The 57,671-nt window shown below is 41.5% G+C and carries 50 protein-coding genes; 6 read left to right on the forward strand and 44 right to left on the reverse strand.

The features are described 5' to 3' along the window. The first annotated feature begins 270 nt into the window (after nucleotides 1-270). The gene (locus H9647_RS15830; RefSeq protein WP_191801665.1) at nucleotides 271-1,131 is read left to right on the forward strand and encodes an alpha/beta fold hydrolase; all 861 of its coding nucleotides are present in this window, start codon (nucleotides 271-273) and stop codon (nucleotides 1,129-1,131) included. Nucleotides 1,132-1,362: 231 nt separating this feature from the next. Here the strand turns inward: H9647_RS15830 and H9647_RS15835 are convergent, their stop codons facing one another. The 3 genes from H9647_RS15835 to nirB all read right to left on the reverse strand — a co-directional run bounded on the left by H9647_RS15835 (nucleotide 1,363) and on the right by nirB (nucleotide 4,492). Next, the gene (locus H9647_RS15835) at nucleotides 1,363-1,560 is read right to left on the reverse strand and encodes a molybdopterin dinucleotide binding domain-containing protein (RefSeq protein ID WP_318245326.1); all 198 of its coding nucleotides are present in this window, start codon (nucleotides 1,558-1,560) and stop codon (nucleotides 1,363-1,365) included. 178 nt (nucleotides 1,561-1,738) lie between these two features. Beyond that, a complete protein-coding gene (gene nirD, locus H9647_RS15840; protein WP_191801668.1) occupies nucleotides 1,739-2,053 on the reverse strand; it encodes a nitrite reductase small subunit NirD in 315 nt (104 codons plus the stop codon). Nucleotides 2,054-2,065: 12 nt separating this feature from the next. Beyond that, complete coding sequence (gene nirB, locus H9647_RS15845) at nucleotides 2,066-4,492, reverse strand: nitrite reductase large subunit NirB (RefSeq protein WP_191801670.1); 2,427 nt, start codon at nucleotides 4,490-4,492, stop codon at nucleotides 2,066-2,068. 366 nt (nucleotides 4,493-4,858) lie between these two features. On the opposite strand from nirB, the gene H9647_RS15850 reads away from it, so the two are divergent. Together H9647_RS15850 and H9647_RS15855 are read left to right on the forward strand one after the other, a co-directional pair. Further along, nucleotides 4,859-5,446 (forward strand): ANTAR domain-containing response regulator, encoded by a 588-nt coding sequence (locus H9647_RS15850; protein ID WP_191801672.1) that lies wholly within the window; start codon nucleotides 4,859-4,861, stop codon nucleotides 5,444-5,446. Nucleotides 5,447-5,466: 20 nt separating this feature from the next. Then, nucleotides 5,467-5,676, forward strand: coding sequence for a hypothetical protein (locus tag H9647_RS15855; protein ID WP_191801674.1), 210 nt, complete (start codon nucleotides 5,467-5,469; stop codon nucleotides 5,674-5,676). A gap of 332 nt (nucleotides 5,677-6,008) precedes the next feature. Here H9647_RS15855 and H9647_RS15860 read toward each other — a convergent pair whose 3' ends face one another. From H9647_RS15860 to H9647_RS15930, 15 genes are all read right to left on the reverse strand, one after another. After that, nucleotides 6,009-8,579, reverse strand: coding sequence for a glycosyl hydrolase family 95 catalytic domain-containing protein (locus H9647_RS15860; RefSeq protein ID WP_191801676.1), 2,571 nt, complete (start codon nucleotides 8,577-8,579; stop codon nucleotides 6,009-6,011). Then, the gene (locus H9647_RS15865; protein ID WP_225229335.1) at nucleotides 8,576-9,721 is read right to left on the reverse strand and encodes a glycoside hydrolase family 88/105 protein; all 1,146 of its coding nucleotides are present in this window, start codon (nucleotides 9,719-9,721) and stop codon (nucleotides 8,576-8,578) included. Before H9647_RS15865 ends, H9647_RS15860 begins: the two co-directional genes overlap by 4 nt. A 40-nt stretch (nucleotides 9,722-9,761) precedes the next feature. Next, complete coding sequence (locus H9647_RS15870) at nucleotides 9,762-10,910, reverse strand: oligogalacturonate lyase family protein (RefSeq protein ID WP_191801678.1); 1,149 nt, start codon at nucleotides 10,908-10,910, stop codon at nucleotides 9,762-9,764. Between the two features lie 37 nt (nucleotides 10,911-10,947). Further along, complete coding sequence (locus H9647_RS15875) at nucleotides 10,948-13,005, reverse strand: glycoside hydrolase family 65 (RefSeq protein ID WP_191801680.1); 2,058 nt, start codon at nucleotides 13,003-13,005, stop codon at nucleotides 10,948-10,950. A gap of 17 nt (nucleotides 13,006-13,022) precedes the next feature. Further along, a complete protein-coding gene (locus tag H9647_RS15880) occupies nucleotides 13,023-15,344 on the reverse strand; it encodes a helix-turn-helix domain-containing protein (protein WP_191801682.1) in 2,322 nt (773 codons plus the stop codon). Nucleotides 15,345-15,432: 88 nt separating this feature from the next. Then, nucleotides 15,433-17,658: a glycoside hydrolase family 88/105 protein gene (locus H9647_RS15885; protein WP_191801684.1), complete on the reverse strand. Its 2,226-nt coding sequence runs from the start codon at nucleotides 17,656-17,658 to the stop codon at nucleotides 15,433-15,435. Between the two features lie 2 nt (nucleotides 17,659-17,660). Then, on the reverse strand, nucleotides 17,661-18,986 hold the full coding sequence (locus H9647_RS15890; RefSeq protein WP_191801686.1) for a Gfo/Idh/MocA family protein: 1,326 nt from the start codon (nucleotides 18,984-18,986) through the stop codon (nucleotides 17,661-17,663). Beyond that, a complete protein-coding gene (locus H9647_RS15895) occupies nucleotides 18,983-20,464 on the reverse strand; it encodes an extracellular solute-binding protein (protein ID WP_404822635.1) in 1,482 nt (493 codons plus the stop codon). Before H9647_RS15895 ends, H9647_RS15890 begins: the two co-directional genes overlap by 4 nt. A gap of 84 nt (nucleotides 20,465-20,548) precedes the next feature. Beyond that, nucleotides 20,549-21,418, reverse strand: coding sequence for a carbohydrate ABC transporter permease (locus H9647_RS15900; RefSeq protein WP_191801690.1), 870 nt, complete (start codon nucleotides 21,416-21,418; stop codon nucleotides 20,549-20,551). Then, entirely contained in the window at nucleotides 21,418-22,377 is a 960-nt protein-coding gene (locus H9647_RS15905) for an ABC transporter permease (RefSeq protein ID WP_191801692.1), read from the reverse strand. The genes H9647_RS15900 and H9647_RS15905 overlap by 1 nt, the downstream gene beginning before the upstream one ends. Nucleotides 22,378-22,656: 279 nt before the next feature. Then, a complete protein-coding gene (locus tag H9647_RS15910; protein ID WP_191801694.1) occupies nucleotides 22,657-23,448 on the reverse strand; it encodes a phosphotransferase in 792 nt (263 codons plus the stop codon). 54 nt (nucleotides 23,449-23,502) lie between these two features. Beyond that, on the reverse strand, nucleotides 23,503-24,387 hold the full coding sequence (locus tag H9647_RS15915; protein ID WP_191801835.1) for a class I SAM-dependent methyltransferase: 885 nt from the start codon (nucleotides 24,385-24,387) through the stop codon (nucleotides 23,503-23,505). Nucleotides 24,388-24,510: 123 nt separating this feature from the next. Then, entirely contained in the window at nucleotides 24,511-24,999 is a 489-nt protein-coding gene (locus H9647_RS15920; protein WP_191801696.1) for an RrF2 family transcriptional regulator, read from the reverse strand. 112 nt (nucleotides 25,000-25,111) lie between these two features. Next, nucleotides 25,112-25,891 (reverse strand): Cof-type HAD-IIB family hydrolase, encoded by a 780-nt coding sequence (locus H9647_RS15925; protein ID WP_191801698.1) that lies wholly within the window; start codon nucleotides 25,889-25,891, stop codon nucleotides 25,112-25,114. Nucleotides 25,892-25,911: 20 nt separating this feature from the next. Beyond that, complete coding sequence (locus H9647_RS15930; protein WP_191801700.1) at nucleotides 25,912-26,895, reverse strand: phosphotransferase enzyme family protein; 984 nt, start codon at nucleotides 26,893-26,895, stop codon at nucleotides 25,912-25,914. Nucleotides 26,896-27,167: 272 nt separating this feature from the next. Here H9647_RS15930 and H9647_RS15935 point away from each other — a divergent pair, with 272 nt between their 5' ends. Further along, the gene (locus H9647_RS15935; protein ID WP_191801703.1) at nucleotides 27,168-27,755 is read left to right on the forward strand and encodes a hypothetical protein; all 588 of its coding nucleotides are present in this window, start codon (nucleotides 27,168-27,170) and stop codon (nucleotides 27,753-27,755) included. Between the two features lie 4 nt (nucleotides 27,756-27,759). Here the strand turns inward: H9647_RS15935 and H9647_RS15940 are convergent, their stop codons facing one another. From H9647_RS15940 to H9647_RS15980, 9 genes are all read right to left on the reverse strand, one after another. Continuing rightward, nucleotides 27,760-28,272: a pilus assembly protein gene (locus tag H9647_RS15940; RefSeq protein WP_191801705.1), complete on the reverse strand. Its 513-nt coding sequence runs from the start codon at nucleotides 28,270-28,272 to the stop codon at nucleotides 27,760-27,762. A 235-nt stretch (nucleotides 28,273-28,507) separates the two neighbouring features. Further along, complete coding sequence (locus tag H9647_RS15945; RefSeq protein ID WP_191801707.1) at nucleotides 28,508-29,263, reverse strand: ABC transporter ATP-binding protein; 756 nt, start codon at nucleotides 29,261-29,263, stop codon at nucleotides 28,508-28,510. Continuing rightward, on the reverse strand, nucleotides 29,263-30,084 hold the full coding sequence (locus H9647_RS15950) for an ABC transporter ATP-binding protein (protein ID WP_225229337.1): 822 nt from the start codon (nucleotides 30,082-30,084) through the stop codon (nucleotides 29,263-29,265). The genes H9647_RS15945 and H9647_RS15950 overlap by 1 nt, the downstream gene beginning before the upstream one ends. Nucleotide 30,085: 1 nt before the next feature. Further along, nucleotides 30,086-30,922 (reverse strand): nickel/cobalt ABC transporter permease, encoded by an 837-nt coding sequence (gene opp1C, locus H9647_RS15955; protein WP_191801709.1) that lies wholly within the window; start codon nucleotides 30,920-30,922, stop codon nucleotides 30,086-30,088. Nucleotides 30,923-30,924: 2 nt separating this feature from the next. Continuing rightward, a complete protein-coding gene (gene opp1B, locus H9647_RS15960) occupies nucleotides 30,925-31,854 on the reverse strand; it encodes a nickel/cobalt ABC transporter permease (protein ID WP_191801711.1) in 930 nt (309 codons plus the stop codon). Nucleotides 31,855-31,919: 65 nt separating this feature from the next. After that, complete coding sequence (gene nikA / locus H9647_RS15965) at nucleotides 31,920-33,518, reverse strand: nickel ABC transporter substrate-binding protein (RefSeq protein ID WP_404822634.1); 1,599 nt, start codon at nucleotides 33,516-33,518, stop codon at nucleotides 31,920-31,922. 35 nt (nucleotides 33,519-33,553) lie between these two features. Continuing rightward, nucleotides 33,554-34,084, reverse strand: a complete 531-nt coding sequence (locus H9647_RS15970; RefSeq protein ID WP_191801713.1) for a GNAT family N-acetyltransferase — start codon at nucleotides 34,082-34,084, stop codon at nucleotides 33,554-33,556. Between the two features lie 146 nt (nucleotides 34,085-34,230). Next, nucleotides 34,231-34,884 carry a M48 family metallopeptidase gene (locus H9647_RS15975; protein ID WP_191801841.1) on the reverse strand — a complete coding sequence of 218 codons (654 nt, stop codon included), beginning with the start codon at nucleotides 34,882-34,884 and terminating at the stop codon, nucleotides 34,231-34,233. Nucleotides 34,885-34,921: 37 nt separating this feature from the next. Further along, nucleotides 34,922-35,713 (reverse strand): AraC family transcriptional regulator, encoded by a 792-nt coding sequence (locus tag H9647_RS15980; protein WP_191801715.1) that lies wholly within the window; start codon nucleotides 35,711-35,713, stop codon nucleotides 34,922-34,924. A gap of 287 nt (nucleotides 35,714-36,000) precedes the next feature. Between H9647_RS15980 and H9647_RS15985 the strand changes: the two genes are divergently transcribed. Beyond that, entirely contained in the window at nucleotides 36,001-38,502 is a 2,502-nt protein-coding gene (locus H9647_RS15985; protein WP_191801717.1) for an Ig-like domain-containing protein, read from the forward strand. Nucleotides 38,503-38,665: 163 nt separating this feature from the next. Here H9647_RS15985 and H9647_RS15990 read toward each other — a convergent pair whose 3' ends face one another. The 17 genes from H9647_RS15990 to H9647_RS16070 form a co-directional block, all read right to left on the reverse strand. Then, nucleotides 38,666-38,974: a hypothetical protein gene (locus tag H9647_RS15990; RefSeq protein ID WP_191801720.1), complete on the reverse strand. Its 309-nt coding sequence runs from the start codon at nucleotides 38,972-38,974 to the stop codon at nucleotides 38,666-38,668. A 163-nt stretch (nucleotides 38,975-39,137) separates the two neighbouring features. Continuing rightward, nucleotides 39,138-39,980 carry a rhamnulose-1-phosphate aldolase gene (gene rhaD / locus H9647_RS15995; RefSeq protein WP_191801722.1) on the reverse strand — a complete coding sequence of 281 codons (843 nt, stop codon included), beginning with the start codon at nucleotides 39,978-39,980 and terminating at the stop codon, nucleotides 39,138-39,140. Between the two features lie 274 nt (nucleotides 39,981-40,254). Beyond that, the gene (locus H9647_RS16000) at nucleotides 40,255-41,265 is read right to left on the reverse strand and encodes a phosphotransferase enzyme family protein (RefSeq protein WP_191801724.1); all 1,011 of its coding nucleotides are present in this window, start codon (nucleotides 41,263-41,265) and stop codon (nucleotides 40,255-40,257) included. Nucleotides 41,266-41,468: 203 nt separating this feature from the next. Continuing rightward, the gene (locus tag H9647_RS16005; RefSeq protein ID WP_404822636.1) at nucleotides 41,469-41,777 is read right to left on the reverse strand and encodes a glutamate ligase domain-containing protein; all 309 of its coding nucleotides are present in this window, start codon (nucleotides 41,775-41,777) and stop codon (nucleotides 41,469-41,471) included. A gap of 586 nt (nucleotides 41,778-42,363) precedes the next feature. Continuing rightward, complete coding sequence (locus tag H9647_RS16010) at nucleotides 42,364-42,597, reverse strand: DUF6119 family protein (protein WP_191801728.1); 234 nt, start codon at nucleotides 42,595-42,597, stop codon at nucleotides 42,364-42,366. Nucleotides 42,598-43,182: 585 nt separating this feature from the next. Further along, nucleotides 43,183-44,304 carry an SAVED domain-containing protein gene (locus H9647_RS16015; protein ID WP_191801730.1) on the reverse strand — a complete coding sequence of 374 codons (1,122 nt, stop codon included), beginning with the start codon at nucleotides 44,302-44,304 and terminating at the stop codon, nucleotides 43,183-43,185. Nucleotides 44,305-44,321: 17 nt separating this feature from the next. Next, a complete protein-coding gene (locus H9647_RS16020) occupies nucleotides 44,322-44,828 on the reverse strand; it encodes a Mov34/MPN/PAD-1 family protein (RefSeq protein ID WP_191801740.1) in 507 nt (168 codons plus the stop codon). Then, nucleotides 44,828-46,648, reverse strand: a complete 1,821-nt coding sequence (locus H9647_RS16025) for a ThiF family adenylyltransferase (RefSeq protein ID WP_191801742.1) — start codon at nucleotides 46,646-46,648, stop codon at nucleotides 44,828-44,830. The genes H9647_RS16020 and H9647_RS16025 overlap by 1 nt, the downstream gene beginning before the upstream one ends. 17 nt (nucleotides 46,649-46,665) lie before the next feature. Continuing rightward, a complete protein-coding gene (locus tag H9647_RS16030; protein WP_191801744.1) occupies nucleotides 46,666-47,700 on the reverse strand; it encodes a nucleotidyltransferase domain-containing protein in 1,035 nt (344 codons plus the stop codon). Nucleotides 47,701-48,759: 1,059 nt separating this feature from the next. Continuing rightward, nucleotides 48,760-49,539 carry a hypothetical protein gene (locus H9647_RS16035; protein ID WP_191801746.1) on the reverse strand — a complete coding sequence of 260 codons (780 nt, stop codon included), beginning with the start codon at nucleotides 49,537-49,539 and terminating at the stop codon, nucleotides 48,760-48,762. A 33-nt stretch (nucleotides 49,540-49,572) separates the two neighbouring features. Then, nucleotides 49,573-51,261 (reverse strand): restriction endonuclease, encoded by a 1,689-nt coding sequence (locus tag H9647_RS16040; protein WP_191801748.1) that lies wholly within the window; start codon nucleotides 51,259-51,261, stop codon nucleotides 49,573-49,575. 838 nt (nucleotides 51,262-52,099) lie between these two features. Beyond that, on the reverse strand, nucleotides 52,100-52,642 hold the full coding sequence (locus H9647_RS16045) for a hypothetical protein (RefSeq protein ID WP_191801750.1): 543 nt from the start codon (nucleotides 52,640-52,642) through the stop codon (nucleotides 52,100-52,102). A gap of 95 nt (nucleotides 52,643-52,737) precedes the next feature. Continuing rightward, complete coding sequence (locus H9647_RS16050; RefSeq protein ID WP_191801752.1) at nucleotides 52,738-53,814, reverse strand: NAD(P)H-dependent flavin oxidoreductase; 1,077 nt, start codon at nucleotides 53,812-53,814, stop codon at nucleotides 52,738-52,740. Between the two features lie 17 nt (nucleotides 53,815-53,831). Further along, nucleotides 53,832-54,188, reverse strand: a complete 357-nt coding sequence (locus H9647_RS16055) for a hypothetical protein (RefSeq protein WP_191801754.1) — start codon at nucleotides 54,186-54,188, stop codon at nucleotides 53,832-53,834. A 97-nt stretch (nucleotides 54,189-54,285) separates the two neighbouring features. Beyond that, a complete protein-coding gene (locus H9647_RS16060; RefSeq protein WP_191801756.1) occupies nucleotides 54,286-55,104 on the reverse strand; it encodes a class I SAM-dependent methyltransferase in 819 nt (272 codons plus the stop codon). A gap of 165 nt (nucleotides 55,105-55,269) precedes the next feature. Continuing rightward, nucleotides 55,270-55,536: a hypothetical protein gene (locus tag H9647_RS16065; RefSeq protein WP_191801758.1), complete on the reverse strand. Its 267-nt coding sequence runs from the start codon at nucleotides 55,534-55,536 to the stop codon at nucleotides 55,270-55,272. Between the two features lie 273 nt (nucleotides 55,537-55,809). After that, nucleotides 55,810-56,418, reverse strand: a complete 609-nt coding sequence (locus tag H9647_RS16070) for a TetR/AcrR family transcriptional regulator (RefSeq protein WP_191801760.1) — start codon at nucleotides 56,416-56,418, stop codon at nucleotides 55,810-55,812. Between the two features lie 162 nt (nucleotides 56,419-56,580). Here H9647_RS16070 and H9647_RS16075 point away from each other — a divergent pair, with 162 nt between their 5' ends. Next, nucleotides 56,581-57,450 (forward strand): NmrA family NAD(P)-binding protein, encoded by an 870-nt coding sequence (locus H9647_RS16075; RefSeq protein WP_191801762.1) that lies wholly within the window; start codon nucleotides 56,581-56,583, stop codon nucleotides 57,448-57,450. Nucleotides 57,451-57,671: the final 221 nt, after the last annotated feature.

Genomic DNA, 57,671 nt, shown 5'->3' on the forward strand with positions numbered 1-57,671 from the left:
AAGTAAATGTTCACTTTGCTATCGCAAAGTGATCCGTCGGCTTTCGCCGTACGTAGTTTTGAAAGATTCCTTCCTCCTGAAACGATTCTCCGTAGAAAGGTGGTAATCGTTATGAAAGTTGTTTACATATTACGGAAGGGACTTCAAGCACATATGGATAACTTGACATATCCAAGCGAGAGGGGTAGTTTATTCTACTAGGAGTTGTATACACCAAGATTTACCACTCTAATAATATCTAATAATTTATTACGCTATAAGGAGATTCTTATGAACACTACAGTTAATAAAACTACACTCAAAATGAATGGTATGGAGTACCTCTGCCGTACGGCAGGGTTAGAGCAAAACGGTGAACTGATTATTTTCCTTCACGGATTTCCAGAAAGTTCGATTATATGGGAAAAAACAATGTCTAAATTGGCCTCGCAAGGCTATCGCTGTTTAGCTCCTGATCAGAGAGGATATTCGGACGGTGCCCGTCCAGACGGCTATGAAAATTATTCATTGAAAAAACTTTCAGCGGATGTCATTGGATTTGCAGATTTAATGGGTTGTTCAGGTAAATTCCACCTGGTTGGACATGATTTAGGAGCAGCAGTGGGTTGGAATGTTGTCACTCTATATCCTCAGCGGATACAGACGTGGACAGCTTTGTCTGTACCTCATTGGGATGCTTACAACTGGGCGCTGGAAAATGATCCGGTGCAGAAACAAAAAGGTGCCTATGTAAATAAATTTATGGAGCCGAATGTTCCAGAATCCTTAATAGCTGCTAATGATTATGCCGTTTTACGACATTTATGGGATGGCTTTGATCAAGAAACGCAGGAAGACTATATGCGGATTTTCTCGCAACCTGAGGCCAGAACTGCTGTTATCAATTGGTATCGCGGCATCATGCAGGTTCAAGAACAGATTCCATATGGAGATATTGAAACTCCGACCGCTTTCATTTGGGGAAACGAAGATTTGGCTCTTGCGCGTGCAGGAGTAGAGAAAAGTCACACCTATATGAAAGGTTATTATGATTTCCATGAACTTAATGCCGGTCACTGGCTAACACAGTTTAATGAACCAGAGGTATCTGAAATTATCATTAAGCACATACAAAAGTTCCCGATAGATTGATAAAATTATATTTACGGATATCGAAAACTCTGTAATGAATACAACGAAAAGCAACCGACTCTGGGAATAATCCAACAGACGGTTGCTTTTTTTTCATCTTAAAAATACCAATGGGAGTAGGATACCCAAAGGACTTTTATCAGAAATGCTAGTTGCTTTCGCATCATTTGGCATTTTGTCTGCATGCTCATACTGATAATATCGGCGTGCTAGTAGAACATAAAAAATATATCAAGTAACCCGCTCAATCCTTACTGCAGTCGTCTTAAACCCAGGCATTTCTGAAAAAAGATCTAGCTCTTCTCGAGTGGCCTGGTTTACATTCTGCACACCACCCCAATGCATCGGTACGAACAAGGTATCCTTTCGAATTTGGTCATTAAAACGGCATCTTACCTGGAATTGTCCATGACGTGATGATATATTCACCCATTACTGCTCCTCTATCCTATAATGCCGTGCAGTTTCTGGATGAATTTCTACAAAACTTTCTACTTGCCTTGACGAATTTCTTCTATAAATATATATTTAGGTCCATCTTCAATATATATTCAAGTCCATCATCCGCTTCATCTTATCTGATAAATGTCTGCTCCACTATTATTCATCATATCGTTACATATACAATACCACTCGGAGGATCAACTTCCACGAGATAAGCGGAGACTTCCCCTTCGTCAGGAGCTTGAACCTTCCCGCTGGTTAAATGGATTTTCCAATCGTGGAGGGGACAATGCACCATATTTCCGCATACCATGCCCTCCGACAATCTACCACCCTTATGTGGACAGCGATTCTCCAACGCTTTGATGGTTCCATCGCTGAGTCTAAATAAGGCAACTTCTGTATTTTCAATCGTCACAACCCTTGTTCCCAGCGTATCGATGTCGGACTCATGGGCTACCGAATATCTCTGACTCATGTAATCCCCTCCTTATTCATGCGTTAACTCAAATCGATTCAATGGCTCAAAATTTTTCCTGAGTTTCTTGTTTTCCGCGATCTCCTTCCATGGATCTACCGTATGCTCAAGCGTCTTTCTCAGTCGAGCGACAAGCTCTGATCTAAATACTGAATCTGCAAGAGCTTCCTTAATAGAAACAATGCCTACACGGTCCAGCCAGTGAGAGGTTCGCTCACTCCAGCTCGCTTGTTCTCGGTAATATTGAATAAAGGCGCCTGCCCATTCTATCACTTCATCTTCCGTCTTCACCGTACAGAGCAGCTCTCCTGCCCGTACCTTAATCCCCCCGTTACCTCCAACATAAAGTTCCCAAGCCCCATCAATGGCTACTACGCCAAAATCCTTGATAATGGACTCCGCACAGTTTCTTGGGCAGCCTGATACTGCCATTTTTACTTTATGAGGAGCATTCAGTCTTTCAAATGCTTTTTCAAGTCGTATCCCTAAAGCAATGGCATCCTGTGTTCCAAATCTGCAGAAAGTAGAACCTACACAAGTTTTTACTGTACGGAGTGTTTTACCATAGGCATGCCCAGATGGCATAGCAAGATCTTCCCACATGCTTGGCAAATCTTCCTTCTTCACACCTAGTAAATCCAGACGTTGCCCACCTGTAAACTTTACCATGGGTACATCATACTTCTCTGCTACTTCCGCAATTTTCTTGAGTTCACTTGGTGAGGTTACCCCGCCGTAAATACGCGGTACTACAGAGAAAGTGCCGTCCTTCTGGATGTTGGCGTGATAACGTTCGTTCGTAAATCTTGATTCCTTCTCATCCACGTATTCTCCTGGCCAGAGCATACCAAGATAGTAGTTAAGAGCAGGCCTGCATTTTGTGCAGCCTTCAGGCTCATTCCATCCCATCACATACATAACTTCCCTCACCGTCTTAAGACCCATTTCCTTTATGCCAGTAATGATTTCCTCTCGGTCAAGTGAGGTACATGAACAGATACCTTCTTTCGATTTTATCGCAGCTTCTTCTCCTGCATAGGCAGTAATTAGCTGCTCCACAATCGGTTTACAACCTCCGCAAGACCCTGAAGCTTTGGTGCAGTTTTTCACTTCCGCTACACTGTGACAACCTTGCCCAACCGCATCTACAATCATCTTTTTTGTCACACCATTACATCCGCAGACAATTTCATCCTCACTCATCTCGAGTATTTTTGCGCCTCCGGAAGAGCCATCCGTCTTCATACCAAGCAAAAGCTCTTTTTCCCGTCCTGTGACCGATTCAGCGCTTCGAATGATCGAGAATAAAGATGGACCGTCATTGGTATTGCCGAAAAGCACAGCTCCGACCAGCCGATCTCCGCGAATGACTATTTTTTTATATACACCTTCCACTTCATCCTGATATCTTATCGACCGTGTATCTTCTGAATCCAAATAATCCCCTGCTGAAAATACATCCACACCCGAAACCTTCAGTTTGGTCGAGGTTACTGAACCATGATATCCTTGATGCTCTACTCCGGATAAATGCTTAGCAAGAACACTGCCTTGCTCATAGAGCGGAGCGACTAGACCATAAGTTATCCCCCTATGCTCAGCACATTCTCCAACGGCATATACATCTCTTATGCTCGTCTCCATATTGTCATTTACGAGAATCCCCCGTTTTGTTATCAGCCCTGATTCCTTTGCTAGTAATATATTCGGTAATATTCCTACAGCCATGACAACAAGATCCGTGTCCATTCGCTCCCCTTCACTAAACCTGATCCCATTTACACGTTTCCTTCCCGTCAACGCTGCTGTATTTTTGTTAACCAGAAATTTCATTCCTTGCTGTTCTAGTTCTTGACGAAGCATCTTTGATGCAGGTTCATCAAGCTGCCGATTCATTAAATACTCACTGTTATGAATAACGGTAACTTCCATACCAAGACTCAGAAGTCCTCGCGCTGCCTCAAGGCCTAAAAGTCCACCGCCAATCACCGCAGCTTTTTTATATTTCTGAGACGATTCGAGCATCATTTCGCAGTCCTTTATATTCCTGAAACCGATGACTCCTTCTTTATTCGCACCTGGTAAAGGGAGAATAAACGCATTCGATCCAGTTGCAAAGATCAACTGATCATAGGACTCTTTGATTCCAGAAGAGGATGTGACTGTTTTCTTCAACGTATTTATTTCCCTTACTGGATCACCCGTATAAAGACGAATATGATTTTCTTCATACCAAGCATAGTCATTCAGAATAATGTCATTTACCGAAGTGCCACCAGCAAGTACCGAAGATAACATGATCCGATTGTAATTGGGATGAGGTTCTTCTCCGAACACCGTAATTTCGTATTTATCTGGTGCAAGCTTAAGCAAATGTTCTAAGGTACGTATTCCGGCCATTCCGTTTCCTATAAGCACAAGCTTATTACGACCATTCATATAATCGCCACACCCTTTCTAAATCTCTAATTAATAAAAAAAAGCCTGCCACGCTATAGGAGAACATATTTGTTCCCTAACTATTAAGCGAGGACAGGCTTCGTTGCCATACCTAGACGAATACGCCATTGTATTCGTGGACGTTTATGAAATTGATGTTATCACTATAAATCGGTTTCAATCTTATGTCAATATACATGACGCAATAATCTTCTTCACACCTATATTCATTCCTTAATATAATTTCAAGTGAGGTTATCTAACAAATTTATGTTGATTTCTGGGAAAAAACAAGCGAAAATAAACAGAAAGATCTAATGGACTTGAAAATTCCGATATTTGGACTTCAGGGGGTGCCGATGCTCCATGCGTTCTTTGTTAATTGTAGAAATTAATGACCAAGATGTGGAGATGTCACATGAGCATCTAAGTCCAGAAAAGCCGCTTACAGAAAGCGGATATCTTGTTCATGTTGTGAGTAATGAAGCCGAAATCCACACATTTCTTCCCAAGGCAGACGCCGTCATCCTTCACTTGCCGGTTTATGAAATTAGGCTGTGGACGGAGAAACTCAACCAAATCAAGTCCCTTCCCATCCTGTGGTGGTGCAGTCCAGACGCAGCGGAGTCCTCTATTACTTCTTGTGAAATTGAGGTAACTATCGATGGTGTTCTGACTCCTTCCATGAAAGAATATGAACTGGATTGGGCACTCCACTTTAGTGAAAAACGTTATTTTGAGAGACAGGAATGGGCTAGTGAACGCAAACAGTTGCTTACTCGAATTGAGGATCGGAAATGGATTGATATGGCGAAAGGGATACTTAGTGATATTAACAAAATCAGTGAATCTGAAGCTTATGATTTACTTCGCAAAAAAGCAATGAATGAACGATTGCGAATTGTTGATGTCGCCATTTCTATCGTAAAAGCACATCAAATGCTGAAAGCGTAAGTTTCTTAGGGGGGATCCGTATGAGCATGCTTCATTATTTAAAAGAAGATCGAATTATTGATCAAGGAGAAGCTGCTCTTCAGGTTCTGGACCCTGAAATGAATGGAATTGATTCTTATGTACCTGAAGTGGAATGGACTCCAGCCAAACAGGCGAAAGTTAGATTAGATGTTCTTCAAGGTAATGGCTTAATGCCATTCACAAACCAAGTACTTTTTACGCCAGAGTAAGGCTGTTTGTAGCGGAACATGCAAGTTCTATTGAAGAGGAAATATATTTAAGCAAATCACTTCTCGAAAGTGGGACAGCTTGGCGAGCCTATCAGCTATTTCACACAAATATGACGACTCTTTTAAAACCTGAAGAAGCCTTTATCGAGTAAATGTACGATAAATACGAACGCCCTTATTCAAATAGAATAAGGGCTGTTTATGAAACGGAAGAATTTCATAGAAATTCCTCTCTCCTTTATAACAATCCTCTACTTATCTTCTTAAGTCCTATCTGTTTCATTCACGGTGCTTTGTCATTTGATATATTACGTTATATCGTTATCAATCGGTTATGTTTCGGGAGCAATCTGCTCAAAAACCAGTTTTTCTCCTGATCTAAGATTAATCTCATAATTGCCAGCCATAGTAGCTCGCAAGACGGTGCCATTCCTACTATGCACCTTACAAGCAGTAATCCAGTCAGGCAGCTGAAGCTTTGTGGTGATTTGGCGACTAGCGATTAGTTCTGCTCGAAATGATCCTGCTGCCTGGTCCCATGTAAGTGATAGGTTGCCTCCCGGTATACACCAGCCATGAATAGAACCCCTGATCCACCGTGCTGGCAATGCTGGTAACAGCTTGATCCATTGCGGCGATACATAGAGCAACATCTCCTGCACCGCATTAACCCACCCTAGATTAGCATCCAGCTGAACGGGTGCTGCGGGCATGGACATGCACACCCCCATATTGCGCCAGTCGTTATGAAGGGTAAAACCGTTATTCAACAGACAGGAGCGTGCGAGTATATCCAGACATTCCAAGGCACGCGCTCCATCGCCAAGCCTAGCATATATGGAAGACATATGTGCAAGTGACCAGCCGCTTTGTGCTCCAAGTTTTCGCTGATGCACCGCCTTCTCAAAGGCCTCGAACAGTTCTGGCTGCTCTTCCCGATAGACTTCCTGTCCTGGAAAAACAGGATATAGATGCGAAAGATGACGATGATTTTGCCGATCTTCAAATGCGGGATGCAGCCATTCTTTCACTGCCCCCTCCTTATTAACAATATAGGAGGGCAAACGTTCCAGCATTCTTTCCCAATGCGGAATCTCGCCGGAATGTATACCTGCGTTTCGGCTGGCTTCAATGACATTCTGTAATAATTCCTTAATAATAGCAATATCCATTGTGGCATTGATTGCAGTAGGCATAGGGTGAGCGAGCTGCTGCCCATCCTGTGGCATAAAGTTTTCAGGCGTGTTCTCTGGGGAGACAGAAGGATATATGATATATTGCCCGTCTGCACCCAGCACCAAAAAATCTTCATAGAATCGAAGTGCTTCCCTCATAAAGGGCAGAGCATCGTTAAGTAGAAACTCCATATCGGCTGTGTATCGGTAATGCTCATAATAATGCCGTGCGAGCCAGCCGGCCGCCCCGGTCCAGTTCATGATAACGGGGACAATCTGATTTGGCACACCCATGCCGGGTGTGGTTCCAGCGGGAATATATATGCCTCTGCAGCCATAGAGCTTCGTTGCGTTATTTCGGAAATCGTCCATCAAACTATTGTAATATCGGAACAAGGACAGATTCAGGTGAGACAACCCTCCAACCGCAGTGTGCCAGTACATCATCTGGACATTCTCATTGGCCATGTTATGCCCCCAGATCAGCCGGTAATCCCCACCCCATAAGCCATATAGTCCAAAAGGTGATTTACTATGTTCCGAGGTTCCGCTGATAAACAAATACCGACCGTAAGCCCATAATTTACGAACTAGCCCCATAGGAGCCTCACCTTCATAGGCTCCCATGAGCAGCTCTTCATTACTAAGACTGTCATCAGCCGCATCATCAAGATCAAGCTCAGCCGAGCGAAAAAGGTGCTGATGCAGCTCCGTATGCTTTGCCAACAACTCACCGTAACTTGTGCCAAACAACGCCAGTTTCTGTTTTAGTCGTGCCCATTCCTGTTCCCGCTTTCCTGAGCTAAACATTTTGACAAGAATAAGCAGCTTGCCTGACGATTGGAAATGGAGCTTCCCGCTATTCCTGAATTTCTCTTGTTTACCTCTCTGAGCATCATCTAAATTTGTATCTATGTTTCCTAAGGAGCTTGAGTTCCTGTCAGCAGGTATTCCTTCCTGAACTGGCTCTTCATCCACTCTGATCAGGCGCAGTACTGCACCGAAATCTTGTCCGTCATCATTTTGTCCGCCATAAAATAGGTAATCGTCATCCACTTGGACTGTTATTGACGATTTTAGTGCCATAAACTCCTCATCTTCCCGCACACGGTCACCTAGATGGAACTGTAGAGCTATTGTCCCTGTAAGCAATGGCTTGCTTATAGCTGATATTCCAGTTTCCTGGTCCGTATCTGCCTCTTTCAGTTCCCGCCCTTCCAGCTCATAGACGACACAATCATCTGCACGAGAGACGAATAGGCTTCTTGAATAGCACCGTTTTTTCTCCTCCCAGCGGACATGTACCTCACCGGTGTCCATATCCAGTTCCCTTCGGTATTTACGAAAAGCGCTGTCACTCTGCATTGACACCGTCAATGCCGCCAGCGGAAAACGGGAAGAAAGCTTGGATGCATATCCCTTTTCCTGCAGAGTTCGGGTCAGATGCCAGCTTGCCTCTAAAAATCGTTCCTCCTGCATCATTAGCCGGGTCTCGGGCAATGTATAACTAACATCAGGCAGCTCATCCTTCTGCCCCCAATGCCATAATTCACTGTGCTGCAATAGGACCGTTTCTTCCTGTATGCCGCCTTGGACAGAGGCGCCAATCTTGCCGTTACCGGATGGAAGTGCCTCACGCCACATCCCCTGCCACCAAGAAGCCGGGTATCTTAACCGCAGCCTGTTTCTATCCGGTCTTATGTCTGATTGTCCGTTCTTTTCCTTCATTCTTCGATTCCTGCCATCTTCTCCATTTCAATGCTGGCTAGCAGGAAAGGAGCGACACCCATTTGGACATCGCTTACGATTTGTTCGCTGATGTAATAGGCATATGAACCGTCGCGGTATTTCTTGCCGCCTAGCCCAGCACCATGACAAATACGGTGCAGGTGAACACCTTTTTCGTCCTCTGTGACGAATTGCTTCAAAATACCTGCATATGCATTTTCTACGACTTTAGAGTCCAGTTCTGCCAAATAATTCAGCCGTTGGCCTTTAGCAAGCGCGTAGGTCAACATGCAGGAAGCAGACGCCTCCAAGTAGTTGCCTTCTCTGCCGTTCTGATCCATTACTTGGTACCACAACCCGCTCTCCTGATCTTGGGCATGAGCGATCGCTTGAGCCATCCGCTCAAAGATTCCCATGATCTGACCGCGCTGCGGATGATCGATCGGAAAATGCTCTAGTGCATCGACAACCGCCATCGCATACCAACCCATGGCGCGGCCCCAAACATGAAAAGATCGGCCAGTGTCCTTGTCGCACCATCGCTGTTCCCTACTCTCATCCCAGGCATGACACAGCAGACCGGTCCGGGGATCGCGAGTCTTTCTTTCAATCAGCAGAATCTGCCGAGCCGCTTCATCGAAACCATCCTGATGGTCGAAGGTGCTAGCGTATTCCGCCAGAAACGGCGAGGACATATAAATTCCGTCCAGCCACATTTGGAACGGATATATTTTCTTATGCCAGAACCCACCTTCACTCGTACGCGGTTGTCCTTTCAGCTGAGCGACCAGCTGCAGAATCGCTTGATAGTATTTTTCTTCGCCGGATCGTTTCCACTGGGTAAAGAGGTTTTTCCCTTCATTAATCATATCCAAATTGTAATCCTCCAACCGGTAGGTCCGAATGGTACCATCGCTCTCTATCAGAGCATCCATGTGACGGTGAACAAGCTCAGCGTATATCGGATTTTTGTTCCACTGGGCTGCACGTTCTAAAGCCATCAGCGTCATCCCGCCTACGTACCCCCACTTACCCGCAAGCTTCGGATGATCACCATCCTTACATTCAGAGAGCAGAGTATCTGCAATTTTGACGGACATTCTGCGCATCTGTGAAGTTACCTCTGCCAAAGTTTGGGCCATGCAAAATCCCTCCTTTTACTAAGCAAAACCGTATAAAGAATTATTTTGAGCTTTCAACCATAGGCAGCGTGGAAGTATCTTGCGGAAGATCAATGAGATAGACATTGGCGTACCCCGTTCGGTCACTTGTAAAAACCATTTGCTCCCCCGAGCCGGTAAACCGGGGATGAGCATGCACTTTTTGCGAATGAAAGCTGCAGCGCAGCTCACACAGAACCCGAGGAACATCAAATTGTCCATCCGCCATCCTACGCCAAAGATTCAGGGTTTTTACCTTTCCCTTACCGTCAGCCACTGCCTGAGATAATCCGTCTGCATGGGCGTGCCAGGTATCAAAATGAAACTCGGTTTCTTCCAGATCTGAATTATCGTAATTGATGGCTCCGAAGAAATTAGTTCCGTCAGGACGAAAGCCATGATAACCTATCCGATTCCCTTCTGGGAAAAAGAATTCATGCCCCACCATTTCTCCCGGAGCAAACCGTTCACGAATTTTCCAAACTGTACCCGTCTTAAGGTTCAGGCCCCAGATCCGGTGATCCACGAGATGCCAGGGACCTTCATGACAGAAGGTCATTAACCATGGCATAGTAGGCGATGCATTCACATGTGTAATAAAGCAATTGGACTGGTATACCTCTTTCGTCAGGCCTGAGACCAGATCAATGGAAATTATGATGCTAGAAGGTGCGGCCTCCATCAGCTCCCGATGACCGACATATCCGTTGCCAAGATCTAAATCTAGTCTGTCAGACAGGTCTTCTTGAATACAAGTCAGAATGGACAGACCGTCTGCTGCGCAACTGAGATTGCCTATGTTGTAAGCTTCAGGGCATTCATACAACAGTTGCTCCTCAAGTGAGTTCAGGTCTAGAGAAATAACAGCCTTTCCGCGTCTAAGATATGCATGAGTGCCTTCTGGATGAAGACAAGCCTCGAGCTGGTCATTGTTCTTATAATCTGTAAGCTGCGTGATTTCGCCATTGTCCATTTGAATCGAGAACAGATTCGTCGAGTTACCACGGTCCGAGAAAAACAACATCCGTCTCCATTCGTCATACCAGCCGTTTTCGGTAAAATACAAATGGTGGCTATGCGCCTTATAATCCGTCAATTGCCGGACGGGCAGACCAGTGATCCGGTCATGATAAATCTTCCATTCTGCAGGGGTTATAGTCCCTTTCGCCATGTTGAATTGCTCCTTTCCAAGTTGAGTGGCTTATTAATCAGAGCAGGGGCTTAAGCCCTTCCCACTCCACCGACCAGCTTCCGTCCTGCGGAAATCCTGGATTATCTCGCTCCTCTTCGCCAGCCCAACCAGCTGCCATCATAGCTACTGCTGTCAGAAGACCGCCGTTCCCCGGTAAATACGCCCATAGACCAGGTCTTTGATAGTTGTGACCATTTGGCAAATACGTGTTTTTCGTAGCGTCCATCAGCAAAAAATCCACCGCCATCTCTGGCTCATCCAGTCTAGCCGCTGTCATGGCACACATAGGAAAGTCCCACCCCCAGGCGGATTCCCAGTCCCAGCAATCTTTGACCTTAAGCAGTGTATTTCTCATGATCTCTTTATCAATAAGCGATCCTGGCAGCAGTCCATACGCTCCAAGCATCGAGGGATGATCATGGTTCTTAACGGTAAACGTCTCTGGGCAATTTTCGTGAGCCAGATAGACTCCATTCTCCTGACGAGGTCTTGCCATTTGTGATGCTACCCTCGCCCAGGCCGGATTCGCTGGATGATCCAGTCGTTCTGCCCACCGAACAGCAATCTCAAGCCCGTATTTCCAGTACTCCAGTTCATATGGCGGATTCAAGCTGTCACTCATCGTATGATTCTCCTGCGCGGGGATCAGCGGCGGACCTAACACATAGGCTTTTCTTTCAATATCCCAATGGGCATAGGACACCATAAAATCAGCCGCTTCAAATACAATATCTCTATAATGTTCCAACACAGATCGCTCATGCCCTGCTAAATAGCACATTTCGGCCAATGCCATTGGATGCGGCTGTTGCCAGATCAAGCCTGGAGCTACCGGTGACGGGGTTTGCCGTCCATCATGGCCAACCATTTTAGGCCAGCGCGCTCCAGCATAGCCTTGAGAACGGGCCAGTTCACGAGCTTCTGGCAGGATGGTTAGGTACCAGTCCATACTGCTGCGCAGCACTTCGGTACGGTTCCAGAGCGGAAAATGCGCTGCATGCCACCAGTGCATCTCCAAATGTATTTTTCCGAACCAGCTGTTGTACATATACCCGGTCTCCTGCGGAGGCATGGACCCTCCACTGTGTACAGCGCATAGGAATTGGGAAAGTACTACCCTCCGCTCGAGCTCAGCAGCTCGGGGATCTCTACTTCCGGACAGGTCTAATGCTCCCCCGCTGTTCCAAAATCTCTCCCAGTAAATTTCGCTTTTACCCAGAACTACATCCGCTGGCTGGGGCTCCGGTTCCTGTGCAGCAAACGCTACACTGCAGGACCAACTTTCAGAGTCTTGGACAGCTTCCGGTATTAACGTGAATTCATGGGGACCTGTCTGCTTAAGACGACCCGCATCCCAGATCCATTTCACTGCATATTCATCTTCATCCAGCACACGTTTAATAGAAGCTGCGTCCGAGTTAACCGTGGTCAGTTCTGTATGGTGTCTGCTGTCCTGGGTCCAGTCAGGAAATACAGATTTAGACCAATTTCGGTGAATCATATCAGGTGAAGGGAATACAAGGAAAAGTTGCAGACGTCCCTCGCGGATTAATTCGGAGTGTACACGAATGGCAATGCAATCTTGTTCCGGGTCACAGGCTGTCTCCACCCGCACCTCGGTTCCCTGTATGGTGAATATACTGTGCAGGATACCAGTCCAGAGGTTCAATTCCTGTCGTACGGGAACCACATCGATAGCAGTTGCTTCTTCCCCGTCTTCCCGCAGCAGTCGAAACGATATTCGCCCAAGCTGAAGACGATGTGGATTTTGGCGCAGCCAGTGGTAAGCATCTTCCTTGTCTTCCGGTTTCATGGGATACAGCACCTGTCGCCCGTAAGTTTCAAATGCCTGATAGACGATATCCTGATCTCCATAGACCTCATGGCCGCCTGTATAATGCCAGCCCCAATTGGACTGTGTACCAAGCGGTATTTCATATATATCCGGAAAACTCTGTAGACCCGTAAAGTCAGCGCTGAATGCAAATTCTCCATTGCCAACGGATAAGGGTGATTTTGGCTCAAGCTGCGTCAATACCGGATGGTTCCTGGTGACGATTGATTTACGATCCATGAATAACTTTCCCTCCTTTACATTAGACGGTCATAGGGAAGCTCGGATTCTGATAGTGAATCTCTGCGACTACGCATCATCTCCCTGTATTTGCCGGGTGTAACGTCTTTATATTTACGGTACACACGTATAAAGCTGTTCTCATGCTGATACCCCACCATGGAAGCGATTTCAGAAATCCTGTAATCCGTATCTAGCAGCAGTTTGCAGGCCTGTTCCATTCGTAGTTTAGTGAAATATCCATGAATGGTATCATTCATTTCCTGTTTGAATAGCTGACTTGCTAGACTGGTACTAATGCCGGCATGCTCGGCAATCTCCTGAATGCCAACAGAGTCTTCCAAATGGTTGTTCATAAAGGCAATCATCTGTTGACATAGTACGAAATCCTTTCTAAGCTGTTGGCTGCCGAACCATTCCGCTAGTGTTTCCACTTGCTTTTTCAGCAAATACCAGACAGCCTCCAGATGCATCGTACGCAAACCCGACATTTCTATTCCGCAGCCATTTGTCTCTCGGTTTAGACGGATACGCTCTAGCGTCATGACTACAGACTCCATAAACGTCTGTACCGAGGATGGGTGCCACTTCTCGTCCCTAATACGGATGAACATATGATTGAGCACTTTCAGTGCCTCATCACCGTTGCCTGCTTCGATAGTTTCAGTCAGCTTGACCATGACTTCATGTTCTTCGGCAGTACTCTCTGGCAGTGGATTACTGGAAATCTCTTCATATGGAATCACGCGTTCATATCCAAGATACAATCTGTAGTCAAGTGCGATTTCCGCTTCAAGCATCGCTTGGTGAAGCCGCATGAACCCTTCATGATATTCACTAACACCGGCTGAGACCTGGAACTTGAGTAGATGGGGAATTCCGCTAAGTGCTTCCCCGATGGCAAGTGCTGCAAGGGAGGCCCTACTCAGATCGAGCGGCTGAAGCATAACAAGCATCCGGTCTCTACCCAGATCTGCCGACAGCACACGCCACTGCCCGGACAGCAGCTCGGCGATGATATTAGCAATAGCAAATTTCAATAGAGAATGATCCGACTTCTTGAATTTTTCGCACCAGGCTTGATAATCATCAATGGACAATATGGCGACCGCCAGTGGCTCATCATTCCAATCCTTGAAGTAACGACTCCACTTCTCGCCGATTTCGCGGTTCCCTGTCATATTTCCTGTATAAATATCCATCAAAAATTTAGAGGAGGCTTCCGGCAGGGTCTGCCGGAGATTAATGGCCTGCTGCGCATGATCTGTAAGCAGCTGGCCCGTTATTTTCTCCAGATCAATCAGTTCGAGATTAATCCACTCTCGGTCATAGCCACTGAGCAGTTGTCTCATCCGGCGTACTGGCCTGAAGGCAGCTGTATTGTAGAAAGAGATTGCGACTGTCCCTGCCCCAAGAGCCAGCAAAGATACCACAAAGACGATATCACGGATTTTCTGAGCATTAGCCAGCAGACTTTCTTGTGATATCACCGACAGGTACCGCCATCCCGTGTAAGGTGAAATGGTCTGTGTAGCTAGCAATAGCTTACCTTCGTGGTTGAACTCACCAAGCTTTTCACCCTCCAGTTGAGTGAGCACCTGAGCTACCGCATCCTCTCCAACAGCATAATTACCGAGATCATACAGCGGATTGTTGTTGTTATCTAGAATGAAACGGTGGCTGTCAAGGTCCGAGACGGAAGAGAGCAGCATATGTCTGAACATCTGCTCTGTTTTGAAATTGATTGCAATAATGCCCTTTGGCTGACCAGCTAGCATAATCTTTCGGTAAAGTGTAATGTGAGATACGGATTTCCCTGAACCTGCTGCCGCGATCTCCCGTTGTTTAACCAGCATAGGCCGGTCTTCAAGCTCAGCAGCCACCCCCACCCAACCCGAATCTAAGAAATTCAATTTATTTGAGCTATAACCTTGTGGAAAAGCAACGATACTGTCCCGTTCCATATCATAAATGTAAGCGCTCTTAATATAGGAAGTGCTACTAATTATAGTACCGAGAAACTGCACCAGTTCTGTGATATTTCGATAAGATCCTTGTTCTTCATTCGTTAGAAATTTATACACGTTGCTGTTCAGTGCAATTTTCACCGCGATCTTGTCACTTTCCTGGATCACTTCATCAATGTCATTCATACTGATAAGCAACATCTGGTGCTGAGGTTCGCTTAGCTCTTGCTGCAATACTGATTTGGCTGAATAATACGTTGTCATTCCTACCGCGATAATAATCATAAATACAATGATGGTCAGAATCAGCAGCAGCCGGGTCTGGCTATTGGTGAAATTGAATTTCAGCCACTTCAAAAAGGAACGGGTCACATCCATCTCCCACCTTATCAGCAATTTACCAATATTATACAGATAGTGCTTGCTGAATACGACCCGTTCTCCAGACTATTTTGTAACCTTATGGGCTCCCCTTCCTAGATTGCCCACAACAACCCACCGCTTCCTCAGCCGGAATGTTTCTCTCCGAGCTCTGCATGGACATAACCTCTAGCCCTGCCAATAATACAATACCGATCCCATGCGTATCGTTTAGATTCCAGCTCAGTTCGTGCTTGTAATATTGGTTAGAGAAGGAGTAACTGGAGCCCCGGCATACACCATACACATTTCCCTGTTTATCAATGGAACGACGGATAAGTCCGTTCCAGCCATGCAGCGTAGCTTGTATATAAGTTTCCTGGTCCGCTAGCCAGCCTTGACGCACCCCGCGGGCGAAAGAGTAAATGAACATTGAGGTACATGAAGTTTCTTCATATGACTCGGGGTCAGTCAGCACCTGATGCCATAATCCGTTTCGACCCTGCAGTCCCAAATACCCTTCGCATAATTCTCTGTAGAACTGAAGGAGCACATTGAAGGAAGCGTGTTCTTTTGGCAGCACAGTAAGAAGCTCAGACAAAGAAAAAATCACCCATCCATTACCTCTTCCCCACGGAGTACGGGTAGGTTCGCCTCGCTCTACATCAAATACGTGAGACATAATTTGAAGTTCAGGAATATAGAGATATTTTTTATATAAAAGCACCTGACTTGCCGCTTCATCCAGTACTTCTTCATCACCCGACCAGTGAGCGTATCTGCACAGAAACGGGATGCTCATGTACAGATCATCACACCACATGGTATTGTCCATCGTTTTTGAGACACCCACCTTGCGGTATAAAGTATTATCATTCAGCCGGTCCTGCCGATGCAAAATGTAGTCTGCGATATGTGCTGCAGTTTCGGCGGTACCCTCCAGTTTACACTCCTGTTCGGCTAGTAACATGGTGGCTCCGAATGATCCGCAGTCATCAAGACTGTCGATATGTGAGAGCTGGTTATTGAGTCCTGCAGCGCCATAACGTGCTCTATCCCATATGGAGTAACTGAAACGAGAGGAGGCAAATTCAATATGGTTCAGCACGTAATCGCGAATATCCTGCCGGTGACCTGCTTTACCAAGCTGAAGCAGACCATACAAGGTGACTCCAAGCGGATAATTCCACCTTCCATACCATTCATTTTCCAAGAACGGGCGCACCTCTCCACCTTTGAGCTCTGTCCTCCAGTAAACCTCTTCGCCTGTTGCACTAGGGACCGTCTGCTTCATAGTCTGTATCGAAGCTAGATCGATTACCTGACCGACCTGAAAAGGGCCTAAGTACAACCATTTACCGTTGTAGCCTTTTACATCATGCGCAGGAGTCAATAGCTCTAGTGAAACCGTGTCGAGAAGGAAACCCCAATCATTTTCTCCGCATAGACACTTCACTGTCAGATGATGGCCGGCAGGAGACAATTGCAGCTCGAAGCGGAAGGTTCCCGCCCGCTCCTTTCGGAACACTTCCTTTCCATCAATAGAAAACTCTACTGGGCTAAAAGCTTCACCGGACAACACTACAGTCCTCTGCCCGTAGTACGCACCGCTAATCTTCGTCCACGCGTAAGCAAACCTTCCGCTTGTCAGACCATAGATCCGTGCGAGCTGTCCGTAGGGCGATCCATTTACATGGTTTTCCTCCTCGGGCAGCCATTTCACCCCCGTAGCCTTCTCGCTTAAGGGACCCGCAGGAATTTGGAACAACGGAACATCAAGCGGTTCGGTGTATAACCAGCCTTCCTCTCCCTCCCGCTCGAGAGAAGGGATAATGAAGTGAAGGGGTTTATTTTTCTTAGAGCCAGTTCCAAATATCCCTCCGCTCCCTTGTTTCCCACGGCTGAATTCAAGAACGAAATAATTCCATCCTTTATTAAGCCTGCGTTTCAGCTTCAGCAAGGGTACCGCAGGATATTCTTCATCAGAGGAAGAGCCGTAAGCAACAAGTCCATTATGATATACCCTAATCGGACCAAAGCAGGTCACATGAAAGATGAACTCCTGCTCATTGTCACTCCAAAGCTTTGCCCAGGCGTACACCTTTTGCCCCTCACGCATGTCAGAGTACATTTCTCCGATCGGGAAGCGGTAGCGATGATCATCACTTTTGCGCACAGGCCCTGGCCTGGATACCCGATAGACCGGAGGATGTGGAGGATTAGCGCCAATATATCTTGAAGCAATCGTCATCAGGGCATGCATTATGTCCTCACCGCTCTGATAAGCAATGCTCTCTTCCGGATCAAAATATCCTTGTCTACCCATGTTCACTCCTCCCTCATTTTTTGTGCTTGCACTGTACTTCTCCTACCGCCAAGCACTTCATCTATAGCAATAGGCCGATGTTCTTCCACAGAACGCCATACCGCTTCTCCTGCGGCGACGGAATAAGCCCCGTCCGTGGCACCCGAAAGAATTTGGTAGGGCCGGTTCTGGTCTTCACCCAGAAAAATATCTTCAAGCAGTAGCGGGTCTCCCCCGCCATGACCACCTTCACGGTGTACAACATGGATTGTCTCCTTCGACCCAAACAGCGGAAAGTAATCGATGGTCTGAACCGGTGTGGGGAAAGGCGTGCGAGCGGGCATATGATATTCCAGTGTTTCCAATCTGCCCTTTGTGCCGTTTATCGCCAGCCTGTAGCCTTCATAAGGAAGAGAAAAATTGACTGAATAGCTCATCAAAGCTCCTCCGTTATATTTCACGGTTGCCGTGTAGGTATCCTCAATTGCGATCGATGAATCAAAAATACATTGATCCGGACGGTATGACGTGTAGGGGAAATCCTTCTGGTCTGCGTTGAGAAGGTTCAAATGATCGTCCGGCACCCGGATCTGGCGGCTGCGCGGTGTCCAACGAGAATAATAAGCGCAGTCTTTCGAGACACTGCACGTACGGCAGTGTCTTCCATCCTCCTGTGCCGGATTCCATTCTCCTTCGGCACCGTAGTAGTTCAGTGCTCCGTAGGCAAATACCTCCACTGGTTTTTGGTTAATCCACCACTGGACCAAATCAAAGTGATGGGTGCTTTTATGGACAGACAGACCGCCCGAGAAGGCCCGTTCACGGTTCCATCGTTTAAAGTAGCTGGAGCCGTGATGAGTATCGATATACCAATTAAGATCTATGGAGGTGACGCGGCCAACCTTACCCTCCTGAATCATCTCCTTGATCCGCATATGAATCGGCATATAGCGGTAGTTAAAAGTTACGATTACTTTCCCCCGGCTCACCGCTTCCGCTTCCAGAATGCGTCTGGCATCAGCTCCTGTAGTAGCCATCGGTTTCTCGGTGATCACGTCAATATCCCGCTCCAGTGCAGATATTATATAGTGGACATGGGTATCATCCCTGCCAGCGACGATGATACAGTCGGGCTTCGTATCATCAATCATCGCCCCGAAATCAGATGCTCCATAAACAGCAATGTCCGTATGGTGCGGGAATCGGGAACGATAGGCTTCAAATCGTGCCGGATCCGTATCTAGCAGTGCGACTACCTCCGAATTATGGGAGAACAGTTCATGGATCGGTTTAGCGAATTGTCCCAAAGCTCTGCCGCTGACACCGCATATGGCATATCTTTTCCTCATTTTTTCACCTTCTCATACCATTCCTGTACACGCTGAGTTACTACTTCGCCTCCGGCGCTATTCCATTTTTTCACGTAATCATCATAAGCCTCCAGCGGAAGATCACCGATGACAATCTTCGTCAACACCTCCTGAAACAGCTTGTGTGACTGTAAATCAGGATATCCTTCATATACGGAAGCGGGTAGACCATCGCCGGCAATTTGTCTAGCATCAGCAGTGCTGACGATAAACATGTCTTTGACCATTTGCTGTTGGTCATCTGGATATGTTTCTTCAATCCGCTTATTCATGTCGTCTACAGTGGTTAAATTTTTCATCCCAAGTGCTAGAGGTTTATTGTCGGCGTGAGGGATAATGACTTTACGTCCATCCTTGACTTCATGCTGTTCTCCTTCAAGACCGAAACGGACAAATTCTTCATTCTCGGAATTATAGAAGAAATCTAGCAACTTTAGAGCATTTGGGGCATTCTCCTGTTTGGTAGTTGGAATCATCCACTCTGGTTCACCCATGCTCTTCTGGGTTACGAAAGCTTCATAGCCCTCGACTTTGGGCAGCGGCATCGCCGCAACGTAAGCATCCGGAGCCTGAGTAAGCATCGCATTGTACCGATCACGTATACTCGCCGGCAAATGGTACCAACTGCCTACGAGGTTATTGTTAATTTTAGCCTGCCAAACTTCGCCTTTGTTTAGGAATGTTTCATTATCAAGCAGCTTTTCTTCATAAAGCATACGGATAAACTTGATAGCGTCTCGCATATTGTCCGTGGTTCCTGCGTACTGGATCTTTCCATCATATATATCCCATTCAGGATACCCTTCCCACATGGCCACCCCGTACATCGCAAAAAGGTGATCCATCCATCTTCCAAATTCCCTGCCGCTTGTCGGCAACTCATCCGCTTTGCCATTTCCATTCGGGTCCTTGTCTCGGAATACTTTGAGCATTTCAACATATTCATCGCCAGTCTTTGGCATCTCCAGACCTACCTTATCCAGCCAATCTTTTCGGATCAGGGGAGCACGTTCCGGCACTAAAAACACTTTAGGCACATAATAGATTTTGCCGTCAGGGGAAGCTGAACGGACAATATCCCATGCTTCCTGGGGAATACTCTTCCAAACGTTCGGTGCATATTCAGGTAACAGTTCATCCAAAGGCAGCGCTCCGCCCTGCTGGATCAGCGTTTGTTCAACGCCTCCGATCGGACGCAGGATATCCGGCAAATCATCCGATGCGATCATCAGGTTTAAATATTCAGATGGTTCCGAACCAGGCGGTGTAGTAATTAGTTCATACTGCACTCCCGTTTTTTCTGCGACGTATTTCACATGCGGATCATCCGGAGTGGGCATAGTTCCGATACCCGTATGGCTCTTGAATACCTTAACTTTTGCAGCCCCGGAATTCCCTTCCCCCTTTGCACCTTCACTACTTCCTGCATTCGGAGTGCTTGAACTACAGCCAGCCATAAGCAGCAAAGCAAAACTAAGCGAAAGCAGTACAATCTTTTGGGTCAGTCGTCTTTTCAATGAAATCATCCCCCTGATTTTTTATTATTCTTTCAGCGATCCAAGCAGTGAACCTTTTACAAAATATTTCTGCAAATAAGGATACACCAAAATGATGGGAACGCTTGCAAAAAGAATCGTCGCTGCTTTTAACGTAGTTGTGTTAAAGTCATAATCGCCTAGAAACATATTCACCTGAGCCAATTCCTCTGGGCTGGTTAAGTAAGCTCGCAGCTTCATCTGAAGCGGCCACAATCCGGGATCTCTGAGGAAAAGAACCGCCCTCTGGAATGTGTTCCAGTAGCCTACGGCATAGAACAAACTGACCGTGGCCAGCACCGGCTTGGATAGTGGCAAATAAATTTGGAACAGTATTCGAAAATCATGACAGCCGTCAATTCGGGCAGTGTCATCCAGCTCCTTAGGCAAACTCATAAAGAAAGTTCGCAGAATAACCATATTAAATGTGCCGATGACACCCGGAATGATCAAGGCCCATAGAGAATTCATCATTCCCAGCTCTCTTACCGTTAAAAAGAAAGGAATCAGCGGTGCATTAAATATCATCGTAATGACGATCCCCAGCATGACTTGCTTTCGGATCAGAAATTCCCGCCGGGATAGCGGAAAAGCAGTCAGCACTGAAAATAGCATACTAAGTGCAGTACCCGCGACTGTGATGAATACGGTTACACCAAACGATTGCCATAAGCCGGAACTTTGCAAAACATGTTTCCAGGAAGCGAGAGTAAAGTGGACCGGCCACAGGAAAACTTCCTTAGAATCTGCAGCTAACGGAGAACTTAGGGAAACCGCCAGCAAATGAAGAAGCGGCATGATCATTGTAAAGGCAGCAGCTGTTAGGAAGATATAGTTCGCTACTTGAAAACACTTTTCTCCAATGCTCTGCTTCATTACCACAACCCCTCTCCGCTTTTTCTAGCCAGGCGATTGAAGATCCAGAGCAGAATAAAACCAATGACAGACTGAAACAGGCCGATTGCTGTCGTTACACTATATTGTCCCTGCAGTACACCCGAGCGGTAAACATAGGTCTCAATAATATCTCCTACCGAATAAGTCATCGGTGTCAGCAGGTTATATATCTGATCGAAGCCTAGTTCTAAGAAATTCCCAATATTCAGCAGGAACAGGGTAAGGATCGTCGGGAATAAAGCGGGTAGTGTAATATAAATCGTCTGTTTCCAACGATTGGCTCCGTCCATAACAGCTGCTTCATATTGAGTAGGATCAATGCCGCTAACTGCAGCGAGGTATATGATCGTTCCCCAGCCCACCTCTTTCCAGATAGAGGATATGACAACTATAGACCGGAAATATTGCTCTTGCTGCATATATAAAATCGTCTCAAATCCAAACCATCCACGGACAGCGTTTACAAATCCACCCGAGGCCAGCACTTCAAAAACGATCCCTCCAACGACTACCCAGGAAAGGAAATGGGGCAGATAAAACAGACTCTGCAAAAAGCGTTTAGCCAACATCTTTCTCACTTCATTAAACAAAAGCGCCAGCAGAATGGGAGCAGGGAATCCTAACACGAGCTTGTAAAGAGCAATTAGAGCGGTATTACGGAGTACATGATAGAAATCTTGGTACGTAAAAATAAATTTAAAATTGTCCAGGCCCACCCACGGGCTGTCCCAAATGCCTTTCATAATCTGAAAGTTCTGAAAAGCAATGACGCTTCCTCCCAGTGGAACGTACTTGAAAATAATATAGAACAAAATACCGGGAAGGATCATGACATAAAGCATCCAGTGCTTCTTCATGTTATGCAGGTACTTTCTTTTTACCGGTTTATTGACTGTAACTCCGGGGTGTGGATTTGATGTTATAGGTAGCTCAGCCATATGATCTTGGACCCCCTTTTGCTAAAGATGGTGTGAATAATGAGCAAGCTCCTCTGTTTCACATGTTAAGGGGATGAACACTAGATAACAATTGTGCAATCAGCCACAGGATGAACGAATCCTCTCCGGAACAGGGTTTACAGGAATGGTTCATTCGCTGGATAATTGGTTGGTGCTACATTTCAAGTAAGAATGACAGAGCTTGTATGGGTAAAATAAAAAAAGACGCCATGAAGGCGACTTCTAAATTGAAAATATAAAAGGGTATCAATAAACTAATCACATCCACCCTCTCCCATGTTCCTGAATGAATCTAATATCACTCTGATAATGTTCAGGATGTCCTTCATCTATCATTTTTTGAAATGCGACTTCCCCTTGCTTCGCTCTTCTCGCTATCGTCTTACATAGTCCTTCTAATCGCAGCAATACCATATCCAGAACATCACTTTTTATTTCTGTACCGTAAGACTCAAGAAACAAAGAGATCCTTTGTTTTATTCGATCTGCATGCTTCACTGGATCATAAAGAATTTGTTCCCCCGTTTCAGATAGATGGAATCTGCTTAAGGGAACACAGGTGTACAGCGTGTAAGCGATATCCCAAAGTCTCGGACCTGGCGCAGCAACATCATAATCAATAATACCTACTGGCGTTTCTTTATCAAAAATAATATTGTATATGGCGAAATCATTATGACAGATGACCTCAAAAGGCCCCGGAGTATGATCAATTGCTTCCCAGCTAGGATCAAACGGAAAATCCTTAACAGAATCATGGTAAAGACGAAGCATTTTCGCTATATCAGTTAATGTTTCATCAGACCACATATACTCTTTTATGGGGTAATTACCAGCTTCCCCCTCGATGAACGATAATATCTCTCTTCCTTTTTCATCGATTCCTAAAAACTTTGGGGCATAATGAAATCCTTTATCCTCTAGATGCTGTAACAGTTTATGAATTCTATGGCTATCTGAATGAAGTTCTCGCCGTACCGTATCAGCTACTCGATACACTTTAGAGACATTTCCCCCAGTTAACTCTTCTTCATGCTCTTGGTTTGCCATTCTTTATAACCTCCCCAAAAGTAATCCTTTCCGCTTAACGTTTTCGCTCAGGCATCATTTCGTATACATCTCTTCAGCCTGTAAACGAACGAGTACCTTGCCATAGCGCCCACTTTGCTTAACAACGACTTTACCAGATGGATAGGCTTCATCCAAATAGTCTGTAACTATCTTCTGGATTTGATCATCCGTAGGCAAATCATGATTCTTTAACCAATGCAGTACTTCCTTTAACGCATCTTCTTTTGAGACTTCTGTTGTTTTGGTTTCCTTCGATATAAGCGACTCATAGGAGTAACCTTTGAGGTACAGGAGATGAAGCAGATATCCCATTTCCATGTGTTTCTTTTTGAAAGGTTGGTCCGTAATCAGCGGCCATATTTCATTGATCAGACTAATCTCGATGGGTCCCGCCGGCATACTGATATAACAATACTCACGGGCACAGAGAAGCAGCTTTTCAACACTTTGCCAATCTAGAATGACCGGACACATCGAGGCAAACACAAGATCGAAAGCATCTTCCCATCCGCTTGCAATCACGTCGATATTTTCGAATGGTTCAGGTACAATGGTTACTTCATTTCCGCCTAGTGCAGCGACATTTTCTTTCAAAAGTTCCACCAGGGGCAGAGAAGACTCTACTGCAGTTACATGTGCTCCCCTTTCTGCGAATGGTACCGAAAATACTCCCGAGGCAGCGCCGATATCCAGTACAGACGCATTACTAAATTGTACCCCTTGCCCTTCAAGCCAGTTCATGATTCGTGAAGTTCTCTTTTTCCCTGCTTCATTAAATGACTGCTCATTAAACATCTTTGCTTTATGATCAAAAGCATTGGAGGGCTGAACTCCAGCGCTTTTCATTTTTTTCTGAGCGTTCTCACCATGCTCATTCCATGCTTTTTCCCATGTAGCCTCATTAAAAAAATCGTTCATAAAATCGTTCATAGTTACTCCTCTTTATTCCCTGTATTATATTGTATCTTCACATTATGATGTCTTTACTATTTACCGTCTAATTATAGATATCAGATATCCATAATTAGAATAAAAAAATACTTACTCTTTATTTCCTTTATGATTACAGCGTTTTGCTGCCTCATCCACTATGGACCCAATTGTATGTTCCCTTAAGTACTGATATAGATGTTGCTCTGCCCCGTCCATCACCTTTTCAATCAAACAAATACTATGATGCTCTGGATGTTCCTGACATAAGGGTGTATCTCCGTCATGAGTTAGCAACTCATGCAAACGAGAATTGGAATGGGAACATTCAAACAGCTGCTGACTCCCTTCAATCACTTGAACCACATCAAGGAAAGAGATCTGCTCCGCCGGACGTGCTAGTTCATATCCACCATTGACCCCAGGAACAGCACGTACAATTCCATTTTGCCGTAACTTAGACATGATTTTAGATAAATAACTTTCGGAAACACCAATGGTTGATGACAATTCCTTGATTCCAATATTGCTCAGACTGCTCGAGTTACCCAAATGCACTAATGCGTGCAAAGCGTAATCTGTACTTTTCGAGAATTGCATTTTCCTTCTTCCTTTCCTATAATCACCTTAATTATGGACCTAAGATGTCTATAATAAACCATTAGCCTAATTTTAGCAATAAATTGATAAAACTGAGACCAGCGTAGGCCAGTTACGAAATAACGCCAAATTTTCTTAAAGCATAGGAAATGCCGCCTTCGCTTGCCCTTTTCGTAACGAAATCTGCCTTTTGCTTAAGTAGTTCATTACCGTTTCCCATCGCAATGCCCAAGCCTACATACTCCAGCATGTCGATATCATTTCCGCCGTCACCAAAAGCGATGGCTTCCTCTTTAGGAATGTTCAGATAGTCTAACACTCTTTTGATTGCAGCTGATTTGGATACTTCGACTTCTTCGAGAACATTCGTAACATAACCATGAAATCGCTCAAACCTGAGCTGGGGGAATTGGATCTCAAATTTTTGAATTTCATTAACATCCGCATACAAGCATATGCAGTATACTTCTTCAGACAGAGAAACTATTTTTTCCGGATATTGCTTAATACTCAATGTCTCTTGAAGTGCCCCCATGATCCGCTCATCATCAAAGCCAATCCCATTCATAGTAAATCGTTCGGTGAAATAGGACATACCGTGACCGTTTTGTTCAGCAAAAGAAGAAATATCTTGGACCATTTCTATCGAAAGTACTGATTTATAGATGACTTCCTCATCACATTTGATCAAAGCTCCATTCGCAGAAATAATAGTGTCAATCCCCATCACCTTAAACTCTTCACACAGATTGTATGGTCTTCCTGTTGCAACTACGACTTTTATTCCCTTCTCCATCAATTCGCTGATTGCTTCTTTCGTGCTTAAGGGCAGGCTTCTGTCAATTTCACTTAATAGAGTACCATCTACGTCAAAAAACACAATTTTATACATTGATTTGCGAATATCCTTCCTTAGATCGGCTGACCAAATGATGTTGCTTTTTCTTTGAGCGCAGCTGTCAGTCTCTTTCTTAGATTCGTTAGCCATTCAGGCTCATGATCCCATTTTTCTTCAGATGATTTTAAAATTCGCACATACCCATATAGATTCGCAAAGCGCCGGAATGCGGGTAAGAAAGTCTCAAGATCATTTGAATATTCATATTCCGTGAGATAACCGTCCAAAAAGCTTTGTTTCTTCTGCTGGAATAACTCAATTGGAGTATAGTCCTGTAAACTGTCCAGTGCTTGCTCAATATCCATTCCATACCAGTGATACATTGCATCATCAAAATCAATGACATAACAGGATTTAGTATTTTCATCGTAAAATACGTTATCGTATTCAAAATCATAATGAATCAATCCATAATTTTTAGAAGATTTAGGAAGGGAAGCAAAATAGGATCTCAGTAATTTAATTTCTTTCTTTGCAGCCAATTCATCTGGGTTATCCTTCACCACTTCTTCCATCCAGTCTAACACATCGCTATAGGACCATCTCTTGAAATTACCAGGTGTGTATTGACTAGATAAGTAATGCAGCCTTCCCAATGCTTTTCCATAACTAAAAACGATTTCATCACTAAAATCCGTGTTACTAATCTGCTTGCCGAGTACACGCTTAAAAGCCGATGCATAGTATTCGCCCCACGGTGTGCTTACCTCAACAAGCTTCTCCCCATCCTTTGATGGAATCGATTCTAACACTCCATACTCTTTGCCAAGCAAGTACGAGATAAAATCAAGTTCTGCAACTATATTAGATTTCATTTTCTCTGCTGTAGGGGCAAACCGTAAGATCTGAGCCTTACCTTTGTCGATATACGGATAAATGGCGTTTGAGGATATGCGATAATATGTAAACATTTCCTTTGATTCTTCATCAAAATGCCAATTATTTAAAATCATTTCTGCTAAGTCTTCATTATTGAATAAGTACTTCAGTTGTAACATAGATTCGCATCGCTCCTCATATCAGATATATTCAGCTAACATCGATTTTTCTTATGTTGAGCATAACATAAACCGTCATCGTACTATGGGGAGAATATGACTATAACTGAATTTAACTATTCAATATATTATTGTAGATACTCTAAACAAATGTTAAAATATGGTTCTTCAATGGGGTGCAAAACTATTTTTTCCACAGTGTATATGTTCTTGAGTTGTAGGGTGATGTTTTATATCAATTTTGATTCTTAGTAGGTTAGGAGGCGTATTTTATGCAAAAGGGCAAGAAAATTGGGATTCTATTCTTACTGATCACCATACTGTTAAGCGGTTGCATCTCAAAAGTAGCTTCTTCAAAAGAAGAGAAAATAGTGCCACTTGTTGAAGAACCTCAACCTCAAATAGAAGCTAATGATAACGAAGATTCAGAAAGTAAAGTTGAACTCGTTATCGGACCTAATGATATCCCTCCCGTCGAGGAGAGTAAGTTTAATGAAGGTGTGTTTATCGAATGGGTTGATGTAGAGAATAAAATGGACAAAGGGGCCATAGTAACGCTACAAACGGTGCTAGAAGCTATTATTAATCAAGATCTTACAACGTATGCTGCGCAGCTGAGATCTGATGTAAAGGATAGCGTACCTATAACGGGACAAGAAATCTTTTTTTCAGAAAATAAAGATAAAAAGTTTATGTTTTATGATCTCCATACCATAGAGAAAGTGTATAAAACAAAATCAGAGTATTACTATAATGTAGTCGTTATTTGTATGGAATCGTCAGATGATCTAACGCAGCAATCCTATTCATTTGTAATTACGAAAAAGGATGAAGAATGGAAGCTTTATATGGTTGATTAATAAATTATTTTATAACATCAGAAACGGATGAACCCATTTTTCCAGTAAATTCTCCATTAACTTTATAACCGGCACCACTCCATTGAAGTATATACTCTCCACTACGCATTCCTTGTTCGAAACCCTCTTCAAAATTTGTCCACGTCAGAGAGCTGCTTCCATCAATCTCTCTAGCAAAATATAACTTATTCGTACTTTTGTGCGTTAAGCTAACCCTCACTGGATGACGGCTTTTGTTTTCTAAAGAAAGTTTAAGATGACCATATCCCGCATTTACAGTAAAATACTTTGATACAACCGCACCTCCCTTTGCGGTATCGCCAATGGGGTTCGGCTTATCATCAGAAGTAGTGCTTTCTAAGTGATCCTCGATAGGAGGATGCGTAATAGGACTCTCTATTTCACTAGATTCAGGAGTTACCTTCTCCGGAGTTGTACTTGTGGAAGCAAAAGCAATCATCGCTGTTGTTGCCATAGCTAAAGATAATGTCGCAATAAAAGCACGTTTTCTCTTCATATAAATGAACCTCCAGTATTTCTGTGTTGTTGCTATATAAACTTTTGTTTCTATCCCATTAAATAGATATCCACTAGCTATATGTCTATTAAAACACTTAATGAAGCAATAATGTTCGATGCAATCCATAAATAATCTCTAATCCTTCAAAACTATAGCAAAAAAAGGCTGCTAGATTTACCAGCAGCCTTTTACCATCCTATATTCTATTCCCCGCCTTAACCCATGCAACCGATTAGACATAAAATGAAATAACGGAATCCAGCAGTTTTTTTGCGTAGTCGTTCTGAACCTCAGAGAGGTTGCTAGATGCAATCTGCTCTACAATTTGGCCATTCTCCATAAACATGACTCGATCACATAAATGGGATACGGCTTGCAGATCGTGGGCGATGAAGAGAATGGTCATATTATCGTTTTCCTTCAGCCTGTACAGCAGCTCCATAATTTGCGACTGTGTTGACACATCAAGTGAACTAATCGCTTCATCCAGCACTAGAAATCTAGGATTTCTACTAATCGCCCTCGCGATACACACTCTTTGTAATTCGCCGCCGCTTAGTTCATGGGGATACCGATTTGCCACCGATAAAGGGAGTCCGACTTTTTGTAACAAGTATTCCACTTGTTCCTGAATTCCTCCAGCTGTTCCAAAGGCTCGAAGCAGCTCACTAATGACGTCACTCACTTTATAATATGGATTAGCGGACGAGGTATAATCTTGAAAAACGACGCTCATTTGTCCTTTGTTTTCTTTGATCCATGTGGTTACCTCTTTGTCTTCCATACGTATGGAGCCGGCGTCTGCTTTTTCAAGACCTAAGATGAGTCTGCCTAACGTACTTTTTCCGCTTCCGCTCTCTCCAACCAAGCCCACACATTCGCCTGCACGTATACGAAAAGAGACATCCTGTAATACATTCAGCTTCTCTTTTCTAAAACCATTTCCTGATTTTTTATAGTTCTTATATACATTCTTTACTTCAAGCATTACACAGGATCATCCTTTCTCATCGCATCTGAAAAGGACTTCGTTAATTGTTCTCGGGTATGAATTAAAAACTTCGTATACTCCTGCTCTGGGTTTGAAAATACATCTTCTATTTTTCCGTACTCGACTTGTTTGCCTTCTTTCATGACAAGTACCGTTTGCGCTAGTCTTTGTACAACACCGAGGTCATGTGATATAAAAAGAACAGCCGTATCGAGTTCACTTCTCAGTCGTTCAAACTCTTTTACTACCTCATTTTGCGTGATAGAATCAAGCGCTGTTGTAGGTTCATCCGCAATAATAATATCCGGTTTCACTGCCATCGCAATAGCAATCATACACCGCTGCAGCATACCGCCTGATAACTGATGCGGGTATTTCTTCAGCACTTGTTCTGGCTCTTTAATTTGCATCTTCTCAAGCTCTATAATAGAGAGAATTCTCGCTTCTTTTTTCGATATTTCGAGGTTCTCACACAAGGTCTCGATCATTTGACTTCCCATTGTATATAAAGGATCAAAGGCAGACATCGCGTCTTGCAAGATCATGCAGATCCGCTTGCCTCTTATCTTTCTCATCTCTTTCTTACCTAGCTGCAATAGATCATCGCCATGAAAATAAACATGCCCCGTAACCTTCAGTGAGGGCTGAGTTAGTCCCAGTATAGCCTTTGTGGTAATGGACTTACCACTCCCACTTTCACCCACAATACCAAGACAATGATTGCGATCTAACGTAAAATTCACATTTTCTACGAGGACTGTTTTTTTTCGCTCATCTGTAATGGATAAGCCATTTACTTCTAACACATTCAAGTTCATCTCACCCCTTCTTCGTTCCGCGTTTCGTATCAAAGGCATCTTGCAGGCTATCCCCTACGAAATGAAAAGCCGCTACTACAAGCAGAATCGCTATTCCAGGAGCAAGCATTTGATAAGGATGTACAATCATCACATTTTTTGCTTCATTAAGCATCATACCCCACTCTGGTGTTGGAGCTTGTACTCCTAATCCTAAGAAAGACAGCGCTGAAATGACCAAGATGACAGATCCCGTATCCAGTGTGGCTAAAACTGCGATTTCTCCGGCTGCTCCCGGTAAAATATGCGTTTTTACAATATGTCCTGTACTGCAACCTGACACTTTGGCAAACCGAATATAATTTTTGTCGGTATATTTTAATACGATGGTACGTATCATGCGAGTGTACCAAGCCCATTTTGCGATAATACTTGCGATAATTACATTGAATAAACCCGGACCCATCATCCCAACAATCGCTAGAATCATCACTTCACTGGGAAAAGATAAAAACACATCACATATTCTCATAATGAGTTCATCTACTTTGCCTCGTGAAATCCCGGCGATGACTCCTAGAATTGTACCTATGATAATGGTTACTGCCATTGCTAATAAGGAAGTAAATACCGTGGTGCGTATCCCATAAAGTAATCTTGACAAGATACAGCGCCCAAGCTGATCCGTACCTAACGGATAAGTCATACTCATCCCTGCAAATTTCTCTTTTACGTTGGTTTCAATGGGGTTATGCGGTGCAATCATCGGTGCGAATACCCCAGCTAAAATGACAACAAATAGAAATCCTATACATACCATCGCTAGACGATCTTTCTTTAATCTATTTATTACCCCCACGGTTAAGCCTCTTTTCTAAGTCTTGGATCTAATAACATCGTAATGATATCAACGAGTAAATTACAGCCTACAAATAATACAGCCATAAGAAGTACATAAGCTTGAATGATTGGATAATCGTGATTAAATATCGCTGTAATACATAAACGGCCTACCCCTGGCCACGCAAAGATGTTCTCCACGATAACCGTACCTGCGATAAGTTTAGGAATGGACATGCCAAGTGCAGCAATCGAGGATTGCAGAGAGTTTTTAAATATATGTTCGAAAATCTTTCGTTCCTTTAAGCCGCGAGCTTTTGCATACAGCACGTAATTCTCCAGTTTGTTCTTCACCATGTTATTTCGCAGCAGTCTTACGTAAGTTGATATATAGGCAAAAGAAAGAGTAACGGCCGGAAGAATAACGGAGCTCGGCGACTCCATACCACTCGTTGGCAGTAAATTTAGTTTTACTGCAAATAACCACATGAGGAGTAGGCCAATCCAAAAGCTTGGTATTGCCTCTGATACAAAAACCATTCCTCTTATGAAACGGTCAATGATCGTACCCTCATATACTGTACATATGACTGCGGCCACGATGCTAACCGTCAAAATAATCGCTAGTGACACCAATGCTAAATGCAGAGTCGCTGGAATTGCTCGGCTCATTTCGCTAATGACCGGTTTGTTCGTAATATAACTGTTACCAAAATCTCCTTGCAGACTGTCTACTACCCATGCTATATATCTTTCAATAAATGATTTGTCGAGGCCAAGTTCTGTGCGCATTTCAGCAACCGCTGCTTCTGTCGGTGTTATTTCATTCACACGAAGTGCGACTTCAGCCGGGTCACTTGGACTTAAATTAATCAGAATAAAAGATAAAAAGGATATACCTAATAAGATGGGTATCATGCTTAGCAATCGTTTTATAATGTAATTTCCCATTTCGTGATTCTCCCTAAAATGAATGAAAAAGACAGATTCTTGAGATCTGCCTTTTTCACCTTAAATTATGATTGTTCGAAATACATCTTTTCAAATGGTATCTCGTATTGGGAAACATTAAATGTTACACCTTTTAACTCAGGAACATAAACCGCTTTTGTACGCGAATACGTTAGAGGAATATATATTCCCTCATCATGTATATAGGAGAGAATATCTCTATACATCGCCTGACGCTTCTCTTCACTTGCCTCAATCATCACTGCTGTAATGGTATCATCTAACCATTCTTTTTTATCCAGTCCGATCTGTGCTTGATAATCACCATGTGCCGGAATTCTCCATGAGGATAGATAAGATTGAGGGTCATACGGGGTACCCCATGATAAGGAGTACATGAGATCAAAATCACCAGATTTTTGGCGATCTAAAAATGCCTGTTTCTCTTCACCCATTATTTTTAAATCTGCCCCTACATTTCTTAAATCGCTCTGGATGAATTCACTAATTGTTTTTTCTTGCGCATTGTTAGAATTATAGTAAATAGAAAGCTCTAACTTCTTTCCATCCTTATATCGATAGCCGTCATTACCGAGTGCCCAGCCCGCCTCATCTAAAAGTTTGTTTGCCTCATCTGGGTCAAATGATCTTACCTCTAAATTCAGATCACTATAGGGTACCGTTGACGAGAGTAACGTATCTGCCACAGATTCCGAACCATTCAAAATCTCATCAGCGATGGACTTTTTATCAATTGCATATTGAAAAGCTTCACGGACTTTAACATCACCTGTAATCGGTTTGTTCGAGTTGAGTAGAATAGCTCTAGAAGCAACCGGTTTACTTATATCTGTTGTATATTGACCTTGTTCTTCTAATGCTTTGAACGAGTCAATATCAATCATATCGCCGTCAGCACCAAAAATCAGATCCACTTCTCCTTTTTGAAGAGCAAGCAAGATCGTTTGCGGATCCGGCATAACCTTCCACTTCACCGTAGAGACTTTTGGTTTTTCACCCCAATAATTTTCATTAGCCGTAAATACCGCATATTGCCCCTCTTTATGTTCCGTTAACACCCAAGGACCTGTCCCTGCATAGCTACTAACTCCATCCTTTGTCTCCCCATCAATAAAAGATTTGGGCGAGATAAATCGGAATGGACGAGTAAGACCAAGTTCAGTTAAAGCGGGATAGTAGGGATGCTTTAATACAAGTTTATATGTATATTCATCGACTACCACGTTTTCTTTGATCTCATTTACCATATCAAGCCAAGCATGGCGTTCACTATTTTTTAATATTGCATCCATGTTTAACTTTACAGCTTCCGCATTAAAAGGCTCTCCATCGGTAAAAGTAACACCTTGTCTTAGATGAAAGGTATACTCTAACCCGTCTTCTGAAATGTCCCAACTTTCAGCTAGAGCAGGTTTTACGCCCTCTTCCGTATTGATGACAAGTGATTCAAACACCATATTTTGGGCTGACATTTCCCCACTATATAAATGAGGGTTGATATCTCTTATATCTTTTGTGCTGGCATAGACAATTTCATCGCGTGAACGATCTTCCGTGCTAGCATCATTTCCCCCTTGACATCCTGTAACGAATACCATGAGTAAACCGAGTAATAAGGTCATACTGATCTGTAATTTCTTCACTTCGTGTGCTCCCTTTTTGTTATAAAAGTATGGTCCTATCCATGATGCTGTTCTACTTGTAAATCCATATGAAGTGTATTCCAGATTGGATCATCTTCAGCTAGCCTTTCTTCAAAACCTTTTGACTTCCAAAATGGGATTGCACCCGGCAAAAACGGATGGGTATGCAAATATAGCGTTTCATAGCCAGTCTGCTTACAATATTGCAACGCTTCTTGAAATAAGACCGACCCCAGACCGAATCTCCTATATTCCGGATCAACGTAGCATTTAACGATTTCTGCGGTTTTACTATGATGATAGAATCGATCCAGTTGCTGAAATCTTCCATCATATGGAGTAATCGCGATGGTTCCAATCACCGTTCCATCCTCAAAAAAAGCAGCAAAAATCGCTGCATCGTCCTGTTCCATATAATATTCATTAAAATTAAGTAGGTCTGGCGGAAGCTCATCCTGAGTTAACATCGGGAAGATTTCTTTACGTACCCTCATCATAAATTCGACGATTTGGTCACGTTCATCAGCTTGCACTTTTCTAATTCTATATGGCTGCTGTATTTTCATTTTCTATCAAACTTCCCCTTATCCTAAACATTTCTATGGATTAATATTATTAGTCACAAAGCGAAAATTCAAGTTTTATGAGCAGTTTCGACATCTTACGCACAAGAATAGAACAAACCTTACAATATATGGTTTGCCAGTGATGTTTACAATGACATATCTTGCCCATACCTCGCAAGGTAGGCCTCTTTTTCTTTGTAATCCTTCATTATACTTCCGACTCGTCTCCAAAAAGAACGATCATGATTCATATGCAGCAGATGGCAGAGTTCATGAATCACGACATAATCGATGACCTCAAGCGGCGCCATGGCGAGACGGTAATTAAAAGTAAGCTGTTTCGCCGAGTTACAGCTCCCCCACTTCGTCCTGGATTCCTCTATGACAAAGGATTTGGGCGTAACTTTTAGCTGCTTCTGATAGATTTTGATACGTTCGCTAATCACTTTCTTACAGCTTGTGAAGTAAAATTTCTTTAAATCAGCTCGTAACTCTTCTTCTGTTCGTCCCTGCGTCTCAATCAATTCGTGCAAGAAATAATACTTTCCAAGATGAAGGAACTTCCCTTCTTCTTCGTATTCTCTTATCTTTGACGGAGTACGAGCAGCTTCAATCGCGCGGAGTTGTTTTACAATCTTATCTCCTTGCTGTCGTACGGCGTTCATGATTACCTCATCTTCTGTATGCTTTGGTGCTTTCACGATGATCAGGCCCGAAGGATAGATCTGAATCGAAAGTTTTTTGCGTGGACCGTATTCCACATGAAATTCAATTTGCCGGTTGTCTAGTTCAATTTTCATCATCAACATCGTTTCTATATATTTTTTCTCTATATTACTATAAACGCATGGCTTCGGAAATATTTCTTCGAAATTCATTAGGTGCGATGGCATATTCTTTTTTAAAAGCACGATAGAAAGATCGTAAACTATTAAATCCAGAATCAAACGCAATAGCCGTGACCGGTTTCGTAGTGGACGTCAGCAGCATGTAAGCATAAGCGGCCCGCTGGGCGTTAATATAATCTCGGAAAGAGATTTGGAACTGTTCGGAGAATGTCCGGGAAGCATGGAACTTACTGATCCCGAGCTCTTTTGAAAGGGTATCAAGCGTGATCGGCTCTAAGTAATGGAGGTCTATATAGGTAAGTATTTTCTGAATGATATTCATATCTTTCGTATAATCTGCTTTTTGCAGAGACAATAACGGCATCGCATGTCCAAGAATCGCTGATAGATATGCTTTAATCAATCGTCTGTCTACTTGTTCATCATATAATTTGCACAGCATGGTGAGGGCGTTCATCATGACCTCATTTTTTGGGATAATCGGATGGCCTGGAATATAGTTTAGTAAATCTCCTGTATAATCCCCTGGGAAGGTAGCATCAAAAAAGATCAGCAGAATCTGATTATTTTTCATCGTTTTATAGCTATGTGGTTGGTTAGGAAAAACGATCGACATCTCTCCTTCAGACAAAACATAATCTTGCTGATTAATCGTAATATTAATTTCCCCTGATAACACCATGGTGATTTCGACATTCTTATGCAAATGAAGAGGATACGTATTATTCGTAGAAATAAATAGATGAAAATCGTGATCACGATGCTGGTATTTGATTTTCATACCTTACTCCTCCTCTATTCGCATTGGAATTCCCTAACGAACTCGACTGCACTACTAAGAACATAATATAGATATCCTCCTTAGTACAAGATCAAACTACAATATTTGGCACAAAAAAGTAAATTTATGGCATGTAAATACATAGGAGAAGATTTAAAGTAATAGCGTAAGCAACATATTAATGAGGGGAGGGAGTATAACAGGATTGCAGTTACGTCCTAAGGGATGCACTCATGTTATACAACAATCAGATGAAATGGAAGTTAAGAGGAAGAGGTTCAAGAAAGATGATGACCGTCTTTTTGAGTTTTTCGGTAGCGCTTTCATTCACAGGATTGCAGCCTTTTGGTCTTGATTCTGTACAAGCAGCGGAAGGAAGTCAGTTCAAAGGAGCTTTGATCCCCGCATTTCCTGGTGCAGAAGGCGGAGGTGCCTACACCAGCGGCGGTCGGGGCGGCGATGTCTACATTGTTACAAACCTAAAGGATTATGGTGAAAAAGATCAACCTATTGAAGGATCGCTTCGATATGGGATTCTATCTACTCCTAAAGAAGGACGTACGATTGTTTTCAACGTTTCCGGTACCATTGAACTGAAAGGCACCCTTCGTCTTAAAAACATTAAAAACCTGACCATTGCGGGTCAAACGGCACCTGGCAATGGAATTACCATTGCGGGCTGGGATACGAACATCAGCGATTCGGAAAACCTTATCATCAGGTACCTTTCCTTCCGCCCAGGTGCAACCAATGTCTATAATGGCAGTGATTCAATGGATGCCCTATGGGGAAGAGACAATAACTATTTCATTATTGATCACTCCTCCTTCAGTTGGAACACAGATGAGACCCTGTCTACTTACAGAGGTGAGAACGGAACAATCCAGTGGTCTATCATTTCAGAGAGTCTGACGCTATCGGGGCACTCTAAAGGTCGTCATGGCTACGGCGGTATTGCGGGTGGAGATAAAACAACCTTCCATCACAATCTGTACGCAAATCATACTTCGCGGAATCCAAGACTCGGCGGCGGTTATGCAGGTGCGGCTAACGCAGATCATGTCGCTGTCGTTCAATTCTCTAACAACGTCATCTATAACTGGGGATTTAATACTACATATGGCGGCGGCTTTACCTACACTAATTTTATGAATAACGTAGAGATTGCAGGCCCAGGTACCAGGGATAATGTAACAGACCGAGTCCTAGATGCTGGCGAATCTAAAAAGATTGGCGGTTTCTACATCTCAGGCAATCGGATTAATAATAAAACAACCGGTCTACTCGATCCTTCCTCGAAACATATCCAAAACTCGGGTGACGTCGAAGGTGATACAAAGACGATTTATGCAACTACACCTTATCTGTCCGCAGATAGCACAGGAGTTAACCATGGAATTACGAATCAAGCTTTTGATGATTATGTACAAAATGGTGTGAAAATAGCGAATGGTAAATTACTTGACGCGATCTTGCAGCAAGCAGGAGCCACCTATCCTCGTCGTGATGCAATCGATGCAAGAATTGTAGCTGAGGTAGAAAAAGGTTTTGGCAGATACATCAACACAGAACATGAGGTTGGAGGTTATGTCTCTCCTTTTGGCGTGATTGAAGAACAGCATCCAGCGAATTATGACACGAATCTAAATGGTATTGAGGATAATTGGGAAAAGAAAAACAAGATCTGGGATACCACAGATGCATATAAGACGGTGACAGACCAAGGTTATACATGGCTTGAACTCTACATCAATAGTCTAGTCGATATGAATCATGTGGCGGAGAATCCCGAAGCTAAAATGACAAAACCAGATAATAATACACAATTGAAAGTAGGAGAAGCCGTCTCCGTGAAAATCAAAGCGGACTCCAAATTCGGACATAAAATTAGTAAGGTTGCTGTATACAATGGTTCTGAGTATCTTGGCGATGCGGTGAAAAAAGGGAATAACTACGAGTACACAATTAAAGATCTTGCAGATGCTTCCTATTATATCTCGGCAAGAGTTACGGATTCGAAAGGGAATACAACCCAAACCACCGCTGCTAATATTCATGTAAATGCACCTTCTCGCTCTCTTAATAGTGAAGGTTTTAAATCTGACGATGTCGGATCTCCTGATCTTAAGGGTACTGCAAGTATGACAGATGGAGTATTTACCGTGAAAGGTAATGGGAAGCTCGGGATGAGTGAAGGCAGCACAAAACAATCACGTGAGAATGATGCAGATAAGGACGATTTCCATTTCGTTTATAAGGAATTGTCAGGTGATATGGAGATTACCGCGAAGCTGGAGGAGATTGGTTCTGTAGACAATCATGCTTTTACAGGTCTGATGATTCGAGATGACTTGAAAAAGGATAGCGCCACCGCTGCTTTAGGACTCTCTACGGTGAAATTATCGAAAGATTACAGCTGGTCTACCTACCTAGCAGGAAGAAACAGCAAGGGTGCGGACTTCGACCGATTAACGGAAACGTTGGATAGCCCATCTGCAGCTCAAGAAGCTGGAATTCAGCTCCTTCCTGACATTGCATTTAAATTAAATGGTGTGGAACAAGGATACTGGCTCAAACTCGGACGCAAAGGTGATACCTTCTATGCTTATGGTTCAGCAGACGGTAGCAACTGGACAAAAATCGGTGAGAAAACGATCGCGATGCGAGATTCTGTATTTGTTGGCATGGCTGTAGACAGCAATGATGTAGCGAATGATATTGAGCAGTTGAACTATGCGAAGTTCTCCAATGTGAGCGTCAAGGATAGCTTTAATCCATTAGGTGAGTAAGCTGTAGCCACATGTGGTGAGTAGAAAACATCTTGAATAGTAAGATTACTTTTATGGGGGATGGTAAAAATCCCCCATATTTTTGTGTATGGGGGATCAAAATGTGCCTGGTTACCTGCAAATATTTATTAATCCAGCGGTGTGATTCATTTAAAAATAAGGTTTACCCTTCAACCACATCAGCTCGAAGTTCTGATGAAATTTCGAGCATTTTAGGAATGACTGCTTCGTTTGCAACGGCTACGTAAATGTCTCCCATGTATAGTCGGAACGGAATTTCAAGATCCCCATGCTTCCACATGAAAAAATCACCTTTGATCGACATCGTGCTCTCCGTGCCTTTCACGGTAAATACCTCCGTGTAGGTAAAATCGGGTTTCGTTGCAAAGTAATCTTTGCACTCTTCCAAAGTAATCGCTTGTTCTGTTATGTTTTCTTGCATCGATCGTGTTATACGAAAACGCTGATTCATTAATATGCCTCCTATATTGTCATCACTTTCAATACTCTCTACATTTTTTACATCAAATCATATTTTCTCATTCCCCGAATCTTCTGTCAAAGAAAGTCCTGCTCATTCTTGTTTAATTACAAAAAGAAAAGCCCTATCCTAATGGATAGAAGCTTTGAATTAATTAATTTAATATTCCAGGACGTGGTACAACTCCAAATTCCTCTGCAAGTACGATTAATTCTTTGTTTGTTATTCTTTGCTTGATTTCGTGGTGTGCAATTAACATATAGATCTGAGCTGCTTTTTCGATCGTTTCGATAAGCCCTAACGCATCGTCAATAGAATTGCCTGTACCAAAGATACCATGATGCGGCCATAACACGGCACGGTGTTCCGCCATTTTGAGTGCGGTCTCGCGTCCAATCTCACTAGAACCGGGTACCATCCAAGGAATGATTCCAATACCGTCAGGGAAAACAACGATACATTCCGTGCACATTTCCCATAGGGTTCTCGTAAACTTATCCTCATTTAATTCGTGAATAAAAGTCATCGCTATCACATTTGTCGCATGGTTATGTATGACTACACGATGATTAGGATCGATTTTTATCCTTTCGATATGACTCATGAAGTGGGCAGCCAGCTCGCTTGTTGGCTTCGCATCATCTGGTAATCCCCAAAGAAGCTCAAGGGTCTCCCCATCCTTAGATATACGAATCACACCTAGATTAGCTTCTGGATCATCAATAATATTTTTGAAATATTTCCCAGAACCCGTTACGATAAAGTATTTTCCCGCTAGTTCGTTAACTGGAAATGCAGGCTTAAATGTACGGATCACTTGATCAATATCCATATAGGCAGCCACTTCTGATTCATCGAGAAGATAGCTGACATTGCCTCCATTTCGTTCGTCCCAGCCAAATCTCCACATATGCTGTGTTGCTTCAGCCATCACTCTCACAAATGGTATATCGAGTGCTGGAACATTCCCCTTTTTAAATCCATGAGTCGTACTCATCTTCGTCACCACAATCCTTTCTAGTATAAGTAAACATTACAATAGATCTTGTGAGACATTTAGAACAATTCTTTTGGTTTGACTCTTAGATTACTGAAATCAATCATTTTACTATCCATCATATCTGTTATTTTCTTTGAAGTCCACATAAACAAAGATACACCATATGAGATCGATAAGGTGTATCTTTGTTTACAATAGGAACGCTAAAATGAAAGATATTATTTTATAGTTAAAATTAGCCGCGCTTTTGCCTCTAATTAGTAAAAAGCTGCTAGCTAGAAATCTCCAGTGGCACGAATAAAAATGATGAATCGTTTAAATAAGCTTTTAATATGGCTTCCGCATAAGGTTGCTCTTCAATTAACCCATCCCACTCGGCAGAATCATCTGCATGAAAACTATATGCTTCAATGAGTGCCATAATGAAGAAAGCTTCCAGCTTCGGTATGTATTCACCATGAAGTTGTCTAATTCTCTCATACCCTTTCATAAAAAGAACGCGTTGCGGAGGGAATAGTCCAAGAATGGACTGAGCTATATCGTATAAGTGATAACCGAAGCCGCACCTGCCAAAATCAATCGGATAAGGTTCACCTTCAAAGAACACGATGTTACCATTATGTAAGTCAGCATGAATCATTCCAAAGTCATGTTCGTGACTTGTAAGTGTTTTAAGTAGTTCAGTCACTTTCTCAGCGGCCATCGAATACAACTCTAACGCTTCATTTGATATAAAATGCCCGTGATTGAGTTGTAGATGAGCCCAGTCCCTCTCAAAAGTATGGATGCCCCAAGAAGGACGTGAAAAGTCTGTGGATGGACTAAAATCAGTGCTTGCTTTGTGAAGATGTGCCATCAATTCCCCCATCTTTTGTATCGTCTCTTCTGTATGCTCCCCCTTCTCTAAACGCTCACCTTCGACCCAAGTTAATAAAGTGGCATAGTACTGCTTTCCGTCATCTGTGTATGCAGTGGTAACTAAAGAGCCCTCCCTATTCCGCACGGCAACAGGCAAAGTGATGCCCTTACTTTTCATCGCTGATGTCCATTCTAGTTCAGAGCTAATCTCTTTCGGATTTTTGCCTGCCGAATGAATACGGAGTAAAAATGATTCTCCCTGGTCAGCTGCAATTCGAAAAGTGACATGCTCTGATATTTGGATGAAGTGAATTGAATTCCAGTTAATCTCGTATTTTTGTAGTGCATGAAGAGCAGCTTGCTTGGTTTGTTTTAGCGTATCATTCCGATTGATCTCGGTATCCATCTGAAATCCCTTAGCCATCATTGGTCTCCTTTATCTGAAGATATCTTTACGTTATTATAATTGACCAGTAAATAGTTAGAGAGATAATAAATTTTTTAAGCTGATTTTTACTAAGAATGAATGATTGTTCCTTAATCGAAAAAAGCCGCCAACTGGCGACCTCTTCTACTTGATGGACTTTTAAAATAATCGTGTATTTTGCCAATCTCAACGTTAGTAACTTAGTGATTAGATTTAATCCGAAAGATCGCTTCTTTTGCCTCTTCTCGATCATCAAAGTGTATCGTATGATCTTTTAAAATTTGGTAAGTTTCATGCCCTTTTCCTGCAATCAATATAATATCGCCTGGCCTCACTAAGCTGATTGCTCGTTCAATTGCTTGTTTGCGATCAGTGATGAGTTCGTATTGACCTGTGAAGTCATCATAGTCCAGTACACCTTGTTCAATATCAAGAAGAATCTGATCAGGATCTTCAGAACGAGGATTATCGGATGTCACGATAACAATGTCGCTGTATTTTGCTGCCAGCTTACCTTTTTCTTAACTCATAAGTTTGAATTTCAACGAACATGCATTCTTTTCTCGCTCAATAAATAATACAAAATCAGACTGAGACAAACTCGCTATTGAATCGAGAATATCTAATTTTTTAAATAAAAGCGGGGTCCTCAGATCGATTTAAAACATTTTTTAATTGAGATAAACGGCCACGTCGCAATCACGAATTCATTCATTTTTCTAAGCTGAAAACCAATTAGTTTATCTCAAAATGTATAATTTACAAGAGTCCTCTCCCACTATCAATTGACCTCCTTTAATTCATTACTGTCCGGTTCCTCAAAGGTATCATTCATCATTTGAAAACCTCATTCTCATTTGTGTCTAATACACTTATTAGGTCATTCAATAACTCTTCACTTTCAGCGTCCTGTACTTTTCCACTCACGGGTATTTTGTATAAAGCAGATTTAATTCCCAATCTCCTGATTAAATTACAATGATGTAGAATATTCACTTTGCTAACAGAGGGAAGTGCATTTTAAGATCATCAGAGCCCTCAGATGAGATAGCGTATACTAATTAAAGTACATTCATTAAACAGAAAATTTCTTCATTAAAAATTTGTATTGGAAACGTTATCTTCGACTTGTCGAATCACATAACTACGGTACTCTGTAGAATCTTTTAACAAAGTCATTGATACTGAACCTTGTGCGAATAAGTGGCTCAATGTGGCTGATCTCGTTCCCTTTTTTACATATACAAAATGCTTATTTTTTGAAAATAGATCACACACTTCTATTTTTCCCATGGAATTTGCTATCTGGAAGTTCTTTTGTCTAAGCATAAAAAATTATCCTGAATAGAAAAAGCCAAACGATCAGGCTTTAGTGCATTATGGAATGCGAACACTTTTATATCATTAGATATGTAACCAGTCTTATGGCGTCCGAACTTAATGAGTTGTTAAATTGTACTATTTATCGAGAAATCATGGCCATGACGCAAACTTCGAGTACCAGTACGCAACTCACATAACATCAGTCCTATATCGTAGTTTTATTTCGCTAAAGCCGCTAAATTAGCGACTTTCGATGGGACCATGTTCTTAAGGATTCGACGATATCCTGATCTGCCGTCTCCTAGTCAAACTCTTTTTCCAAGCCCAAGCGTTTCTTGATCTCTTCCACGACGGCGTAGTAATAAACAGCCTCAATCTCATTCGTCACTTCCTCGATCAGCTATTCAGTTCAGTACAATCTCCTCTCGCTCCTCCGATTTACCAAGCAGCTCCAAGAGACGATCCCAGATTTGTGGTCGTCCGCTTGCCTTGTTAACCGATACCCTCGATCACACGAATATACTTGAACTTAATCCCAAACTTCTTGTTTATGACTATAGTGTCTTCACTATTTGGGTTGTATTGTGATAATTAAATGTTAAAAGTTCGCTGATAGCGCGTGACTCCTCGATATTTATATTCGTATAAGGCTACTTCAGGCCACATATTTTGATTAATGCTACGTCCAAGCTCAATAGCCAGTCCGGCGGGGCCGCTATACAATAAATGAATTAGGCTGTATTTTTTTTGCCGATGTAAGGCTTCAACCTCATCCTTAAACAGCTTTTGAATTTGTTGAACCTGTTCAAAATAAAGCAATCTTTTTACATGGGGATTTTCAATTACAATATCATACCGATCAAGTTCTTCTCCCAATATAGCATGAACATCCTCGTCTGTAATCGTATCACTAATTGAAATAGTTACAATTAACTCCTTAGATTGGTTATCTGCAAATGAGGATTTTGGCATTAAGTCTTCTAACAAGGACGTATTCGGTGCTTTATTAACCCAAAGACTAGCTTCTCGATCATATTGGTATATTGTTAATGGAACAGTATCTGATAATAATTTTCCCAGATGAATTAACAAAGGTATAGGGGAAATGGCATACACTTCAGCAACATCGTACTTTCCCTTATTGATTCGATCAACATACTTTTCATATAATTTTAAATTATCCGCCTTCCCTTGCTCCCAGCCTTCTATTGTAAAATCAGAGAACTGAACTTGACTCTCAATAGCTTCAAGCATGATATTAGGTGAATGTTGGGTTAATGGCAGTGTTGTGAGTGGCGGGCCTAATCGCTTATGCAAAATAGCAAGACTCTTTTTCTTTTCATCTGTCCAACTTCTCACCCAGGTCTGATGTTTACTCTTCATTTCAAACAATAAAGCCGGTGGAAAAGACTCTTTATTGTGTGCGTCATCGATAAGTTTAGAATGTGTATAACACATTAACATTAAGTTTGAGACATCCTCCAGATTGTCATCTGAATATCCAAACTCTTCTGCAAACTCGTGTCTTGCCCCTCCCTTACTATGACCAATGATATGAGCGATAATACCAGCATTCGTAAGTTTACCCTTGGTGTTTACAACTAATCTTTCCGTACAATCCTCAAATGTGCAAATCCCTCCACTGATCATCCATAAATGATAAGTTTCTGCAGGCGAAAGTTTTCTGCGCTTTGTAGACTTTGGCTTAGTCATTTCAATACCTCCTGATGTTAATTCTGAATATCATTTCGATTAAATGACCCAATTCTAAGAAAAGTATTCCCACTCACTTTTCTTTCACCATACCATATCACTAGCGTTTTAGTTCCTACGATGATAAAGTACAATTGGTTTTGGTCTTGTATAGATTCATATAACAATTTTCCCCATTCTTGCTTATCTATAATAGAAGGTGTTGGATTAGCTTCAGGATGTGTATGCCATTCACCGAGGTAGTAACACCTCCCTTCACTATTCTCCCAATGTTCATTAAAGAACTCCTGATGACCGACGGATTTCCTGATAAAGCGATATCTAGTTTGAACATCCGATTTCATAGGTTCGGAAGCATCGTCGACTACTATATGAGATTCACAATTCAAAATCCTTCCTATTAAAATACCTCCCGATTCAGGACTTTTCTTGTGATCCTGTGCATACGAAAACATCATCTTTAGTACATCATCGCATAACTTTAACTTACGATTATCAGGCAAAGAATAAATGGCTTTCGACATTATATAAGTGACTCCTTCTTAGAACAGACAGGGCAATTAGGATCATGATAAAGTATACTATTAGCAATCAACTTTTCCTCTGACATTTCATATCTGCTGCTGAATTGAAAGCCTTGCTCTAAAAAGGGGACTGAATCCCCCTTCCAAGAAAATATGGGATTCCCATAAATCTGACCACGGGAAACTTGGTAGAGTGCACGTAGTACTTTATTAGCCGTCTCCTCGCTATCAAGAAAGCTATATGGAGTAAAGTAGGTTCCACACCCTCCAAGTGATTTTGTAAATGATTGGCCTGGCTTTACAAAGGATGACAAATTTCTAATTGGTTCTTCCTCACTAAGGGGACGAAACAGACATTGATAACATCCTTTTTTTTCTTTGTTTAGAGTAATAAGGACATGTCCCCCTATTCCGAAGGGCTCCACCCAAGAATAAATAACTGGAGGAGCACTAATTAATTTGTGCATGTACCTATTAATAGACATCTCCACATTTGGTGATCCTACACAAGCAATGACATAGTCAACAGTATTCCAATCAATGAGATTCTCAGCAAACACCTTATTAATTTTTTGAGGAATAGCTTCTACTTGAGAAAAAGGATATTTACGTTGTATCTCCTTTTTTAATGCTTCCACTTTACGTTGAGGTTTAAGATTTTCAACCTCACTACTATCAAATATTTGGTCAACACCTAGTTCATGTCTGTATATGTTCTCTATATCTAATAAATCATGGTCAATAAGAGTTATAGTATGAAATCCAGCCTTCGCTAATCCCATTGCAACTACACTCCCTATTGAGCCTACTCCCACAACAACAGCATTTTTTTTAGTAAAGCCCGAATCTCCCCCTGTTCTTGTGAGCAAGAATTCTTTTTGGTGTCGACTAATACTAAATGGAAATAAATCGATTTTTGCTGGGCATTGAACAAACGGATGTAATGAAATTTTCACTTTACGGTTAACAACCATACCATCAGGATAATTTATTGTAATACCAAACAATGCTTTCTTCTCTTTATCGATAGGTAAGCCTAAACAAAAATAATCGTATTGACTATTGCTTTTTGGGGTTCTACCAAATAATTTCAGTAAAATTTCTTTATTTTCCGGGTTAATATTCTTTAAAATAAAATCTTTAGAATCCTTAAAGCTCCAGAATTGACCACGTTTTGGTGGTGTGATGAAGGTTCCGTACTCTAGAGGAATATAAATGCATCTTCTTTTAATTAATTCCCCAGAATTTAGATGAAATACATTTTGAATATAATGTTCTGGATTGTATTTTTTCTCGCAAATAAAGTAAGTAATTTCATCCTTAGGCATAAGGTATAAATCCAGTTCTCGAACTACTTCACTTTTCTCATTAATAATTGTATGCGCTTCTCTAAAGTTACATACTTTTGCCCAATATACTTCGAATTCTTCAAGAAAATCATGATTCTCAGACTCGGTTTCACCAGATTCAAGAACTGAAATTACTTTTTCCAAACAATTTAAAACAACCCTTCCAGGGTACCTTTCATCTATAACTAAATTCTCATTGCGAGTAAAGCAGATAAAACCATCATCCTCAAGATGAGGCATAAAACCAAATTGATGCTGGGAATCATAAAAATGAGGTAATGAGGAAGGAAAATCAAAAGGTAAACCGACTACAAGAGTTGCCGGCCCCTCTAAAATCTCGATTTGAATTCGAAAAGCAAATTTTATATTTCGGTATTGATTGAGGGCACCTTCAGGAATCTGTGTTACTTCTTCTACAATAGGTTGTCCATATTTCTTAATATACTCTACAGTCTGTTCAAGGATGTTCATAATATATCCCTCTTCTCTTACGCCGACTCTGTTGACGGAATTACAGCTGGAATTCCAGCTCTTTTACCAGGGTCTTTAGATGGAACAGGGAAATCGTCACCAAATTGATTACTAAGTATTGTTGCCCCGTCCGAGCTATCAATCTCATCTCTCGCCTCTATTAAACAAGCAAGTAGTTTTTCAAGTTTTTCTTTGAATATCTTAATATGCTTTAAGGTCATCTTTTCGAGTAAATTAGGGTACGGAGCAACTGGCAGCTTAACTTCCACATATGGATATTCAACTAAGTTGTCACCTTCATACTCCCGTCGAGTGGTAAACGTCGAAAGAAACGTAGAAATGAGATGGATAAGAGCTTCGCTGTCACGATATTTTTTTTCTCCAGAGAAGATGTCTACTACTTCTGTCTTAGCCTGCATGTGATGATAAACAATAGAGGTAAGAGCAATACCAGTAGGTCTACCATTAGTAGAGCGTTTGAATTGGACATCTTTCCAACGTTTAAGATAACGCACGAGCCTACGGAATTGTTTCCTATCTTCCTTATCAGAATTTTTCCGCCTGATATCTTTAATTAGATCCTTGGGATTTGATTCATCCCAGCTCTGATTCTCTGCTGAACTTGTCAACTTGCCTTTTGCTAAATATACCTTTCCATCACTGTTCTCAGCTGCATAAATAGTTACATCAACATGATATCCCGCAGCATAGGTAACGGTGACACAAGGTTTCTTCATGCAGACATCATTCGTGTGACCGACAAGTGCATCATACACCCATTTTTTAGCTTCGACAGGAGTTCCTACATCTTCCGTTGACATTTCAAAAAACAAACCTAAATCTATGTCGTAATCTTCTCCATCTAGTGGTTTTATACCAGTCTTCATTGCATAACTACCCTGATTGAATGTTGTATACGGCTTCGCAGCTTCCGACATTTTTTCAGATAGACGATTTATAATAATATCTCGTTTTTCTTTAAGAATAGAAGATTCATCGCTTAATTTAATTGCTTCATGAAAACCCTCGAATTGGCTTTGATTATGTGGCACTCAAACATCATCCTCTCAAAATAATTAATTTATTTTTATATGAGCAAGAATTAACAATTAAATAGAGAAGTCTATAATTATCGATTATACTTGCTCTTCTATTGTTTTTTTATTTCCCTACTTACCTCAACATTACTCCCTTTCTTTCCAGTAGATCTTGGGCCATGAACTATAGGTCTATTTGAATTTCAATCGTAATCCAGCAGTTGGAAAAAGTCAATCCATAAATAGCGAACATACAATCTTATTTTAGCACATATTGTGTCTTTTGGTTTTCAAGAAAACTATATATTGTATTCCAATCCCACTTCGATCTCCAAGTCAAAGGCCAATCTTGGAGAACATGTTCTAGATTTCAGAACGATGGTGAGTTCTTCCTTTCTGACTTTCCGACAGGTAGGAACGAAGATAGCAGGGTAGCACTCACTAATAATGCCCATGTAGATACTTGCTTGAGATAGCTTGGTAAGAGCAGCCCAGCAGTCTGACCTCTGTTCTCGTCGCGGATCGCAGGTGCTGCCGCCGACAATGTTAACGGCTGGAGGTTTCTCCAGCAGTTGAAGAGATTCAAAAGATTTTCCTTGACAAGCGCGTTCGGCGGTTATGGAAACAGTATAATGTATCAATACCAAAGGGGATAAAATATGTACTATTACAAAGAAGAGCTGATAAACATCATTAAATGTCTCAGATCTTCTTGGTTTTAAGACTGATGAGTTTCGGCAATCGGTAGAAGTTCTTGTCTTTGGCTCGGGACAAGAACTTCTACCGTAAAAACAAATAAAGCCGCTAATAGCGACTTTCAAAAGGAACATGTTCTTGTCCCCGACAAGAGAATCAAATTATATTTCTATGGTCTCAATAATTAGTTCCACGGATCTTCTTGTTAATCGTTTTCCTTGTTTTTGAGATATAAATAGTCTAGCTTCCTCTTTTCGATTGTGTTATACAAGGATCGTTTGTCTAACAGGCTAATAAACCTCTTACTTATTTCCAGACTAGACTCTGGAATTAGATTTTAATAGAGTAAAGCCGCCAGCGTAACACTGGCGGCTTTGATTATGGTGTTAGGGATTTCTTCTTAATTAATTTTGGTATCCCATCTGCGACACTCTTATCATCAATAATTTGTTTTACATATGTCACCCAAGTATTAAGGGTATATTCATCAGGCTCTACAATTATATTGTTGAGGCTAAAATCAGCCACTTCCCCGTTATAATTCATTTCAAATAGTAAGTATGCATCACTTGCATATTTCTGACCTTGCCCTATTCCGAGATTAGTCAACTTGATTTGTTTATCATGTGGCTTCCATTCTAACATGTGTCGATATTCAGAGATTTTTATGGGTCGCTCTTTCTCAGTCCATACCCCACCCTTATAGTAAAGGGTTTGTTCTTCTTCACCATACTGCCAAAAATCTATAATTTGAATGTAACTGCTAGATTGGTTATAATGATCTCCAAATTTTATAACGTTAATACCGAAGCAAGTATCCTTCTCTAAACACTCCTTGAGTCTTTGACAATTCTCCAATTGTTTTTTATCCGCCTGATTTGTTAAAGTAGCCACCTGAGAATAGACGTATGGACTTAGGGATTTCATTTTTTCTTGGCTATATTGATGGTTTACCCATTTAGGAATAATGTATCCATCCGACGACGAAAAAATCAAACGAAACAATTTCTGTCCTTTTTCATTACAGCACTCAATCTGATACCAAAACTTATCAAGCCATTCTTTCACGTTTGTATCGAAGCCTTCGGTGGTCCTCACTTCCTTAATGTAATTTTGCATCAGGCGGAAACTCGACTTCTCTGTCTTAAACTCCATCACTTATAATTAACCTCCGATTGTCAGTTCTATTTGTTATAGAAACTCGCTTATTTTTTCCTTAAGGATATTTCTATCCCAAAGTACAATATTATTTGAGTGTGCTAATTCTCTTGCTGAATCGGTAAAGAAGTTATTCGTTATAACTAATCCCTTTTCTAGTTTATAATGATTTAATCCAGCTGTAACCTCTTGTATAGCTTTGTTACTTACAGCGGATGAATAGCACTTAGCCTGAACACCGTATTTACGACCGTCCTTTTCAGCGATCACATCAACTCCTTGGTCACCCGAACCCTTTGTTACTGTTGTTGAATACCCCATTTTCGTAAATAGCAGACTTATAAGCTGTTCAAATTCATGACCATTCATTAAATCTACATCGTTGATAGTATATTTTAATTTTGTTTTGTTCTTCATCAAGTTGCGTTCAAAATCCATTAATTTTTTATTCTCTAATGCTTCATTCAATACATCCACAAATATGTCATAACAATTAATATAGTTGTCATTCTGCATAAATTTTTCTTTTTCCATTAAAAAATAGATAAACGGTGATGCATAAATAAGTTTATTTGGAATCACTGTTTCTATAGTGCAATATAATGCTACCAAATCTTCTAGAGAGTGATTTTCAATATTAATGAAGTACTCTCCGTACTGTTGCACCCATCTCTCTGTAAAGAATTTAATCGCTTTTTTATGTATTAAAATATAGGTCAAATAATAAGCCAACGTCTCATCATTTATTACTAGTTTCTTAGCAATTAGTTTTACTAAAAGTTTGAATTTTTCTTCAAAGTAACCATCTACTTCTTCTTGATTTTCTAATTTTTCTGTTACTGTAACGTGTATACCCTGCTTACTTTCGGTTTGAACTATTAGTGACTTTTGTAGCTCATCACTAGACATAAGAAGCATTTTACCTATCTTATCTATGCTTTGTAAATTGTATTCAACCCCAGTTATCATTTTATAATCATATAATGTTGTAGAATTGATACTATCAATGAAATTGTATAATATCGTATTTACTTCATTATTGTCATCAAGAATTTCCCTGCATTTCTGTTCGACTAGATTTTTGAATTTTATTCTTTCATCTATGAATTTTTTATTTAGTACTTCAAAGTGCTCCTTAATTATATTCGCCTTTTCTGGTAACATAAGTAATATTGTGCCCTCATTAATATCCACAATTACTTCGCCTACATACATTGTGGAAGGCACAATAGTCATTTCTTTTTCTGTATCACTTGTACTTTTATATGTTACCCTCTTCCACAACTTCATTTCGTTTGTGAATGTATCTATTTCAAAACAATGTCCAAATAATTTAATAGTTGCAGGGATAAATGAGTCCTCTTCCTCATCTTTATAGTAAATATCCTCAATAACAACTTTATCTAATAATAAATCATTTTGAACTTGCTCTTCTACAGTATTACTTCCTTCAAGTTGATCAGTTAAGTGCGTTGCTTTTATGCATTCAATTTTAATTTTTTCACCAAATATCTTGAGAAGCATATTTTCGATTAGATAAGTATTTTCGGGCTTTTTTGTGTATTCCATATGTGCCCGATTCTTAAATGTGATATACATTGTATTGCCAATAAGTTCCGTTGGTTCTCCATCAACTAACCATGCGTGTACAGTAATTCTTTCTTTCTTCACTCTTTCAAGCACATCTGACCACTTATTGATTATGTGTTTAATAGTAAGCATTAAAAGATCCCCCTAGTTCAATTCTGAAAAACAAATGAAAATACACATAAAGTGATTTGTCCCTGTTTTTGGAACTCAATATTTAGTATACAACGTGTCGTAGTTTTTTAAAATCTACTTTTAGTGTAAGTGTTAGCATACGTTTTGATTCCGTTCGCTTAAATAGACTGTAAATCCACCCTTATATACCCAATTTTTTTGGTTTATTATAAAAATATTGAATTAATATATGATCCTCTCAAAATATTAACTTCCGTGATTACTTATGATAAATCCTTGACTAACCTTCTACTCCTGACCGAGGGTCTTGATCCTGAGCGCTATCATATTCATCCCCTACTTATCAAGACCCCATGATTGAGGCTGGTTGGGACATAGATCCCGTATAAAAAGCGATGCTATAGAGCGACAAGAGTAAATCACAGGGGCTACCGATAAATCTAATTAGGAGGTGCATTTAAATGAATCCAGCGGCCTGGATATTTCTAAAGATGAAAGCCATGGATAAGCCTTTTTAAAGCGAGGTAAACCGTGCAGAGGGGCGTTTCTTCTTATCCCGATCTCCACCGCAACCGAACACAGTTATGATATGCTGATCAGCAGATTCACGTAATATAAGATCATCCGGTGTATTCGATCTGATAAGATCTTTTTCTCCTTAATTTTAGAACATCCATTTTGACAAATTTAATGTAACAGATGTTACAAACAAAAATGTCCCCTGGCTTTAAATTTTGAGAATGGATACTAACCCCTGATACTTCAACATTTGTATCCCCGTTTGTGTGTTTCACATGAAGCTGATTGATGAGTTCTTGTAACTTCAAGGTTAATCCCCCTACAATTTAGCTTTTAACTTATTGTATAGATGAATGATGAGCATCAGAATCCAGTCGATAATACTATAAAAAACGGCAATAGAAATGGCAGATGTAAAACTGTGGATGTAGATCCCATGAGAATAACTTGATATAAGATATATGAATATGCTGTTTATGACAATTGTAATCACATGCTTTGTATATTCTGAAATATGTAGACGCAAACCCATTTTTAATAAGGTAATGATCATTGGTTTTAATACTTCTTCACATATAAAAAAGCCGATAAGCATGGTTAACGAAAAATTAAATAAACTTTGATGCGAACTCGCACTAAATATATTCGTGAACTCACTAAATGAGTAGAAAAAGATCGTATAAAAAAAGGTGAACAATATGATCGGTACAAAAGGAAGAAGGGCTAGTAATGGCACAAGCCCAATTCTTAATCCCCAGTGATTCGGATTTTCACCCTGTTTCCGATCATGAAATTTAATCATCTCGTTGATGAGCAAACAAATAACCACATAAAATATCAGTAGAAAGACAGGAGTACTCACTAGGCAGGCTCTCCTCTCTAATTGGAACATATGGAGCAGTTTCTAAACTGAACTGATTATAGTAGAAAGAAAATTCCATCTCGATTAGGCCTAATCTATTCAATAATTTTATAAGCTTCCCGTACAATCTGATGGATGATTTCACCCGCAGACTGATCAGCAGTTAACATTCTAGTACCTTGACCCGCCCATAACGACATATACTCAGGGTTATTAAGACGAGCAGAAGTATTTCTAATATCTCTAGTGAGTGTATTTTGTATAGGGTAAGGAAGCGGTTCGACATCAATGGATTCAAAGTGTTTAATGAATTCATTCTTTATCCCTCTTGCTGGTCTTCCTGAGAATGCTTTGGTAATAACTGTGCTTTCCTCTGTACTTTCAAGTAACGCATTCTTATAAACGGGACGCACTCCTGACTCGGTAGCAGTTAAGAATCTGGATCCCATTTGAACCCCTTGTGCTCCTAAAGCTAATGCTGCGACAAGCCCTCTTCCATCCATAATCCCTCCTGCAGCAACAACTGGAATTTGAACCTGGTCTACAATTTGCGGAATAAGTGCAATCGTGCCTACATTTGCGCCAGAAGGATGATTAGAGAGATCAAACGTCCCACGATGTCCTCCTGCTTCACTGCCTTGCGCAACAATTACATCACTGCCACTTCGTTCCGCTTGGATCGCTTCTTCCACCGTTGTTACTGTAGTCATTACCTTCATTCCTGCTGATTTCACGTGTTGCATTTGCATTTCAGGAAGAATTGAAAATGTAGTGCTGATGATAGGAACTCTTTCCTCTAATAAAACGGTAAGATGCTCATCGAAATAATCGGGTGTGTTCATATTTTTAGTAGAAGGAATAGGTACTCCAATACGATCTCGTATTTTATTAAGCTCATACTGTACTCTTTCAACATCTTTAGATTGGTCTGGAACCTCATGTAAGAAAAGATTCACAGAAAAAGGAGCCTGTGTTTGCTGCTTTATTTTCTTAATCGCACTTCTCATTTCTTCAGGAGTCATGTATCCTGCACCAAGGGTTCCAAGCCCGCCTGCATTAGATACTGCGGATACTAGGTTCGCCATATTCGGTATCCCAGCCATTCCAGCAAGCACGATAGGATAACGAATGTTAAGAATATTGCACAAATTGTTATGAAGTTGAATATCCATAGTCACCATCCCCTCGCTCAGTCTATTGATGTGTCTCTCCTTGACCATATAAAGTCGAACAAACCAAAGAGTAATGCGACCAGTATAGAAATAAATTCATAACTATCTAAAAAGGTGGGAATTACCATAATGATCGCCCCAGCAATGATGTATATGAAAACGCGCACCCAAATACTCACGTTGTAATGCTTAAGAATTACAAAAGGTGTTGTAAATGCAACAACGAGAATAGGATACACCGCAAATAAGGAAATGAATAAAACGAACGGAACATATTCATCCATTGATAAAGTAAATGAAAGTTGATCCTCTTGCTTACTATCCATATAAAACACAGTAATGGTAGCAAAGAAAGCGAGAAACAATAAGCTCATACATGAGACCAAAATAAGCTTCATTTCTTGTCTAAGAATCGCAATTCACCTCTTTGAGATATAGTACAACTAATTCTTGACCTATCTCTTCATTATTTCATTGGATCGGCTTCGTTCCAAAAGCGATATGAAAAATCATCATGGCACAAGAATCCGGGTTATGCAGTAAATTATCATGTGCTTTTTCTATATTATGAAAATCGTTTTCAGATAAGATGCCTAGTCTAAAAAATTGCTCAAATCTTTTCGGATTAAACTGCTCCTGAAAACCCTCTAAACCAACTAAATCACTATGTACAGAAACAGCTTCCAAATCGATATCGGAAAACCCCGATTGTCCCAGTAATCTTGGCAAACTCCGTCCAATTTCACGATTACCGCCAGCTTTTTTCTGCATATCTATTAATTTATCGAGGACTGAATGGAAGGATTCTATATTCGGCTCTACAATTCCAAATATGCCATCATCTATATCGATGATCGCTACTTTCCCTCCTGGTTTTAACACCCGAAAAATTTCTAATGCTGCTTTTAAGGGATCAAATAGATGCAGAAAAATGAGACGAGCAATCACAAAGTCATAGTGATCATCAGGCAGCTTCGTATCGTATACGGAGGCTTGTACGTATTTCACTTTCGATGAATTATGATTCTCCTTCGCTTTTTGCAGTAGAGCAGAATCAAAATCCAAAGCCGTTATTTCACTATTAGGGAAGTTCTTGATAAGCTGTTCCGTCACATATCCAGGTCCGCATCCTACTTCCAGCACGTTCATTCCATCTGACAAACCATACCACTGCAAATATCTACATTCTTTCTCCCATCCCATCAAAGCTTGAGCTTTGAGGCGGTTCAGCTCCGCTTCCATACCTAGACTTGTTTTACTAACATCATATGTTGAATCTGAAGTCTTCATATTTCAATCAACCCCCGTTTCTTTATTTGAATGCGATATAACTTACATAATAAACATATATTACCACAACAAAGAATTACTTCTCACTTTACGAGTACATTTTTTTCCCGGATAAAACAAAAAAGAGACTCAATGAGCCTCATATTCTATAGCAAAAACCATTTACTATTTATCAACAATTTTAGCGGTTAGGGGTTCTCTAAAAGAGCCGAACACGCCTGTGATAAGTCCTATTAATCCAATGATAAATCCATAGATTGAAGAACTTTCAAAAGCGAATACGACAATGATTCCGAACAACGTTAAATGAATACCAAAAAGTTGAATTTGAAGAACACTTGGTCTGATAAAATCCAACAATACCCCTGCGTGAAAGATGATAGTAACTATTAGAATTAGAACGGTTAATAACAGTAATCCAAAGTTAATCATTATGGCCTCCTCTTAATCCAGACTAAGCATTCAACCATACAAGCTTACCCCAAGATTCTTCTTACGCATATTTGTTTGAAATATTGCTTTTTCCTCCAAAATGTTTTTTTGAATTTGGCACTATCTTCTATACTTCTACTAAGCAAACCTGCTTGTTGGCATAAATAAAAAGCAACCAGATATTTATCGGCTGCTTACTTGTTTTTATTAAACTCACGTTTCTCGTTAGTTCAATAATGGTATGAGTTATAAACGGCTCACTATTTCAATTAATTACACTTGTTTTAATACTATTGGCATCATTAATTTATCAACAATTCGTTCTATATAATGTGCATTAGTTGACTGATTTTTAGAGTGAATATTATACATAACTAAAGCAGGGCCAATATCTATAATTAGCTCTAAATCATCCTCAGTAATTTGATATTCTTTTACATAGGGTTTGAGAATCGATTCAATTGCGTTTCTGTAGCGCCAGTAAAAAGCATCACGCATACCTTGATCTAATTGTTCATTAACAGCATTACAAATTGCTTTCATTGCTTTCTGATACTTTTTATTATCTTGCTGAAATAACATAGAAAGCAAATCAATCAATTGTCCACGCAAGTCTTGATTTCTATTCAATTTCGTTATTGATATTTCAAGAGGACTCATCAAAGTGGCTGCTTCAATGACTAGTTCCATTTTAGAAGACCAACGCCTATAAATTGTACCCTTTCCCACTTTTGCTTTTATAGCAACTCCATCTATTGTTAATGAGTCATATCCGTTTTCTGCTAACAAATCTAAGGTTGTTTCAAGAATCACCTTATTACGTGACAAATCCAGAGGACGTCCTCTTTTTTCTTCTGTTTGGTGCTGTTTTTCATCTGACATAAAACATTTGACACCTTCCTATAGGCAGACTTTTTATTTTCATATTTAAGTATACCATTTTGATCATTACAATTCGATACTATTGCGTTCCGTAATTAATATTGTTATGATCTCTTTACGGAACTACACCGTTCCGTATATAAAGGTTTGGAGGAATCATACATGGCAACATCGAGAGTATTGATTATCGGCGCGTCTGGAACGGTCGGTTCTCAAGTAGTTAAAGAGTTAGACAAAAACAATGAGGGCGTCGTGCTCCGTCTTGCAACAAGTCGTCCGGAAGCCGCGGATAAGTGGCGAGCTGAGGGCCGTGAAGCTGTTGTACTTGACCTTAATCGACCAGAGACATTCGCAGAAGCTCTAGCGGGTGTCGACCGGGTATTTTTATTAACCGGTTACACCTCTGATATGCTGTTCCAAAGCAAAAAATTGGTCGACGCATCGGTCGATTCGGGCGTGAGTCATATCGTTCATCTAGGTGTATTCACTTCGCGTCGTGATCTTATACCGCATTTTAACTGGCATGACCTCGTAGAAACTTATATCGAAGCAAGTGGAATAGCTTGGACGCACTTGCATCCCAATGTCATTACTGACACCGTCTTGGCTACGGTAACAGAAACGAATTCTTTTACAGTCAACTGGAGTGACATGCCGCAAGGATGGGTATTTGCAGCAGATATTGCTGCTGTCGCTGCCGCCGTATTGCGGGAGGGTCCAGAGAAACACGGGGGAGCTAATTATTGGTTGAGCACGGAAGTACTGACGGGTCCAGAGGTCGCTGACATTCTAACTGCGGCATCAGGAAAGGAGATAAAGTGTAATGCACTCGATCCTGCTAGCCTGGAAGAGTATGTTGCTCAGATTAAAACAGTTCCTGAACGCGCCTACATGGAGAGCGCCATCATTACGATGAAATTAGCAGCGGCTGGCCAAATGACCGCTCAAACTGTTGTTCGAGATGACGTCTTAACGGTTCTGGGACGCCCTGGGATTACCATGGCGGAATGGGCGCGGCATAATTTTAATTGACGCGATAATTGATCCGGCTTTTGGAAGATAGCAAATGTCGATTCGGTGTATAGAACATGTCTTAATTCATCAAGCGATGACTAGTACCCTACCGTGCAACGTTTGGCTTAGATAATCCGTCCAATAAGAAGAAGAGACGGCTCAACCGTCTCTTCAGTTTGTCGGGAAACACGGGTCTCTTTCGAGAGTCGGATTTCTTTCGTTGCACAAGCACTCGTTTT

Origin of the sequence: Paenibacillus gallinarum (genome assembly GCF_014836635.1) — a bacterium.
GTDB classification, from domain to species: Bacteria; Bacillota; Bacilli; order Paenibacillales; family Paenibacillaceae; genus Paenibacillus; species Paenibacillus gallinarum.

Bases quoted from the DNA above. Each gene is read 5' to 3' on its own strand.
- H9647_RS15885 (WP_191801684.1), bottom strand. From the start codon at position 17,658: ATGGGTAGACAAGGATATTTTGATCCGGAAGAGAGCATTGCTTATCAG.
- H9647_RS15875 (WP_191801680.1), bottom strand. From the start codon at position 13,005: ATGGATCGTAAATCAATCGTCACCAGGAACCATCCGGTATTGACGCAG.
- H9647_RS16055 (WP_191801754.1), bottom strand. From the start codon at position 54,188: ATGAGCTTATTGTTTCTCGCTTTCTTTGCTACCATTACTGTGTTTTAT.
- H9647_RS15900 (WP_191801690.1), bottom strand. From the start codon at position 21,418: ATGAAGCAGAGCATTGGAGAAAAGTGTTTTCAAGTAGCGAACTATATC.
- H9647_RS15915 (WP_191801835.1), bottom strand. From the start codon at position 24,387: ATGAACGATTTTTTTAATGAGGCTACATGGGAAAAAGCATGGAATGAG.
- H9647_RS15940 (WP_191801705.1), bottom strand. From the start codon at position 28,272: ATGAAGAGAAAACGTGCTTTTATTGCGACATTATCTTTAGCTATGGCA.
- H9647_RS15950 (WP_225229337.1), bottom strand. From the start codon at position 30,084: ATGAACTTGAATGTGTTAGAAGTAAATGGCTTATCCATTACAGATGAG.
- H9647_RS15855 (WP_191801674.1), top strand. From the start codon at position 5,467: ATGAGCATGCTTCATTATTTAAAAGAAGATCGAATTATTGATCAAGGA.
- H9647_RS15850 (WP_191801672.1), top strand. From the start codon at position 4,859: ATGCGTTCTTTGTTAATTGTAGAAATTAATGACCAAGATGTGGAGATG.
- H9647_RS15920 (WP_191801696.1), bottom strand. From the start codon at position 24,999: ATGCAATTCTCGAAAAGTACAGATTACGCTTTGCACGCATTAGTGCAT.
- H9647_RS16060 (WP_191801756.1), bottom strand. From the start codon at position 55,104: ATGAAGACTTCAGATTCAACATATGATGTTAGTAAAACAAGTCTAGGT.
- H9647_RS16010 (WP_191801728.1), bottom strand. From the start codon at position 42,597: ATGCTTAGACAAAAGAACTTCCAGATAGCAAATTCCATGGGAAAAATA.
- H9647_RS15890 (WP_191801686.1), bottom strand. From the start codon at position 18,986: ATGAGGAAAAGATATGCCATATGCGGTGTCAGCGGCAGAGCTTTGGGA.
- H9647_RS15980 (WP_191801715.1), bottom strand. From the start codon at position 35,713: ATGAAAATCAAATACCAGCATCGTGATCACGATTTTCATCTATTTATT.
- H9647_RS16020 (WP_191801740.1), bottom strand. From the start codon at position 44,828: ATGTCGAAAGCCATTTATTCTTTGCCTGATAATCGTAAGTTAAAGTTA.
- H9647_RS16065 (WP_191801758.1), bottom strand. From the start codon at position 55,536: ATGATTAACTTTGGATTACTGTTATTAACCGTTCTAATTCTAATAGTT.
- H9647_RS15975 (WP_191801841.1), bottom strand. From the start codon at position 34,884: ATGAAAATTGAACTAGACAACCGGCAAATTGAATTTCATGTGGAATAC.
- H9647_RS15930 (WP_191801700.1), bottom strand. From the start codon at position 26,895: ATGTTACAACTGAAGTACTTATTCAATAATGAAGACTTAGCAGAAATG.
- H9647_RS16025 (WP_191801742.1), bottom strand. From the start codon at position 46,648: ATGAACATCCTTGAACAGACTGTAGAGTATATTAAGAAATATGGACAA.
- rhaD (WP_191801722.1), bottom strand. From the start codon at position 39,980: ATGAGTACGACTCATGGATTTAAAAAGGGGAATGTTCCAGCACTCGAT.
- H9647_RS15895 (WP_404822635.1), bottom strand. From the start codon at position 20,464: ATGGCTGGCTGTAGTTCAAGCACTCCGAATGCAGGAAGTAGTGAAGGT.
- H9647_RS15970 (WP_191801713.1), bottom strand. From the start codon at position 34,084: ATGAAAATACAGCAGCCATATAGAATTAGAAAAGTGCAAGCTGATGAA.
- H9647_RS15905 (WP_191801692.1), bottom strand. From the start codon at position 22,377: ATGGCTGAGCTACCTATAACATCAAATCCACACCCCGGAGTTACAGTC.
- H9647_RS15830 (WP_191801665.1), top strand. From the start codon at position 271: ATGAACACTACAGTTAATAAAACTACACTCAAAATGAATGGTATGGAG.
- nirB (WP_191801670.1), bottom strand. From the start codon at position 4,492: ATGAATGGTCGTAATAAGCTTGTGCTTATAGGAAACGGAATGGCCGGA.
- H9647_RS15990 (WP_191801720.1), bottom strand. From the start codon at position 38,974: ATGAATCAGCGTTTTCGTATAACACGATCGATGCAAGAAAACATAACA.
- H9647_RS15945 (WP_191801707.1), bottom strand. From the start codon at position 29,263: ATGCTTGAAGTAAAGAATGTATATAAGAACTATAAAAAATCAGGAAAT.
- H9647_RS16000 (WP_191801724.1), bottom strand. From the start codon at position 41,265: ATGGCTAAGGGATTTCAGATGGATACCGAGATCAATCGGAATGATACG.
- opp1B (WP_191801711.1), bottom strand. From the start codon at position 31,854: ATGGGAAATTACATTATAAAACGATTGCTAAGCATGATACCCATCTTA.
- H9647_RS15860 (WP_191801676.1), bottom strand. From the start codon at position 8,579: ATGAAGGAAAAGAACGGACAATCAGACATAAGACCGGATAGAAACAGG.
- H9647_RS15935 (WP_191801703.1), top strand. From the start codon at position 27,168: ATGCAAAAGGGCAAGAAAATTGGGATTCTATTCTTACTGATCACCATA.
- H9647_RS15865 (WP_225229335.1), bottom strand. From the start codon at position 9,721: ATGGCCCAAACTTTGGCAGAGGTAACTTCACAGATGCGCAGAATGTCC.
- H9647_RS15985 (WP_191801717.1), top strand. From the start codon at position 36,001: ATGATGACCGTCTTTTTGAGTTTTTCGGTAGCGCTTTCATTCACAGGA.
- H9647_RS16015 (WP_191801730.1), bottom strand. From the start codon at position 44,304: ATGACTAAGCCAAAGTCTACAAAGCGCAGAAAACTTTCGCCTGCAGAA.
- H9647_RS16075 (WP_191801762.1), top strand. From the start codon at position 56,581: ATGGCAACATCGAGAGTATTGATTATCGGCGCGTCTGGAACGGTCGGT.
- H9647_RS15870 (WP_191801678.1), bottom strand. From the start codon at position 10,910: ATGGCGAAAGGGACTATAACCCCTGCAGAATGGAAGATTTATCATGAC.
- H9647_RS15925 (WP_191801698.1), bottom strand. From the start codon at position 25,891: ATGTATAAAATTGTGTTTTTTGACGTAGATGGTACTCTATTAAGTGAA.
- H9647_RS15910 (WP_191801694.1), bottom strand. From the start codon at position 23,448: ATGGCAAACCAAGAGCATGAAGAAGAGTTAACTGGGGGAAATGTCTCT.
- H9647_RS16070 (WP_191801760.1), bottom strand. From the start codon at position 56,418: ATGTCAGATGAAAAACAGCACCAAACAGAAGAAAAAAGAGGACGTCCT.
- H9647_RS16050 (WP_191801752.1), bottom strand. From the start codon at position 53,814: ATGGATATTCAACTTCATAACAATTTGTGCAATATTCTTAACATTCGT.
- H9647_RS16040 (WP_191801748.1), bottom strand. From the start codon at position 51,261: ATGCTTACTATTAAACACATAATCAATAAGTGGTCAGATGTGCTTGAA.
- nirD (WP_191801668.1), bottom strand. From the start codon at position 2,053: ATGAGTCAGAGATATTCGGTAGCCCATGAGTCCGACATCGATACGCTG.